Source organism: Rhodococcus sp. C-2 (genome assembly GCF_027854095.1).
In the GTDB taxonomy this organism is placed as follows: Bacteria; Actinomycetota; Actinomycetes; order Mycobacteriales; family Mycobacteriaceae; genus Rhodococcus_F; species Rhodococcus_F qingshengii.
The window spans coordinates 1-47802 of record NZ_JAQGFI010000025.1 but is presented as its reverse complement, the minus strand read 5'-3'; the positions used below and the strand labels follow the sequence as shown (position 1 = coordinate 47802).

Genomic DNA, 47802 nt, shown 5'->3' with positions numbered 1-47802 from the left:
GCACAGCAACTCAAGCGCGCGCACCTCGAACTGGGCGGCAAAGCGCCCCCGCGGCGCTCCTCCCGGCGCTGCGCGCCGGGAGACGGAGCGGGTCGCTGCGCTCCCCGCCAGGGAGCCGCTACGCGGCTCGCGGTGGGTCACCCCAGGCAGCCGTCGAGCGGGTCGCTGCGCTCCCCTCGAAACCGAAATAACCGACACACCAACATAATTCAGCGCCACCACCGCAGCACCCCCGAACCCGAACGAGAGACGGGGACGCGCTGCGCGCGCCGCAGTCCGGCCCGCCCCGTCGCTCTCAACCCGTCCCGATGTCATGCACCAATGATATACCACCGCCCCGACAACGCCAAAACGCGACACGACACCACCAGAGCCGAAATCACAACGCCCACAACCAAACACGAGAAAACAGCCCAAAACAGCCACGCAAAGACGCCGAACCCACCAACACCACAACAGCATTCAAAACATCCGTTGCGGCACAACACAATTCAAAATCCGCACCGAGCACCCGCCGACCCCACCCAACCGCCACCGAACACCCCCACCACCGGCGCCGGCCCCACACCCACCACCCCGCCGGCCTCGAGGCGAGGACATGCCATCACCCCAGGTCACAACACAGAAACACCCCCACCACCCGACACCACACCGCAACCACCACCCCAACACCAGACCCGCGGACCACACCCGGACCCACCACACACACCCCAACACCTCACCGAACCCACCCCCAGGCCCACACCCCCCGAAAACACCCCCAAATGACCGCACACACCCAACCCCGAGCCCCAACAGCGCCCAACACACCCACACACAGCACAACGGCCCCGACACCACACCACAACCACAGACCTGACGCCTTTCCGCGGCATCTGGTCGCCAGGTACGGGCGTCGCGATTGACTCAACGGGCCAGCGGATGGGCCAATGTAGATAGCCCGGTCATCGACGTTGCTTCGTTCCAGCACCAGAGGAGGCGACCGTGTTCTCTACGATCTGCGCGAAAACACCCGATCGGTCACGGATGTACCGATATGACCGTGTACCTCATAAATGGACCCGAGTCGGTGGGGACGTCGGGGAGCCCGACGAGGTCTACTACGGCGGCGAGTATGGCCTGTTCCGGATAACTCCGAACCCCGATAAGCCGGGCTCCACCTACATCGTTCGATGGCGGAGACGGAAACATAACTACGCAACTCACGCATGGCATCCGATTGGCGGTCCCGGTGCGGAGTTTGTCGTCACTGCCGACACTGTGTTTGGGCTGACACCGGACCGAGGCGCGGTCTACCGGTACGACGACGTTGGAAGCTCCTGGACCGCTGTCGGCGGACCTGCTGCCCACCTGTACGGCGGTGGATATGGGTTGATCGCCACAAGCCCGGACAACGCCAGCGTGTGGAGATTTCTCTGGGAACCCAACACTTGGACGCAGATCGGCGGACCCGGTGCAGAGTTCGCCGTCACTGCCGACACTGTGTTTGGGCTAACGCCGGATCGAGGTGCGGTCTACCGCTATGACGGCCGCGAGCGATCATGGACGGCAGTAGGGGGACCTGCTTCCACTATCTGCGCGTTCTTTGAAGAGGACTGATTGACGGCATAGCCGCCCATGCATCGTTTTCGGATCGTCCGGAAGCTGGCCCTTGGCGCACGCCAGAGCGGCCCCGACACCATCTCGGTGTCGGGGCCGCTGTGCACCAGCTCGACGTCCTACGGGACCGGCCCGGTTGCTGCGGGCCGGTCCCCCGGCCGACTACACGACCAGCCCGACCCCGAGCACGCGGTAAGCGGCCTCGCTGGTGGCACGCTGGGCCGCATCCGGGTTCTCAGCGTTCCACTCGCTGGCGGAAGCGACCACCTCGCGGATGGCGCGGCGAGCAGCCTGCCCGAAGCCCTCCGCATCGTCGATATGGACGACGAAGGGCGCGCCGTCGAGCGTCTGCACGGTCGCGGCCTGGACGTCGACCGCGTAGGTGCCCGCGTCCTTGGCGTGGATCGCGAGGACGCGGTAGGCGGCCGAGTCGGTCACGCGCGGGGTGTCCTCGGAGTTCTCGGCGTTCCACTCGCTGGCGCGAGCGACCGCGCGGCGGATCGCGCGGCGAGCGGCCTGGTCGAAGCCCTCGGGGGCGGTGACGGTGACGGTGAAGCTCGCACCGGTGAAGTCGAGTTCGGCGATGGCCTGGGCTTCGACGCGGTAGGTGTTCATGTGTCCTCCTGGACGTGGGTGGGATGGTTCGGAATGCGGTTCTCCGCGTTAGGCGATTTCCCGAGTGGGACTCGGTGTTTCACCCCCCGAACACCTCTTAACAATACAATACGGCTTTGTGTAGTGGCAAATCCTGCACCCCCCGGCGACGGTCCGACGCGGGGCCGGCTCCTACGCCCGGCACCCAGGGACGTGCTATCACCGCAGGTCAGAGCGTATGGATGGCGCCGGGCGTTCCGGGCACCTGACGGCTGCGGCCGTGGGGGCGATGCTCACGAGTGAAGGTGCGGAAGCCCTCGAAGTCGAGGTCGACGCAGGTGTTGAGGGCGGGGTTTCGGGTGTCGAGGACGACACGACTGCGGGCGGTGAAGCTCGCGCCGCAGTGGCACTCGAATGCGGTGGTCAGGATCTCGCCGAGTCGGTTGGCGAGGAGTCCGGTCACTGCTGCCAAGGGTTCTCCTCCGTGGGATGTGGTGGGCAGGGCCGCACGGCCCGGCAGCGATGCCGGGCCGAGCGGTGGCGCTACAGGCGCTCCCAGAACGCGATCGCGGCCTCGTTCCGGTCGCTGTAGGCGGGAAGGCCGGTGCCCGCGTGGACGGGTCGCAGCGCGTCGGCGATCGGCTCCAGGAGATCCGGGCTCCACCGCTCGTGGCCACCGAGCGCGGCGAGGATCTTCGCGCAGGCGGTCTGCGCCTTCTGCGGGTCGAGCTGGGCGGCGATGTCGGCGATTCGACTCATGGGTCCTCCGTGATGGTTTGGGCCGCTGTGGGGCCCGTGGGGGGCGTTTTCGGGGACGAGAGAGGGGATCGGCCCGGTTGCTGCGGGCCGATCCCCTCTCTTGTCTGTGGCGCGCTACGCGATCCGGTCGGGGGTGAAGGTCTCGGCGGTGGCGTCGAAGACCTTCAGCGGCCGCACCGCGATGCCCTCACGCTCGACGCTGACGAACCCACCGTCGGTCAGGGTTGCCAGGTCGTTCGCGAGGTCGACCTGTTCCGCGTCGAAGTCGCGGGGCACGTTCACCGCGACGCGGTGGCGCGAGACCTCGGTCCACTCGATCTCGATGGTTCGCATCAGACGGCCACCGACTCGGCGGTAGCCGGGACGCGGGAGGCGTCGACGTTGATCAGGCCGCCGACGTCCGCCGACGCGACGAGCGCGGCGACCTGGTCCTCGTCGAGGCTTGTCGTCTCGCCCTCGTCGTCGCTGGAGGTGAACACCACCGTGCCGAAATACGGCTGCGAGCGGAATCCGTAGTGCCGCGCCATCATGGTCGCGGTCCGGTTGACCTTCGCGTCGGCCACGCACATGCCCTCGTCGTCGAGCCACATGCCGAGCCCCGGCGCGAGGCGCACCAGGTCGAAGAGACGGCAGCCGATCGCCTCCCGCAGCGCCTCACCGACGCCCTGCCCCTCGACGGTCGGCAGGTTCACCACCTCGGCAAGCCCGTTCACTCCCAGCCGGACCGCCGTCACCGTGTTCGTCATCTGAACCCCTCTCCCCGCCGCTTCGGCGGGATCTCGTCGGTGCTTGTCACCGCCGTTTCCAACAAGACCCACTTTACAAAACCCTTTTGTAAAGTGCAAGCGGAGAGGGACGCCCGCGAGCCCCGACGCGGTCGCCACCCGCCCGCGTACTGGGGCCGGCGATTCGCCGGCCTCGTCGCGGGACGTGTCGTCACCGCAGGTCAGGACCTATTTCCGCGCAGTGAATGCACGAAGGGTGGGACGCCGAGGTGAAGATCCCCCTCGAGGTCCCGCCCTACCGCGCGTGAGTTGCCGCGTGAGTTACCCGGTGCCGCAGTCGCTTCCGCCGCCACCGTCGCCGCAGTCGCCGCCGAACGTGGAACCGCCGTGGAAGCCGCCTCCGGCCGATCCGTCGGGCTGGTAGCGGCGATCCGGCGCGATCCCCCACTGCGCCGTCTTGACGCGCGACCACACCAGCGCGCCGAACATGGCCACGGCGATCAGGCCGATACAGAGATACAGAGATACAGAGATACAGAGATACAGAATCACAGGTCATCCCCCCTTTTCGTGTCGTGCTCGCGCGCCGGATGCCGCGCGGCCCGTGCGCCACCCGACCACGAGCCGGGCGGGCCGCGCAACGGACACCCGAGGTTCGCGGCCGCGCGGCCGGGCCGGTCAGTCGCGCAGCGCGACCCACAGCTCCGGCTCGAAGTCCCAGAGCGGTTCAGCCTGGACGAGTTCGCCCCAGGTGATCATCTGGCGGCAGTGGTTGAGGGTGTCGTACGCGTTGGCACCCTTGATGTTTCCAGCCAGTCCGGTGACGGAGAAGGCGTGGTAGCCCTGGCCGGTGTCGGGGTTGGTGCACTCGTCGCGCAGGCGCTTGAGTTCGTTGACGATGGTCTGGTGCCACCAGAACCGCTCGCCCTCGCGGTAGGCCGCAGGGTCGCGGTAGGGGTCGTCGGGGCCGAACTCGATCGGGTCGAGGGTCCTCATCGAGGTGTCTCCTTGCAGGTCAGGGGGAATGCAGAACGAAGGCCCCGCCGATTTCCGGCGGGGCCTTCTCGTCGCCTCAGATGTAGGCGATCTCGTCCGCGGTGAGCGCGCGGCCGGTGGTGCGCTCGATCAGCGCAGCCTTGGCGGCGACGAACTCCTCGTCGGTGCCGTTCGCCTTCGCGGCCTCGTAGGTGGCGCGAACCTCGTCGATCGTGGTGGCCATGACCATCTCCCTTCATTGGTGTTCTCCGTCGGTGTTGGCACAACCTTACAATGTTCTTTTGTAAAGTGTCAACCCGAACACGCAGAGAGGCAACGTCATACACGAATCGAGGCAGACATCGAGCGCGCGGGACGTGTCATCTGCGCAGGTCGGGCATTAGGCCCGTAGTCGACACGGGGGCGGGGCCAGGCGGCTCGTGAGGGAGAATGCCGGGGTGGACCGGCCCGGTTGCTGCGGGCCGGTCCACCCTCCGGTTCATGCCCGGGCGGTCACCGGGACGTGTCGTTTCCGCTGGTCACGGTCTCGGGGTCGATCCAGGCGTTGACGGCCACGGCCCGCTCCTCGGAAAGCGCGAAGTAGACGTTCGCGCCGGGGCCGCCGTCGAACGGACAGGTGGCGATCTGGTCGGTGATCACGCGGGCCTCCCTCGCGTTCGGGTGCGCGGCCGCGTTCACCTCGTCGACGGTCTGCGTCATGTCAGCTCCTCTCATTCGCCGGCGATTCGGCGGGACGTGTCATCAGTGCAGGTCCGGGACCATTTTCGGCAGCCTCGGCGTCGAGCCACGGTTCGCGTTCGCGGCCGACGATGTACTCACCGCCCGGCGGGTCGTCGTAGGCGTCGAGCAGCTCGGCGCGCGCGGCCGGGCTGGCGGCGGCCAGGTTCGCGTCGCGGGTTTCCTTCCAGCCGTGCCAGTCCGCGCCGTGCCCGGCGTCGATGACGTACTCAGTGGCCGGGTACGGCTGTCCGCCGAGGAACGCGGTCACCTCGGTGCCGCCGTCGGGGTCGCGAACGACGACGAGTTCGAGTTCGGGGATCACGGCGGTGCCTTTCGTCGGTTCGGGTGGTTGGTCAGCGGCGGTCGGCGCGTTCCTCGGCGTAGTGGCCTGCGGCGTGGCGGTTGACGGCGTCCCAGTCGACGCCGAGCGCGGCGGCCAGGTGTCGCAGGTTCGCGACGAGATCGGAGATCGGCGTCTCGAAGTCGGCGTCGTCGTCCGCTGCCTCGGCGTACGGGGCGACGGCGGAAACGACGCTCAGAGCGCGCACGGCGGCCGATTCGGCGTGGCCGGTCACGTCGACCTCGGGGCGCGGCAGATCCTCGCCGAGCGCGTCGTAGGCGAGCAGGGCGGACACGGTGGTGATCGCGGCGAGCTTGGCGGTGTAGCTGGTCATCAGGGGCAAGTCCTTTCGTCGGAGCGAGACTGGAGGCCGGGGGCGGCCCGTTCGGGCCGCCCCCGGTGGTCGGGTCAGTTCTTGGTCAGCGTGTAGCCGAGATGGTCGGCGAGCATGTGCATCAGCTCCTCGGCATCGGGCGTCGACGCCATCCCCATGCGCAGCGCGGCGGCCTCGCACTCCTCGGGCTTGCCGCACTGGCAGTTGCCGGTCTCCGGCTTCTCGTACGAGGTGTAGAGCGATTCCCCGAAGACGGACGGGTCGAGGACCCACTTGTCGGCGCCGTCGAGGTCGCGCATCACGTAGACGCTCAGGGAATCCTCGATGTAGTGGGTTCCGCGCTGTTCGGCCTGGTCGGCGGGGTGGACGAAGACGGTCTCAATGGTGGTCATGCGTGGCCCTTTCGGTCGTTCCTACGGACACAACTTTACAATATGGCTTTGTAATGTTCAAGGGGTGGGGTTGTCCTTGTCGAGCGACGACTCGCACCTCCGCGTCGAAGCTCGCATCAGGGGCGCGCCGGCGCTTTCGCCAACCCCCGGCGGGACATGTCATCTATGCAGGTCAGAAGCGCGAAAGGCCCTGCACCCGTTGGGGTGCAGGGCCTGGGCGCTGTCGGATTCAGGGTTCGGGCGGACTTGCCCCGGAGGGACGGATTTCGTCCACGGCGGTCAGTGCGGCCGGTATGCGCGGGTTCGTTCGACGCCGTCGTCGTAGTCGTCGACGTACTCCCCATCACCGCGCGTGTAGTTACCTCCGACGCGGTCCGGGTTGTACGCCATGAACACCACGTCGGGGCGGCCGTCGTTGTAGGTGCGGAAGGTGTCGTAGTCCCAGCCGTCGGGGGCGTAGTCGTCGTTCCACTTCAGCCGCGCGACGGGGACGAATCCGGCGTCGGCGTAGAGCTTGGGCAGGACGGTGTCGAAGCAGTCGAGTCGGCGGCCGCCGATCGCGGTGGCCTGGCGGAGCATCGACTGCACAGCCTTCGGGTGTGCGCAGTCCTTGTGCGCGAAGGCGGACACGATTTCGTCGCCCTTGAGGGCAACGCCGCCCTTGCCGTCGTCGGTGACGAGTAGCCGCATCTGCCGGTACTCGTCCTCGTCGTAGACGTAGACCGACGCCGCGTATGGGTTCTTGCGAGTCAGTTCGAGCATCTGTTCCCGGTAGACGCCAGCATCTTCCGGGGCCAGCTCGTGCAGGGTGGGCGCGGACAGCCCGCGGGCCTCGAACTCCGCGCGATCGGCGTCGGGGAGGGTGTGCTCGGCGACCGGGTCGACGGGGTGGCCGTTGATCAGAATCCGAGCGCTTCGGCTTCCTCGATCTCGGGGTCGCTCCAGCGGGCCTCGATCTCCCGGCGCTCCGTCTCCGGCAGGTCCGGGCTCCACCCGTACTGCTTCCAGAACTTCTCTCGCCGTTCCTGGGTCATCGGTTCGTCGTTCGTCATGGCGATTTCCTTCCTCGTGGTCATTGTCGGCGCGTGCCCCGTGCAGGGCTGCGGTTTGCTCGGCTCGCAGCCGCTGTGCGGCCGCCAGGCGCTCGGTGAGCGCGCTGCGGCCGTCTGGGTCGGTGGTGGCTTCGATCGCGGTGCGTAGGTCGTCCTGGCCGCCCGGAGTGGAGTCGTAGAGCGCCCAGGTCTCGGCGAGGTCTGCTTCGGCGGCGGCGAGGCGGCGTTGGAGTCGGGCGTGGGCCGGGTGCTCGGCGAGCTTGGTGCGGGCCTGCTCGACTCGGGCGCTCACCTTGTCGAGTCGTTCGCGCATGTGCGGGGTGCAGCGCGGGCCGGGCTTGGGTTTACACATTGGCGTGGTGCTCGCTCACCGCGCCGATGAGCGTGGCCAGCGCGCGGCCGAGCTGGTCGACCCGCGCAGGGTCCGGGGTGCGGGGATCCGTCAGGTACACGTCGCGGCGCAGCTCGATCATGACCGAGGAGACGCGGCGGTCGTGGCCGTAATGCCGCAGCGGCAGGTAGCAACCGGCGTAGGGCGTGTTCTCCTCGATCTCGCCGAGGGACGCGAATGCGCCACGGGTGGCGGCGATCAGCCAGTCCGGCGTGTGGACCGGGTCGGTGCCGATGCACAGCGGCGGCCGTGCGGCGGCAGGGTCCTCGAACCTCGACGGCGTCTGCGGGTACGAGTGCAGGTCGATGATCACCGCGTGGCCGCACGCACGCAGCCGGTCGTCGACCGCGTCCGCAACGGCATCGGCGTAGGGACGGAATATGGCATCGAGCAGGTCCCCGGTGCGCGGATACGGCTCGGCCCGCATCGGTGCGCCGCCGCAGGTGCGGGTGTAGACCGCACCCCGACCAACGGCGTTGGCCGGTTCGGTGTCGTCGGGGAACCGCTCGGGGTCGACGACCAGCCGCGAGAGCGTGTTGCGGACGACTGCGGGCCTGAGCCCGTGGTTCCCGATGTGATGGGACGCGGCGGCGGCGATCTCGTCGGTGGCGGTGTCGGTGGCCTCGTCGAGTTCCGCCTCGAGTTCGGCGTCGGTCAGCAGCAGGTCCGCGCGGATCTCGGGCGGAATGACGCGCGAGGCGTGCGGGACGTGAATGAGCACCGGCGACCTGGTGGCATCCGGTGTGACTGCGGCAGTGCTGGGCACTACTCCCCCTCTTGTCTGTCGTGATCACGGCCGATCTTTCGGGCGCGATGCGCGACGGATAGTGGCATCGGTGGGCAGTTCTTCGCACCTGGGTGTACCCCCGCCGTAGGGGACGCGAATTGTCCTCGCGGGCGCAGGAATCAGGCGCTACCCGGGATCCGGACGCCGGTCACGCACTGCGGCGCCCGAATGCCTGGACAGCGGCGTCGCGCAGGACCCAGGTGTCGCCGACGCGGGTGGCGGGCAGCTTGGCCGTCTTGATGGCGTTGAGGACGCCCTGGCGGCTCACGCCGAGCGTGTTGGCGGCCTCGGTGACGGATACGAGGGGCGGCAACTCGATGGCGTCGGTGAGGCGGTCGAAGTCGGCGGCGGTCAGTACGCGCATCGACAGCAGCGTCCACGGGTACGTGTCGAGCAGCGCCAGCGCGGTGGTGTTGGCCTGGCGGACGGAGTCGGCGGGCAGGGTGAAGACAACCTCGGTGCGGCCGAGTTCGGAGCGGCCGACGGCTCCACTGTGGTCGGCGATCGGGTCCAGGAGCTGGTCGATGTTCTCCTCGTCGAACGGTGCGTCGAGTTCGGCGACGACGTTGTACGGCTGTGCGGTCACTGGTTTCGGTCCTTTCTGTTTTCATCTCGGGTGCGAGGTTTGGTTCGATGGGAGTGGGCCGGGGGTGTTACCTGCACCCCCGGCCCCTCTCTCATCTCAGTGGCGGGGTGGCCACTGGAACCCGGTCTGGCGCTTGATCTGCGCCAGGGCGTTCTTGAAGGCTCGACGGTCGCTGGCCGTCTTGGAGAAGGTTGTGATCACTTGTCCGTCCTTGCGGACGATCGGGTGGCCAGCCTTGGTTGCGCCGATCTCGAATCCGGCTTTCTCCAGTGCCTTCAGGACCACCTGCGTGTCCCGGTCGATTCCCCTGAACCTCTGCGGCAATCCTCGCACCTCTCTGTTTAATTGACAATCCAAGCGTAACCAATCACTTGTCAATTAGCAAGCTATGGCGGCGACGGTGGTCGCGAGCTGGGAGTTCCCGACAACGAGCCGGGGCCGGCGACTCGGCTACACCAGCACGAAAAGGGGCCCCACCGGCCGGTGAAGCCCCCCTCGCGCCCGTAGCGGAACTACATCGCGGCCACGACCGCGCGGGCGTACTCGCGTGCAACCGGGAGGTCGACGCCGGTCGGGCCCGCGTCGTAGGCCGCCGCGACGGTCTCGACGTCGGTCGGCTTCCCGGCAGCGGCGAGCTGGTCGACCAGTCGGCAGTCCAGGCGCACGAGGGCCGCAACGGCGTCGCCGATCTCGAACGGCGACGCCGTGCCGTTGCCGTTGTCGTCGTGGACGTATTCGGCGACCTGATGAGGCAGGAGCTGGGCGGGCCCGAGCTGCCCACCCGGACCGACGGCGCGGGCGTCGAAGCCGGACTCGAACTCCAGTTGCGCAGCAACGAAGCCGGGTGATCTGCGGCGCCGCACACGCCAGCGGCGCGGCGTGGATCCAGGGAGCGAAGTCGGCGGGCACACGGTCGAGCACGCTGGGGGCGTTCGGGGCGGCGACGGCGCTCGGAGCGGCAAGCAGCGCGGCGACCCCGGCCGCCGCCGCGCCCCAGACGAGTGCGGCGCGGCGGGCGGTGGGTGCGAACATGCGAAGTCCTTTCCTGTGGTGGATGGTTCAGCGTCACTGATGCCGGGCCTTCGGCACCAGGGGGTGGTCACAGCGCGACGTCGAGCACCCGGGCGCGGTCAGGCACGCCGTCGGGGCCACTGAAGCCCCACGCCTGGACCGCTCTCCGGGCCTCGGCGGGGATCTCGGCGTCGCGAACGCTGGCGCCGTAGCGGCGGTCGGGGTCGAGGACGTAGCCGCCGAGGACGGCGCTCTCGACAGCCGGGTGCAGATGCCAGGTGGTCCCGGTCGGGACGCCGAGCATGCCGTAGGCGTACCGGGTTGTCGGCGCACCGGTCTCGGGGTCGACGGTCTTGACCTCAGTGGCCCATTCGACGGACACCAGCGCGTAGAGCGGGGCACCGATGACGCCGGTGGCCATCACCGAGGTGTCCGCGCCCACGAAGGGCTGCACCAGGCTGCCCGGGGCCGGGGTGCGCGGGAAGCCGTGGGCGAAGCCGACGACGAGCGCGGCGGCCCCGTTGATCTCGGTGGCGTAGCCGGTGGGCAGTACGGGGGCGGGGACAGTCATGGTGACCTCCTGTGCGGGGTGGGCGTTTTCGGGCGACGGAGCGCTGGTCAGGCGGCAGCGAGGGCGGCGCCCGGGCGGGCGTGGACCTCGATGTCGACCGCGGCGTCGACCTCCTCGTGGACGGTGCCGTCGGTCAGGCGCACGTCGACGAACAGCACGCCATCCTCGGTCCTCCGGTTGAGGATTTCTTCGATCTCGCCCCAGATCGGCTCGCCGGTGATGGCGACGGTAACGAGTTCGGCAACAACGGTATTCGACATTTCGTTTCCCCTTCGACGGTGGTGTTCGACAGGCATTACTAGACAAAGTCTTTTTGTATTGTTGCAACCCCAAATCTGACAGCCCGCCGGAAACTCACGCACGGGACGTGTCATCTGCGCAGGTCACACACCGTTTCTCCGTCCCAGGTGCATACGAAAAATGCCGGGCAGCGAGTACGTGTCTCACTGCCCGGCATCACGAAGGACGCGGGGCCGGCTATGCGCCGGGACGTGTCATCTGCGCTGGTCAGCAGCAGTTTCGGTGCGCGTCACCATTCACCGCGACCGGCTCCCGACCGGAACGGTGGTCTCGAGCGCGATCGGGAGATCGGTGTAGCGGCCTCGGCGGCGGCCTTGTCTGCCTGACGGTGCTGGTGCGCGTCGAGTGCGGCCACTCCGGCGATGTCGGGTCGGCCAGTGGCGAGCAGGACCAGCACCTCACGCGCGGCGACGGTGTCGCCCAGCGCGCGGTGTCCGCCGGACAGCGGGACGTTGAGGTCGGTGCCGAGCGCGGCCGAGCGCTGCTGCATGACGCACTGCCAGCGGGTTTCGTCGGCCAACACGGGTGCGACGGTGCCGGTGCGGGCGCAGTCGTGGAGGATCCGGCCGTGGTCGAACGGTGCGTTGTAGGCGAGCACGATCCGTCCGGCCACCGCCTCGACGATGCGGGGCAGCACCTGCGGCCAGGTCGGTGCACCGACGAGGGCGGCGGCGGTGATCCCGTGCACGGCCTGCGCGCCCGGCTCGATCGCGACGTCTCCGGGGTCGACGAGGGTGTCGAGCAGGACGGCACCGGTGGCGGCGTCGATGACCGCGATCTCGATGATCGACCCGTCGAATCCGGTGGTCTCGCAGTCGAGCACCACCGCCGTGCCGGGCGCGAGCATGCCGAGTGCCCACTGTCGCGGGTCGGTCTGCGGTGTCGTCACGGGTACCTCCTTGGTGCTGGTCATGGTCGCGCACGGCACCGACATCACTAGGCAGACTGTCGCTGCTCGGCCTCGGCGAGAGCTGCGGCGTAGGTGTCGCGGTGTCCGCACGGGTTGATCCAGACATCGTGGGTGAGCCATTCCCCGTCGTCATAGCGGCTGTGGCTGCGCGGCTTCCCGCGCAGCCCGCCGCACTTCTGACAGGTGGCGTCGATGGCGATGGTGCGGATACGAACGTGGCCGACGGGCGAGGCGCTGCGGTCGGGCACGCGCACCGACAGTGCGGCGGTGGCGAGCAGGTAGCCGCGCCCGGATGCGGTGGCGTGCAGGCGGTCGACGTTGATCTCGACGACCCGGTTCGGGTGCAGGACCTGGCCGTTGGCGTGGTTGGTGACGGCGATAACCGTGCAGACCGCGACGGTGCCGAGAGAGCCGGCACTCTCGAATCGCTCGACGCGCAGAGTGCGGCGCGCGGTCCGGCGGGTGTCGTCGATCCAGTGCTGGCCGACGCGAATCTCGTCGCCGTGCCGGTTGGTCATGGTGGCGGGCATCGTTTCTCCTGTGGGTGTGGCCGGGGCTGCGGCGGCCCCTGGCCGCCCCGGGGTGGGGCGGCCAGGGGTGGGGGTGGTCAGGCGGCGGGGGTGTCGGTGACGCGCTCGCCGTCGACGATCCGAACCTGGCGGTGGTCCGTGGTGCGCAGGTCACGGATCTCGCTGTAGGCGATGCAGTCGGTCCAGCCCCCGCCGACGATCGAGCGGATGGACACCGACTTGGCGTTGACCCGCACGACCTCGTTCCACTGGCCGACGTAGTAGACGTGGTCGCCCTTGGTGACCACGTCGCGGCTGTAGGCGGTGGCCTTGCCGTCGGCGAGCTGCTGTTCGTGCACGCCCTGCCAGTAGGCGAGCTGGTCGGCGGTGTGCTCGATCTCCTCGAGCACCTGATCGCGGTGCGCGCCGGTGGCCGAGGCGTGGGACTCGACGAACTTCTCCCCGGTCTGGGAGTCCGTGTGCAGGGTGCGGGTGTAGCCGTCGCGGGTCCGCTCGTAGCGGCGCAGGTCCGCGGTCAGTTTCGCGATCCGTCGGGTCACGGTCTGCGGGGCGTAGCGCGCGTCGGTGGTCTTCGCGGCGTCGGCGCGGCCGCGTGCGGTGGCGGCGTCGCGTTCGGCGTGCACGGCCTTTCCGAGGGTGTTCCAGGACTTCTCGACCGCCTTACGGTGGCGGCTCTCGCTGTGGTGGCCGACCTTGATCGGCTCGCCGCCCTCGGGCAGTGCGTCGGTGGCGGCCTTGTCGGCGGCCCAGGCGGACTCGGCGGCGGCGGCCTTGCGGTCGGCCTTCGAGTCGAGGGCGTCGACCCGGTTCTCCTGGCGGGCGATCTTGTCGGCCTCGACGTCGGCGGTGGTCCGGTAGGTGTCGTCGATGTCGAGCTCGACGACGAAGTCGGCGGCGCGCAGCGCGGCGGCGGTGGAGTTGATCTGGGCACGCTTGGCGCGCTGGTCACGCGAGTGCGGGATGTACCACGAGCCCAGGCCCCGGGACCAGCGCCAACGGTGGAGCTTGAGGATTTCGGCGGATCCGTCGCCGCGTGCGGTGCCGTCGATGAGGGTGCCTTCGGCGTGGGTGTGGGTGATGGTCAGTGCAGACACAGGTGGTGGTCCTTTTCGTCAGGTGTGGAAGGTCGGGGCCGGTCAGGTCAGCGGATGAACCGCCATGCCGAGCGAGCGGCGCGGGCCCCTGGGACCTTGCGAACGGCGAGGTTGGTGGCGGCCTTCGCGGCGCGCTTGCCGTAGACGGCGCCGCGCGAGGGACCGGCCGGGCGGGCGGCGGGGCGCTTGGGCGCCGGGCGGTGGGAAGGTGCCGGGGTGGTGGCCATTTCGCGTTCCCACTCGGCGAAGTGGTCGACCGGGGCGGGGGCCTTGTCCGGGTCCTGATTGGCAGCCTTCGCGGTGCGCGAGCGGTCCTGGTGGCGGGCGTCGCGGGCCTCGTGGCCGCTGATGGGGTCGACATACCGCAGCGGGGTGTGGGCAACGATGGCCCCGGCCAGGCGCGAGCGCCAGACCTGCTGCTTGTAGGCGGCGAGAAAGTGGCCGACCAGCCATGCGAGGGAGCCGAGGGCGATCAGCGCGAGACGCGTCCCGGTCGGACCGTCGAGGACGATCGAGATCAGGGCGGTGATCACGAGCAGAGCGCCACCGAGGCGACCGAGCAGGGATCCGACGGTCCAGATGATCAGCGCGGTCAGAGCGACGAGTGCAGCGATGGCGATCAATGACATTTCGTTTCCCCTCGTATGGTGCAACTTCCGAGAACTACTTTACAATACGATATTGTAATGTTGCAAGCCCAACGTAGGAAAGGACCCGAAGGTCATGCTTCTGACAATGCAAACGCCCTGTGTAAAGTCCGAGGAATCGAGCGCCTGGCCACTCCTCCCGGCAGCGCCACAACCGAGGACAGGTGCGCACCACATGGCCAACCCGAACAGACTCACGACCCAGCAGGTCGTGGACCTGGTCAAAGAACTCACGGGCAAAGAGATCAAACCGATGACCTTCGCCGGCTACGTCACCCGCGGCCAGGCACCGAAGCCCGTGGAGAAGATCGGCGCCACTCCGCTCTGGAAGCGCAGCGAGATCGTCGAGTGGGCCGAGAACCGGCCAGGCCGCGGAGCACGCACCGACCTACGCAAGCCCCGCCGACCCGCGAAGCCCACCGGCGCCGAATAGCTCACCCATCCGGCGGGACGTGTCATCTTCCCAGCTCACAAGACATTTCACGCACAGCGCAGCGCCCCCACTCCATCGTCGGAGTGGGGGCGCTGCACGTTCACTGGCGGGTGAGCGCGATCCGGATGACAGCGTGGGCCGCAGCCATCGCGACGAGGACGACACTCGCACCGAAGACAACGGGGACGACGACGGCGTGGAGGTTGATCACAGCTGGGACGTGTCGTTTCCGCTGGTCATCGACAGTCGACGTGGATCGAGAGCTGGATGCGGCCGCTGTGGGTTCGTGGCCACTCGGTCGGTGCGTCGGCGGTCGCGGCGATGTCGAGCTGGTCGGCCTGGGACCAGTCGACGGCAGTGAGGGTGTCGAGGAACTGGTTGGTGGTGTCGACGTCCGCAGCGGACAGGCCCTGGTCGGCGTTCTCGATCGTCAGGGTCTGGGATCCGTGGGCGGCGTTGATCGTCCAGCCGTGCGGGGCGGTGATGTCGACGGCGAGGTCGTCGCCCCGCCCGGTGCACCGGGCGGTGACGTCCTCCGGCTTGGGGGTGGTGATCTCGCTGTCGGAGTGGGCATCTCCCCAACCGATGACGATGCTGCCGAGGTCGGTGCTGGTGGCGGTGACAATCGCTCCGCTGGTCGAGGTGGTGACCGATGCGGCGTCGCGGGCATCGTCGCTGCCGCAACCGGCCAAAGCCGCGGCCGCGGCGAAAGCTGCGGCCACGGCGGCGGTCCGGGCAAGGGCGGTGCGTGGGGTGGTCATCTCGATGTGTCCTCTCGGGTCCGGCTAGCTGACGACGTCGATGAACCAGCGGCCGTCGACCTTCTTCGTGGTGATGGTCTGGGGAATGCGCTGCGCACCCTCCGGGCGCAGCTCGGTCAGGTCGACGCTGTACGCGGCCTCCGACAGCGGGGTGATGGCCACGCAGTAGTTGGTGCCCGGCGGGACGGCGTCGATGAACGGCTGGAGCTGGTCCGCCGGAACGATGGTGGAGTTCGATGTGGCCAGCGCGCGGGCGGCGGCGGCGTTGCGCTGCGCGTAGTAGGCGTGGTTGAACGCGGCGATGACTCCCGCGCCACTGTCCTGGTCGCCGCGGTCGGCGCGGCAGGTGTCGTCGACCTCGGATGAGGCGGCGGTGGTCGTCGTGGGGGCGGGGTCGGGCAAGTCGAGGATCGGCAGGGTGTCCTCGTCCGGCACGGCGGTGGTGGCGGTCGCGGTGTCTGCGGGCTGCTCGCCGCCAGAGGTCGACCACACGGTGGTGCCGATGACCGCGACAGCGACGACGCCGATCCCACCGGCGATGGCGAGCTTGGTGGGTGTGCGCCGGCCACGCGTGGCCGGGACGCCGGGCGCAGCCGCGTTGGCTGCGCCCGACGAGCTGGTGGTGGGTGCCCCACCGAGAAGGTCGATCACGGCGGGGTGGCGCTTCGCCGGACGTCCGAGGTTCGGCTTCTTCATGGTGAGGTCCCCTTTCCAGGTCAGTTGCCGTGCTGGGCGATTCCGTCGCCGACCGCGGTGGAGATGAGGTTTCCGGCCAGGCCGGCGGTGGCGTTGGCGAAGAAGTCGTTCAGCGAGGTGTCGACCTGCTCGATGACCTCCTGGCCGCCAGGCTGGGCAGCGACGAAGTCGCGAACCTGCTGGTCGACGACCGGCGCGGACTCGACGACGTTCTGCACCGTGTCGGCGGCGGCCGCACCGACCGGGCCGGAGTTCTCCCACTCGGTCAGCGTCGCGGCCGTCTGATCGACGATCGCGTCGTGCTCGACGTCCTCGACCGCGACCTCCTCGGGCTCGGTGAGGTCACCGGCACCGAAGTTCGTCGCGGCGGCGACACCGGCAGCGCCACCGGCCAGGCCACCGACCGCAGCAGCCGGGACACCGGCGACGGCCGCACCGATCGCCGCGCCGCCCGCGGTGCCGGCGACACCGCTGGTCACGACCGGCAGACCGGGGATCGGGGTCGGAATGATGGTGCCGAGCGCGGCGCCCTGGACGCCGCCAACGGTGCCGCCGATCAGCCCGCCGACCACGGCGGCGGGGACACCGACCGCGGTCGCGCCGGCCACGGCGCCGGTGACACCGCCCGCGACCTGCGAGGCGGCCAGGCGCTCGGCGCGGGTGGTTTCGACACCGACCGAGCGCCAGAAGTCGGTGGCCTGGGCCTCGAGGATCGCGGACGTGTTGTTGGTGCGCTCGGCGTCGACGTCGGACATCCAGTTCGCCTGCTCGAACATTGCGTCACCGAACCGGACCTTGTTGCGCGGAGCGATGATCGGCGCGGTCGGGGTGACCGCGACGGGCAGGTGCAGCGTCTCGATCTGGACCGGGGCGACGTAGGTGTACTCCGGGGCCACGTACGTCTCGGTCTCGTAGTCGTAGTTCGGCATCGCCCGCCACTGCACGTTCTCCGGCGCGTACGCCTGCGGGGTCTCCACCCAGGTCGCGGCCTGCGCCGGGGCCTCGGGCACGGACGCGGGCGCCGGGGCGGGTGCGGTGGTGGTGCCGCCCTGAGCACCGGCGCCGACCGTGCCGCCCTGAGTACCTGCGCCGGTGGTGCCGCCCTGGGTCGGTGCGGCACCGGCCGACGGGGCGAGGGCGAGGCCGGCGGCGACGGCGGCGGCCGCGACGAGCGCGACGGTGGCCTGGTTCTGGACCTTGCGGTGCCGGCCGCTGGAGCTGCGGCGAGCGGCGCGGTTGTTGATGTCGTTGCTCATCGAGCATCGCCTTTCATCGTGGATCGGCCTCGGTGCGAGGCCCGGATCTCGGGGTTATGGGAGGGATCGGAGGTCGATCGGTGAGGCCGGGTGGCCGGCCAGCGCATCAGCTCACGGCGACCGCCATCCGGTCGACGACGGTGGCTGCGAGCACCGTCAGCGCGTCCCGGGTTTCGCGGCGCAGCCCGGTGAGTGCGATGCGCTCGCCGGAGGCGAACAGCGGCTCGAACGGCATCCGGCACACCGGAACACCGAGCGCGGCGAACGCGTCGACGGTGTCCGTCTCGACCATCGGCGCATCCCCAGGACCGTCGGTGATGACCACGATCGTGCGAGAGAGCACGTCCGGGCGCACGGCGGCGTAGGTGTTGAGGGTTCGCTCCGCGGCGGCGGCCGCGTCGAAGCGCAGCGGGACCGGCACGATGACCGCGTGCGCGGCGGTGATCGCCCACCGCCAGCTCTCGGAGAGGCTGGAGTTGCCGGTGTCGGCGACCAGAACGTCGCGGTGGCGGCCGAGGACGGCGCCGACCGTGGCCGCCTCGGTGTAGCTCAGCGGCGCGATCGCACCGGCGAGCCCGGCTGCGACGTCGGAGCCGGACGGCTGCCGGGCCAAGTACCGGGCGAGCTGGGAGGCGCGAATCTCGCCAGAGGCCGGGTCGATTCCGGCCAGCAGGCTGACGATGTCCTGCCCCGGCTGCGGCGGTACGGCGACCCGGTCTGCGAAGCTGCCGCCGACCTCACCGAGATCGAGGCACGTGACGGTAGCGGGGCCGCGGTACTCGGCCATCGTCTCGGCAAGGCTGATCGACATCGGGGTCTTGCCCACGCCGCCCTTGACGTTCGCGATCGTGATCACCGCGCCCTCGGGCAGCTGCCGCGCGATCGCCTGTTGCGAGCCGCGCAGCCGCACCTCGAGGGAGTCGGACTTCGGGGCGAGCTTCAGTCCCAGCATCGCGTTGATCCGCCCGCGAACCCCGAGCCGAGCCGGGTCGCTCGACACCGGGTTCGCGCGCGGTGCGGACAACTGCGAGAGCACCACCGGGCCCGTGATCGGCCCTGTGATCGCTTCTGCGGGCCGCTGCCCCACCGGGGAAGGCGTGGGAGCGGCGACCCGCTGCGGGGCGGCCTGTGCGGGCGTGGGAGGGACCGGCCGCGCAACAGGCTGTGCGGCCGGGGTGGTGTCGGCGTAGTCCATCGACTCCGCCGACACCATCACCGGCCCGGCCGGCGGCGCGGAGACAGGCTCCGCCGCCGCCGGTTCGGGCTCGGCCATCGTGACGACCGGGAAGGGCGTGCTCGGTGCGCACTCCCGGGCGCTGCCGTCGGGTCCGACGGTCAGGTACTTGGTGTCCTTTCCAGTCCGGTAGACGACCTCGACAGCGGACTCCTGTCCCTTGGCGATGCTGTGCACGAACTCGTGCACGACCGCGCCAATGGCCTTGTGTTCGGTCGCCTCCAGCTCCATCGGAGGCACGTTGGCGTCCTCCAAGGTCGCGCGGGCGGTGGTCTTGGAGGTGATCTCGACATCGACGGTCGGCGGGGTCATCGTCAGTTGACCCCGAAGGCGCTGGCGCCGGCCAGTGCCGTGTTCATCTCGTCGACGACGGCCTCGGCCTGTTCCAGCTCGGCCAACGCAGTCGCGCGGGCGGCGACTTCAGGCAGCGCCTCGATCACGGCGCGGCGCTTGGCGGCGGCGTCGCTGATCTCGGCGAGGCGGTCACTGGTCAGCTCCTGGTTCTCGCTGAGCTTGGCCACCCACTCCGGGGACGTGTCCTTGAGGTATTCCCGCAGCGCCTTGATGACGGGATCGTTGGCGCCCTTGGAGACGAACGGTCCGCGCAGCGCGGCGACGTCCTCGGTGGTGGGGGTGATCGACTGGGAGATGCGGCGGCTCATGGTGTTCCTTTCGGTGGTGGGTACTGCTCGGGGTTTCTGCGGTGGTTATCCGGAGAAGAACGTCGGCGGCTCCGTCACTGCCGGCGAAAGATCGCCGGTGCGGATCCGCGAGTTGAAGTTGGCGTTCAGCGAGTCGCGCTCGGCGGCAGGCATCGACGCCAACAGTTCGGAGATCTTGGCCTCGGTCTCCGCTGCGAAACTTGCAGCGGGACGGCGGTGGGTCATGGTCATGCGGGCGCTCCTACGAGGTCGGCTTCGGGGAGGACGACGACGCCGGTGGCGTCGAAGGTGATGCGGGTCTTCACGCGGCCGGTGCCGACGGTCAGGACGGTCGAGGTGATCTCGCCCTTGCTGTCGCGGGTGACGTCGACCGCGGCGACGGTGACCGGGACGAGTTCGCCTTCGTCGTCGTCGACGAGGACGGTCTGGCCGGCCTCTACCGCGGATGCGGGGATGACGTCGGCGAAGTCGTCCTCGGTCGTCTGCGCGGCGTCCGACGGCGCGGTGGCCGGGGAGGTCGAGGTGGTGGCGTCGTCGCCGGTGCCGATGACGATCGGCTCCGCGGCGCGGCCGTACTCGCGTGCCCGCTTGGCCAGTGCGCGCTCGGTCTCGATGAACTCGGCCAGCTCGGTCGAGTAGCAGGTGAATCCGGGCGTCTCCAGGGGCGCGAGGCCGTCGATGATCGCCTTCTCACTGGCGGAGAGCTGGTTCCACTTGTTGGGGTGGCGGTCGACGTTCGGGGTCCACCACATCTGCGCGTCGGCGGGGCTGCCGTCTTCGCCGATCGCGATGCCGCGGCCGGGCACCGAGGTGTCGACCTCGCGGCCGACGGTGGAGTCTCCCCACATCATCAGCGCGCCGTCCTGCGAGAGGTTGCCGAGCGAGATGCGGGTGCCGAAGTTGTCGCGGGCATTACCGCTCGCGCCACCGAACAGCGACGCGTCCGGGCGCTGGACGCCGAGCAGCAGGCGGATGCCGGCCGATCGGGCGAGGACGGCGAGGTCGGCCCACGCGCTGAGCGGGTCGAGTTCCTTGAGCATTGCGCGGGTCTCGTCGTCGCCGGTCTTCATCAGTCGCTGCCACTTGCCGGACAGGATGAAGAACTCGTCGAGGACCGCGATCATCAAGGGCAGTTGCGAGCCCTCGATCTTCATGTCGTGGATGTAGGTGTTGCGCGCCATCATCTCCGAGTGCAGAGCGCGCACGAACATCGCTGCGCGGATCGGGTCGTAGATGATCGCGCCGCACCCGGGGTAGCCCTCCAAGCCGTCGAGTTCGATCATCTTCGGATCGACACCGACGAACGGGATGCCGCGGCGCGCGGCCTCGGTGAGCAGGGTGCGGATGACCGAGGTCTTGCCGCCGCCGGTCGGGCCGACGATCAGGCAGTGCGGCTTGTTGGACTTGGTGGAGATGTCCCAGATGAAGGTCCGCTCGGCTTCGCCGGTCGCGTACGGCAGGTGCCGCAGGTTGTCGTCGACCAGCTCCAGCGGGTGGTCGATGCGCGAGGGCATCGGGGCGACCAGGCGCATGGTCAGGTAGCCCTTGTCGGGGTACCAGTCGGTGGTCCAGTTCCGGCCGGACTCGTGCTCGCCGGCATTGGCGATCAGTGCTTCTTCGACCTTGGCCTGGAAGCCGCGGGCTCCGGCGTTCATCGACCGCTCGAACGAGATCCGGTAGCCGGTCTCGACTCCGTCCGCGTCGTGTGCGGAAACCGTCACCTTCGGGTCGGAGAAGATCGACGCCGCATCCAGGGTCGATTGCAGCGCCTTGTGTCGATCGCTGCGCTCGTCCGGCTCGATCGTCTTCCGTCGGATGACGATCCGGTCCCGGTGCGCCTCGTGACGGACGGTGACCTCGTTGGTGGAACTGCTCCCGGCGATGGCTTCGATGGCGCGTGACAGCTCCTCGAACTGCTTGGGGCGAACGACCGTGCCCCGAGCCAGCTTGATGGTGGCGCGGCGCAGTACCCGCCACCCGGACGGGAACGGCACCGTCACCTTCTTCGGCAGGTTTCCGATGCTCTGCCGGACCACCGACTCGAGCATCGTCGACCACCGGTGCGAGCGGTGACGCAGCACGTCGACCGCGACGAGGAGGGCGGCGGCGGCGATCAGCGCCACGCGGTAGCCGTGCAGCGTGGTCAGGACCTCGGTGGCCTGTGCGTTGGCGGCAGCGATCGGCATCAGGCGCGGGGCGAACACCGCGGCGGCAGCGGCAGCGATCACGATCGGCGAGAGCGCAGTGAAGCGGCGGATGCTGGTCGGCCGACCGTTCTCGCCGAGCTGCTGTCCGCGAGCGTTGCCGGACTCGCCGAACATGTCACGCCACGTTGCGACGATCCAGTCCTTCAGGGGGTCCTGATTTCCGCTCACCGCCTGTGCCTTTCGCTCGTGCCGAAGCTTCTCGGACGCCATCTGACGAGGCGTCTTTTGCACAGTGGCAAGGAACCGCGATTTTCCGCAACGGGGTCCCCCCCTCCCCGACGGTCGTTTCCGCGTCACCCAACGCGCTTGCCGCGCATCGACTCCGAGGTCGAGTGACCGATGTCGCGGCGCGCGTCACCGCCGCGGTGTTGCCCGCTATTCGACGCGCCTGACGACCGCTCTGTGGACCGCTGTTCCGAGCGCACCGCCACCGCCTCGGCGAGCGCTAGGCCGAGCGCGTCACCACCGCACCGCCGACCGCTGTTGGGTGTGCTTCGCACTCGCCGCGCCGACCGCTCCGTCGAGCGGCTTGGAGACCGTCTCCGAACGTCCATGTGGCACAGTTCGGGTGGACCTCGCCACCGAGCGATGGGACGGTGAAACGAGCGCCGCCACACGCGGTCAGCGGGACGAGGTCGGAGCGTCTATCACTCCGCTTGGTCGAGCGCTCCGGATAGCGTCCGACATGGGCGCTTCCGAAAGAGGTTGCGGCGGCGTCAATTTGGAATTACACTCCCCCCCAAGGAACGCCGGGGGGGAGTGACCCCCGGAGGGGGTGGTGGGACAGGCGCTTTTTCGAGCGCTCGATCGCACCGCCGAAATCCACCGCCGAATCCGGCGCTCTTTCTCACCGCTCGTTCGAGCACTTCCCCACCGCACCGGTCACGTGCCCTCGATCCGCCGGCAGTGACCCGGTCGCGATCGCCGCGCCCGCCCCGGCTACGCACCCACCTCGTGCACCGCGTCCATGCACCGCCCATATCCGCCGCCCGGTGGGCGTATGGCACCCCATAGCCCCTATGCCCCCTAGCGCCCATATGCGAGCCCATACGCACTACATCCCATAGCGCCTGTGAACGCCGCGCTGCCGTCCCCGAAAGTCGCACCGACCGACGACCGTCGGCGGGCCTTCTTCCGCACCGCTCGGCTTGCTCGTGTGACCACCCCTCGCAGTCGTGCGGTCGACGCCCTGAAATCCGCTTGCGCGCAGCGCCGTTGCGCACCGCGCACCGCAGTGCCACGAGAAGGCCGAAACGGCGGTACTCGCCGACCCCACGAGAACGAATCTTTCGGGGTCTCGCAGCGCCCGGACCTGTGGCGATACCGCGCATGCCCCCCTGACACCCCGTTGAGGTGAAAACGGACATCGACTTACGTTCGCGTGCATCCACATTCAGGTGCACCAACCGATCTCGCGATGGAGAGTCCAATGTCCCTCACCTCCGCAGTTGTCGAACTGGCGACGACCGCTCCCCCTCACATCGACGTACTCGCCCAGACGACGGAGGTGTCGACCGGCGGGTTGCGTGCCTGGATCGGCGACAACATCGTCTTCACAATTTTGCTTCTGGCCGGGTGCGTCATCGGTATGGGTGGCATGCGCGGCAACCTGTCGAAGGTCGTCACCGTCGGCGGCCTGTCCCTCGTTGGACTGGCGTGGTTCTCGATCGCCCAGAGCCAGAGCGCCGCGACCGGTGTCGGCAACTTCCTCCTCGGCCTCATCGGCATCCAGGTCTGACGTGCTCACCCCCGACCTCCGACCGAACCGCGAAGGGAGCCGACCGTGATCGACAACGACGACCTGCTGCACCGAGTGGACCGGCAATTCCTCGGTCCGACCGGGTGGACGTTCCCGTTCCGGATCCGCTACGCGGCGATCGGACTCGGGGTCGCGATCTTCGGCACCATCTTCTTCGTCAGCCGCGCGATCGTGCACGTACCGCTGGGCTTCCGATCGCTCGCGGTGATGGTCGTTCTCACCGTCGTGCTGACCTCGAAGGTGACCAAGTACGTCAACGCCGATCGACCGGTCCGGTCGGTGCTGCGGGCCGCATGGAACGACCTGAACGCCCCGCGCCCGCCGAAGCCCGGACAGACCGTCGTGCTTCGCATTCCCGCCACTATCCGCGCGCAGCGCAGCGCGCCCACGTCCGCGCCGATCGAAGGTGAGTTGCCCCGATGACCATGCAGTCCGACAACGACATCGCCGCACTGTTCGACCCGAACTTCGACGAGCCGGAGCCGACCGTTCTTCCGCCCGGTGCGTTGCCGCCGTCGTGGGCGGCGGCGATGGCAGCCAATCGCGGCGCCGCAGCAACTCCACCTCTGGCGCCGCGGCCGCAGGAGTTGGCATGGTCGCAGGTCCCCGACAGCCGGGTCGCGCCGCCCGCGCCGGCCGTTGTCCCCGAGCCCGCACCGGAGCAGGCCGAGCCCGCCGGCAAGCGGCGCGGGCGGGGGCGGGGACGCAACGCCACCCCTGATGCCGAGATCACTCGCCAGGTGAAGGCCGCGAAGAAGCGCGACGACCGTGAGCGCAAGGCGGTGCGTCTCGAACTGGTCGGCGTGGAGGGCAACGTCACCCGCACCCGCCGGCAGTCGACGGCGTGGTTCGTGCAGCCGCCGGGCCCGTGGAACATGCGACCGGTCGGCAAGCAGCGCCGCTACATCCAGAACGAGGCCCTGGTGGTGGCGAACCTCGCCGAATCCGGTGTGACCGGGCTGCATCGACGGCTGGTGCGCACGCCGTGGCCGGTGCGCCAGTGGGCGCAGAACCATGACGCGTGGGCCGAGCCGATCCTGGACGTGCCCGGCGCCCTGTCGTGGGCGGACTACCTGCGCGGGCAGCAGCACGCCATGCTGTGGGGTAACCCGACCCAGAAGGGTCGCTACTGGGGTGTGGAGCTGCCGCCTCGGTCGGTGCTTGCGCAGGGCCTCGACACGGTCGGGCAGTGGCTGGTCCCGGTCATCGACGCCCCGCTGCTCGGCTCGTTCGCGCGGTTGGTTCGTAAGTGGGCGCGTGATGCGTTCCTCAACGAGCAGAAGGCGATCGCCGATCACCTCGCGACGATCGAGCGGCACCTGTCCGGGCAGGGCGTGGGCGCCAAGCCCGCCAATGCCGCACAGATGGACTACCTGCTGCTGCGCTCGGCATCGCTCGGGCTGCCGCTCGACGCCGATGGCGTGATCTCCGGTGGCGGCGACTGGGAGGAGTCCGACGTCGCCGCGCTCGAAGACCTCACCAACCTCGAACTCACCCCCGGTGACGGCTACACCACGGTGCGCGGGCAGGTCGGCGGCCGCGATTACACCGGCTACGCGATCGTCCTCACGGTCGGTCGGATGGCGCCGCTGCCGATCCCGGAGAAGATGCTGCCCTGGCAGGTGATCGGCGACCCGTCGGGCGAACCGCTGGAGTGGTCCGAGCGGATCACGCTCAAGACCAAGAGCCAGAGCCTGCGCAGCCTGCGCCGTCTGAGCGACCGGATCGAGTCCCAGTTCGACCACTACACGATCGAGCACGACCAGTCGCCGCCCCCGGAGCTGGCCGAGCAGCATGCGCTCGCGCAACGCGCCATCTCCGACATCGAAGAGGACCACTCCGGGCTGTCGGTGCGCACCGAGGGCTTCTACCGCGTGCTCGTGGTCGGATCGACGCCGGAGGAGGCGAAGCAGAAGGTCGCACTGCTCCAGGAGATGTACTCGCCGCGGATCCGCCTCGAGCACGAGCACGGCCAGTACCAGCTCCTGCGCGAGTTCATCCCGGGTGAGCCGCTGGCGAACATCGCGCACTGCCGGCGGATGAACGTCGAAGCTCTCTCGGCCGGCATGGCTGCGGTCGGTGACCGGATCGGTGACCGCACCGGCGTCGTCATCGGGCAGACCGCCTCGATCGCGCCGCGACCGGCGATCTGGAACCTGTTTGCCGCGCACGAGTCCAAGCACAAGTCCGGCCTGACCCCGATCGTCGCCGTTCCTGGATCCGGAAAGACGTTCCTCGCAGGGGTGCTCGTCTACCAGGCGGTGCGCGCTGGCGCCTACGGCGTGGTGCTCGACCCGTCCGGACCGCTCAAGAAGCTCGCGCAGCTCCCCGAGTTCCGTGGCATCGCCGAAGTCCAGGCGCTGACCGGGCGCACCTCGCGGCCCGGCTCGCTGAACCCGTACCGAGTGATTGTCGATCCGCGCCGCAGCGATCCGGAGTACGACCCGAGCGGTGCGGACTACGTCGAGGATTCCGATCCGGTCGCGGCGGCGCAGGCGCAGTACGAGGCCGATGTGCGTGCCGCGCAGGCGGAGCGGATCTCGGTGGCGGTCTCGGTGCTCAAGATGATGCTCACCCCCGCGCGCCTCGAGCACGAGTGGACCGAGACGGTGCTCCAGACGGCAGCGAACATGGTCGGCGGCGAGCGGCACCACAACCTGCGCGAAGTCCTCGACGCCATCGCACGCATCGGTGCCGACGACGAGAACATCGACCTGCGCTCGTGCGCACGGTCCGTGCACCAGGACCTGTCGATGATGTCCGATCTGGCCGAGGCCCGAGTCCTGTTCCCCGAGCGCGGCACCACCGGCGATGCGGACGACTTCGTCGCCGACGGCATCCGCCTGACGGTGCTGACCATGCCCGGTCTGCAACTGCCGCCCGAGGGCACCGACCCGTCGCAGTGGACTCCGCAGCAGCGGATGGCCGGCCCGCTGATGCACATGGCCGCGTGGATGGCGAACCGTCTCGTCTACGAGCTGCCGCGCTACGAGCGCAAGGTGCTGTTCCTCGACGAGAACAAGTACCTCGAGCAGACCGGCGCCGGCCGCACCCTGAACCTGCGGATCGCGCGCGACTCCCGCAAGTACAAGGTTCGTGCACTCGTCTGCTCGCAGCTCCCCGACGACTACCTCGGCGTCGACGGCACCGACGACAAGTCCGCGCTGACGTACGAGGTGATCATCGGCGACCTCGGCGGCAACGCCCACGCGATCGAAGGCGCCCTGAAGCTGCTGAACCTTCCCGTCGGCGAGGGCTACGAGTCGCTGCTGGCCGGTCTCGGTGGCGGAGGCGAGGACACCCTCGACGAGGACACCGACACCGAACACCTCGACCAGGCGCGCCGGTTCGTGGTGAAGATGGCCGACGACATCGAGCTGATCCGCTCGGACTGGACGCACTTCGTCCATCTGGCGCACGTGTTCGAGGCGTTGGACTCGCGCGCGACCCGAGGCGGTGCCGCGTGAGCCCCCAGCGGCGCCAGGGCGCCCCGCAGGACCGTTCCCCCTCCCCTCGCCGTTCCGGGCGGCGTATGGGGCTTGTGAGCCGCGTTCTGGTGGTGCTGATGCTCGCCGCCATTTCCCTGATCGGCCTCGGCGGCGGTGTGGCCGCTGCCGGCGGTTTCGACTGCAAGGACGTCCCGAAACCCGAGTTCCCCAACGAGGTCCTGGAAACCACCTTCGATTCGACCAGCGCAGATCGGGCGCACGGCGGGGGGACCGGCTACCAGACCTACGGGTGGGCCGGACTGAAGTGGAACACCTACGACCTCGGCTGCGGCGCCGACCTGGTTCGGGCTCCCGACGCGGTCGGTGACACCACGCTCGGCAATGCGTTCATGACGATCGGCAAGTCGATGGCGGCCGCGGCGTTCTGGCTCGACGACCAGACCAAGACGGGCCAGGCTGCCGCAGAGGCGGGAGTCGAGCCGGCGCTGGCGAAGTTCGACGAGATCGTCTTCTCGATCAGCAAGGGGCTGCGCGGCATCTACGGCCAGTGGGTCGGCATCGGATTGGTCGTCGTCGCGGCGATCGTGCTGTGGAAGTCGATGAAGGAGGACTCGGCCGGAGTCACCCGCACCACGGCGATGGCCGCCGCCGGTCTCGCGCTCGGCGCGCTGATGGTCGGTGCTCCGCAGAAGGCGCTCCAGGTCGCGGACGACACTTTCGGATCGCTCATCACCGACACGCAGGATGAGATCTTCGCGGTGACGTTCGGCCCGAACGGGGACTCGTTGGCCAGCGGTGCCACCGATCCGCGGAACGTGCTGATCGACAAGATCTACCTCGACGACTGGCGCAAGGGCTGGTTCGGCCAGAACTACGACCCGGCAGACCAGGCCCAACTCGGCCCCAAGCTGCGCGATTCGCTGGCGTTCACCTACGACCAGCAGCACGAGGTCAAGGACGACCCCAAGGCCCAGGCCACGCTCGCCGAGGAGAAGGCAGACAAGTTCCGCGACATCGTCACGTCGCTCGAAACCGACTACCAGCTCTCCTACCACCAGTTCCAGGGCAAGGACTCGGGCCGAACCTCGATCGGGTTCATGGGCATGCTCAAGCTGGCGATGCCGTCGCTGCTGTGGATCGGGGCGTCCCTGCTGAAGCTGACGGCCCTGATGGCGATCCGGTTCGCGGTGCTGTTCGCGCCGATCTGGATCCCCATCGCGATCGCCTACGGCGGCTGGCTGTCCCGGGTGATGCGCATGCTCGCCTCCGCCTACATGTGGGGCGTGGCCGGCGCGGTCATCGTGGCGGTCTACCTGATGGCGCTGGTGCAGCTCTACGTCAACTCCAACGGCGCCGTCGACGGGTCCTGGCGGCTGTGGTTCATGATCCTGCTGACGGTCGTGTGCTGGGCGATCATGCGGCCGTTCAAGCGGATGAGTCAGACGTTCACGCAGAACTCGGCGAGCATGGTCAACCGCAAGTCCCGCAATGCGAAGAAGTCGTTCAAGCGCAAGGCGTTCGACGCGGCGAGCCTCGCCGTCGGTGGTCCTGCGCAGGCGATCGCGGAGAAGGCCGCCGGACGTTTCGCCGGCCGACGCACCTTTGACGGTGTCGCCGAGGGCCAGGGCAACGCCGTGACCCGCCCCGAGGGTCGTGCGCTCAACAACCAGCGTCAGCAGGCCCTCACCAAGTCGCGTGCCGATGCCCGCAAGGCGCAGGGCCTCGGCCGTGCCGCGCGGATGGGGCAGGCTGCCAGCTCGGGCGCCGAGCGTGATGCGCGTATCGCGGGGATCGCAGCGGTGGCCAGCCGCGACATGGCCCGCGGCAAGGGCGGTATCGACGGCAAGGATGCAGATCAGGCCGTGAAGTCCGGTGCCGCAGCGTGGAAGCGGTTCGACCAGGACGAGGCCGAGAGCATCGTCCAGGAGCGCAAGGCCCGCAAGGAACTGCTCAGCGCGAGTGTCGGGCAGCGGTGGGACGGCGGTGACCGGTCGGCGATCGCACCGATGAAGGTCTTCACGCCCGCGCCGCGGCAGAAGTCGCACGCCACCGCGACCAGCTCCGGTGCGCCGGCGAAGTCCGGATCGGCCACGAAGGTGTGGACCTCCGCAGCCCCGTCGGGCTCGATCACGAAGGATCGGTACATCTGATGGCGTCGTCCGGGCCCAATCCTGTTCTCGCACCGATTCGCCGGTGGGTGCTCTACTCGCGCACCAACCTGGCGCTCACGATCGCCGGTGTGGTGGCCGTGTTGTTCGCTGCCGGGGCAGTGTTCGGGGAGACCCCGGCGCCCCGGGCAGCGGCCCAGGAAACCGACACGGTGGCCACCGAGCCGCCGCCGTCGGCGGAGTCGATCAGTTACGAGCTCGACGAGGTCAGTGAATCGCTGGTCGTCGCCAAGACCGCGGTGTGGGCGGCCTCGAGTGCCCCGGCCACGGCGATGGCGTACGCGCACGCGTTCGTCGACACCACCACCTCGGACAGCAAGTGGGCGAGCGCGATCGGCCGCTTCACCACCGACAAGCCGGGTGAGTCCGTCATCGCGGCGCGGCCGCGTACGCCGGTGGTCATCACCGGCCCGACGGTCAGCACCCTGACGGACGGCGCCGACGGCAAGACCGCGCGGGTGACCGTCCCGACGCAGGCCGGGGACCTGACGGTCACGCTCACCGTCGCCGACGCCGGCGGCGCGAGCGGCAAGCGGTGGGTCGTCGAGACGCCCCTGCCCACCCTCGATCTGACCGCGGTCGAGAAGGCCGCGCCGCCAGCCTCCCCGGCAGCGGAGCGCACCTCGGCACCCACCACCAGCGTGGCGCCCGAACCGTCTGCGGCGCCGCGCACCTCGAGTGCCGCTGCGTCGACGACAGAGGAGTCCACGTTCGATCTGGACGAGCCCACCTCGGCGCCGACCCGGGACCGCGCCAGCGATCCGGTTCCGGTGCCCGGGCCGATTCCGATCCCGGAACTCGACACCCCGATCCCGGGTGGACGGTGAACCGCGGCAGCGCCGGGCGGGCGCTGTTGCTGGCCGGCGCTGCGTCCGTCGTTCTCGGCACCTCCGCGTGCTCGGTCGGTGCGCCGGTCATCCCCCGCGATCCCTGCCGGACCGTCTCGACGGACGGCGATGACGGCAGCTCGTCGTCGATCTCGCAGGATCTGAAACTGACGATGTCCGGGCCAATCCGCCTGCCGGTCAACCCCGGGACCACCACCTACACCTCCGGATTCGGTGAGCGGTGGGGTGCACAGCACCAGGGTGACGATCTGGCCGGACCGGTCGGGACACCGATCCTCGCCGCACTCGACGGCACAGTTGTTGCAGCCGGGGCCACGGGCGAGGGCCCCGGGGTCGGATTCGAGAACTGGGTGATCATCGACTCGAACGTCAACGGCAAACCGGTCTCGACGGTCTACGGGCACATGTTCTCGAACGGTATCCGCGTCAAGCAGGGCCAGCAGGTCAAGGCCGGCGACCACATCGCCGACATCGGCAACGCCGGCGGATCGACCGGCCCGCACCTGCATTTCGAGTATTGGGAGGGGGGCCGGTTGCAGAGCGGAACTGCCATCGACCCGCTGACCGTGCTCCCCGAGATCGAGAAGCAGGGCGGTGGCGGCGGCCAGTTCATCGACGTGAGCAACAACGGCGTCCAGCTCGTGGCGGCTACCCGCTCGACGGCCGACTGCTCGGGATTCGGGATGGCCGGCGGCGGCGAGCTGGCGTTCGCCGCCGTGCCGGCGGAGTTCGAGCCGTGGCTGCGTCGCGCGGGCAGCGTGTGCGCGGAGATCGACTCCCCACTGCTCGCCGCGCAGCTCCAGCAGGAGAACAACTTCCGCCACGGGGCCAACGCCCCCGTCTCGCCGTCGGGCGCGATGGGGCCGGCGCAGTTCATGCCCGGCACCTGGGCGACCTGGGGCAAGGACTACGACGGAGATGGCAAGGCGGACGCGAACTCGATCGGGGACGCGGTGATGTCGCAGGCGCACTTCATGTGCGCGCTCTACCAGGAGGTGTCGTCGGTTCCCGGCGATCCGATCGAGCTGACGCTGGCCGCGTACAACGCCGGTGGCGGTGCCGTGCAGAAGTACGGCGGGATACCGCCCTACAGCGAGACGCAGAACTACGTCGCGAAGATCACCGCAGCTCGGGCGACGTTCGCGAACCCGAACTCTCGGGGCCGGTTCATCCCGGACGCCGCAGGGGACAGTGGCCAGGTTGTCTCGGCTGCACGCGAGTACCTCGGTACTCCGTACGTGTGGGGCGGCGGCGGAACGGGCGGCCCGTCCAACGGCGGCTTCGACTGTTCCGGCCTGACCTCGTTCGCGGTGCACGCAGCAAGCGCCGGCAAGGTCGCACTCCCCCGCACCTCCGAGGAGCAGTGGAGCGTCGGGGTCGAGATCCCGATCGACCGCGCCCAGCCAGGTGACCTGGTGTTCGGCGGCTGGGGGCCGAACGGACCTGGCCACGTGGGGATCTACGCAGGCGGCGGGCAGATGGTCCACGCCCCCACCACCGGCGATGTCGTCAAGGAAGCGCCCCTTCAGGCCGGGATGAAGGCCCGGCGGGTGATGTAGGGGACGTGTCATCTATGCAGTTCATACGCGGTTTTCGGACGAGGCGCGGGGAGTTCTCCTCGCGCCCCGCCGTTTTCGGTCATCTCCACACCGCTCGACGAGGGGCACCTCCCGACCTCGAGGTCACCGCCGCCCGGCGGCCGGATGCTGCCGACCACCCATTCCCTTCCTGGGGGACGTGTCGTTTATGCTGGTCAATGGCCCAATCACTGGGCACAAGAGGGGGTTTCAATGAGGGCTCGAACACTCGTCATCGTGGTGCTGGCGGTCGCTGTCATCGGAGTTCTGGCCTACTCGTTCCTCGCACGGACCGACGGCGAGGAGTCGACCGAGGCAGTCCCGCCGGCCACCAGTGCGTCCACCACCACGCCGGTCGCGCCGCCAGCCGAGGCCGAGATCGAGGTCGAGCAGCCCGCCGCCCAGGGTGCCGACGAGGCCGCCAGGCAGGGCCTGACCGTGGTGTTCACCTGGTACCCGGCCACCGATGCCACGCCGAACGACGCTTACGGGCGGGCCCGAAACTGGCTGACCGACAACCTCGCCGGCCGCATGAACGTCGACGCACGCACCGAGCGAGGCCCGGGCATCCAGTGGGCCCAGTGGGGGCAGGACCAGGCCAAGGTCATCGCCGACGTCACCGTCGGGTGCTCCGGTTGCCCAGAGGACACCGACACGGTCGTCCAGCGCGTGGCCACCATCAAGCAGACCGCGGTCACCGAGACCGGCACCGATACGGTCAAACCTGACACCACGGTGTGGGTCACCGTCGTTCGCGAGGGCGACCGCTGGCTCATCGACGACATCCGCTACTGACCACGGGAGAACCCATGACCCGCACGAGCATCGCCGCAGCACTGATCACGGCTGCGCTCGCCGTTGGCCTGACCGCGTGCAGCAGCGACGACGAAGCCACCAGTGCACCCACCAGCACGCCGACGACGTCCACGTCCACGGCCCCGACCGAGTCCGCGTTCGGCACCGACGAGTTCATCGCCGATCGACTACGCACGTCGACGAGTGCGATCGTCGAGACCGTCGAGCAGCGCGGAGGCACACCGCAACAGGCGATCGCCGCGCTCGTGTCCAGCGAAGCCGAAACCGGGTGGCAGTCCGGGCTTCGGATGTCGCCTCCGGCCACGGATATTCGTGACATCTACGGATGGCGGCTGTTCTACAACCTTCCGGCCGACTCCGCGGACGTAGTCCGGGCCGCGACGAACACCTTCATGGACAACGCCGCCACCGTCACGATCAGCGCGGATGATCCTGTCGCGTACGCCCTGGCCGTCCAGTACGCGGATCCGCGCGGCTACAACGAGAAGGAGCACTTCTACAAGAAGGGCGAGACCGCGGCCGGCGAGTACCCGGCATCGCTTCCCAAGGCGCAGGCCGCATATGAGGAGCTGCGCGACTCCCAGTAGGGTCCGGGGACGTGTCGTCTTACCTGATCAGTGGCCGTTTATTGCGGCGGCCGTCGCGGGTGGAGAACGAAGAAGGCCGGCCCGGTGTCTCCGCCGTTCGTTGCGAACGGGTGAGCGCCAGGCCGGCCTTCTTCTTTGGAATCTGCGGGACGTGTCGTTTTACCTGCTAGACAGCCCTTTTCGATTCATCAGTGCCCCATGCCGATTCCTCCGTCGACGTTGATGACGGTGCCGGTGATGTAGCCGGCGTTGGGGCTGAACAGGAACGCTGCGGTGGCGGCGATCTCCTCAGGCTTGCCGAAACGGCCCATCGGGATGTGCTGCTTGGCCAGCTCGATGTTCTTCTCGCCGATGGCAACTGCCATGTCGGTCTCGGTGAATCCCGGGGCGACGACGTTGCAGGTGATCGAGCGTGAGCCGAGTTCGCGCGCGATGGATCGGGCCATGCCGATCACGCCGGCCTTGGCGGCGGCGTAGTTGACCTGGCCGGCCGAGCCGGACATTCCGCTGGCCGAGCCGATGATCACGATGCGGCCGGCGCGGGCCCTGAGCATGTTGCGAGTGGCGCGCTGGACGACACGGAAGACGCCGGTGAGGTTGGTGTCGATGACGCGCGAGAAGTTCTCGGTGTTCATGCGCATGAGCAGGGTGTCGCTGGTGATGCCGGCGTTGGCGACCACGCCCTCGATGGGGCCGTCTTCGGTCTCGATGTGCTTGAAGGCTGCGTCGACGGACGCCTCGTCGGTGACGTCGCACTCGACTCCGTGGACGCCGTCAGGGACGGAGGAGCCGCGGTGGGTTCCCCACACGGTGTGTCCCTCCTTGACGAGCTGGGTGGCGATGGCGGCTCCGATTCCGCGGTTGGCTCCGGTTACGAGAATGCGCACTGGTAGGTCCTCCAAATAGATTCTGGTGAGCGGTGTTTGGTCGGGTGATCTCAGGCGTCTTTTTCTTCGACCAGCAGAATGATCGCCACCGGATCGCCGTGCTTCTCACGGGACGAGTGCAGCGGGAACGACGCCGCGATGAACGGAACGCCGTCGATCACGATCTTCTGCTCCCCGTCCTCCGGCGTCTCGGTGTTCGCAAGCTCGGCGAGATCGACCTGGTCGAGGACCTGGCTGACTCGACCCTCCCCCAGGGGGGCCAGCTTGCCGACGGTGGTGAGTGGGATCTTGTTGCGTGCCTCGACGAGCAGCAGGGTCGCGTTGGAGTAGCGGACCAGCGAGGAGATGTTCGCCTCGAGCAGGTCACGCTTCTCGAGCTGCATCGTCAGGCCGTAGAGGGTGCGGCCGTCGTTCTCGTCGACGCGGAGTCGGCAGCTCGACCAGAAGTGCACCCACGTGCCCTGCGGGCGCAGGCTCCAGTAGCTGTCGATCAGGAGGCCGTCGTCGCCGGTCAGCGCGTCGTAGTAGCCCCCGACCATGTTCCAGGCGTCCTCGGGGTTGAGCCAGGTGAACAGGTACTGGACGTGGCGTTCCTCGTTGGCTTCGCGGCCGTCACCGATGAGGGCAGGATTGTCGCCGCTCGTTCGGGTGGTCATGACCGCCATGTCGAGAATCCACGCGTTGTAGACCGGGCGCGGCCCGGGCGGCTGCGCTCCGACCCAGACGATCAGGCCGACCGGTGTTCCGTCGGACGCGTCGACCTGGTGGGTCTCGACGTGCAGGCCCTCGATCTTCGGGATCTCGCGGCCTTCGAGTGCGGCGTTGATGACCGCGCGAACGACCTGCTCCCCCTTCTTGTCGAGGCCGATCTTCGCGCGGTTCAGCGGCCTCGCCACCCGTGCCCCACCCGCGGAATGAATGAAGACGTCTTCTCCGTAGTTGGTGCCGATTCTGTCGACCGCAATCCACGTCCCCTGAATAGTCATGCGAGCCAGCGTATTGGAGCTGTTCCGCATCTATGAAGCCACATCAGGACGGGATCTGCGCAGCACAGGCGGGGCAAATCGGCCAGCCGGGTTCCGTTATGTGTCCCACGCCACAGAGCCCGCCTTGACGCTTGCCTCTGCTTGATTAGCGCGGTTATGTTCTTTCTCACTCGGGGGGGGGAGTTTTCTCTTTCCGTGTACGCGCCGGTCGGTGAGCGTCTCCTGGCTGGAAGCAGAAGGCCCACGAAAATCGTGAGGTCTGCTTCCCGCTACCCGGAATCGGAGTCAGCCCATGCGCGCCGCTCACACCATGCGCCCGTCGACCATTAATGGTCGCGCGCTACGCGGATTGACCGGCCGGCCTGTTGCGCACTCGGTCGTAGCTCGCTCGCAGTTCAGCCTCGGAAATGCCCAGCGCTTCGGAGAGTTTCGTCGCCACCCTGTCCGACAGGGGAATCTCGCCACGCTCGACGCCACCGACGATCGCGGTGGTGATGCCGGCTGCGGCTCCGAGCATCGGCTGCGTCAGGCCCCGCAGAACACGCCAGTCTCCGGGGTACCGCTCCTCCTCGGGCACCACGACGACGTCGGCAATGGTTCCGCCGAGTACCGCGACAACTCTGGCCAGCATGTCCACCTGGGGCGACGAGTCCCCCAGTTCCCAGCGCCGGACCGTCTCGCCATTCAGCCGAGCCAGGCGGGCGAGTTCACGCTGCGAGATGCGCGCCTCGCCTCGCGCCTTTGCGAGCAGGTCGGGTTGGAACCCACGCATCACTCTTCGCGTCACGGACTGAGCCTTACCAGGAAAGTTATCGGTGTCATCGCTAGACACTGTGCAATCCCCTCGCTACGATGCGCACATACCAATATTCTTATCTATAGAGCTATAGATGCGGCAGCGCAAGGGGTGTGGATCGCATGAGTTGAACGAAACGGTCCCCCAGCTGTTAGCCGCAGCCAGGGGACCGTCTGAGCCAGCCGACTGTTAGCCGCAGCCGGTCAAGCCATGAGACCAACGGGTTGGCCGCCCATTGGATCTCGATTGCAGATATGGAGCCTGCAAATGAACACGTTAGTTGGCGCTACTGCTGTACGCCTAGCTATGGACAGTCCCGATATTGGCCACACGAAGGTTGATGGCCATGTTCGAGTGGCAAACGGGCCTCACCGCGAGGTCTTGGCCACCCATCTTCCGAATCACGACGGCACATCCTGCGCGACCTGCGCGTTCGTCTACACCAAGAAGCAGCCGTTGTGCCCGTCCGTCGCGGACGCTCTGAGGGAGCTTTCCTCCAGCAACTCCCGGTCTCGAGCGCAGAACCCGCACCTGGCCAGCTACACCACGTCGGATCTGCGCGCCTTGGCTCGCCAGCACGCAGGCGAGGGACGGTGCCAGCGGTGCGGCTTCGTCTACTCCGGCCGGGTCCAGTCCTGCCCGACGAGCCGCCGCGTCATGGCCGAACTCGAGGTCCGAGGCCGAGCGCATGTGACCCAGCCGCGCGCCGGCCAGGGCCTGTGCGCGGGAAAGGGCGAGGGATGGACCATCCAGGGCAGTGCGCCTACGCCGTGGAAGCGAGCGATCGCCGCGTGCTCGCTTTGCCCGCTGCTTGCTCAGTGCAGCGCAGATCTCGACGCCCGGCTCGTGGCGGGGGAAAAGATCTCGGCGCAGATCCAGGCCGGTCGACTCTTCACCACAGAAGGCGAGGAGATCGCCCACAAGAACATCGACGCCTTCGCCAACTACCGCGGCAAGGCGAAGAAGAAGCAGCAGCAGCGGCAGCGTCCGGCTCCGGTCCCCGCGATCGGCAGCCAGCTCGCTCTCTTTCCGGGCGTGGCCGCATGACACAGCGATCGGGCTACGACCTCCTCCACGCCATCGCGCGTGGTGTTGTCGAACCGCCTGCCAGCGACGCTTTTCCCGCAGTGGACAGGTGGCGTTGGTTCGCTGATCTCTACGCGGACCCGGCGTGTGGCCTGGTCTCGGTCATTCCCTCGTTCCCGCAGATCGCGGCTGGTCAGGTAGCTGCGGCGTGCCGTGCGACGGCCGCTCGAACAGCCACGCCAGAGCAGCGGGGAGCCGTCAAGGTTCTCGCCCACACCGGCCTGGAGACGGCGCAGACCCGCGCTCTCGCGCTCGTCTGGAGCGCCATCACGGCCTCGGTCGAGCAGATCGACCAGGTCGCCACCTTCGCGCAGTCGATCGTCCTGCCAAAAGGCCGAGTGCGCGCATGACCCACTTCGCCCAGGTCCAGCTCGCGTGCGTGCCTCCGAGATCGGTGGCCGTGACCGTGGTGAGATATGGGGTGCTGAAGTGGGCCAAATTGACGGGAGAGACGCGTGTGACTGAGTAACCGGACCGAGTTACCTCAGCAGCTAGACACCAATTCCATAGTGCAGTGATTTAGCCCAAAAAAGAGCAAGCCCCCAGGTGGGGGTGGGTTTTCATCAGAAGGCCCATCGGAAGGATCAAGAAGATCCTTCCCGGCTGAGGGAGATCGTCTGGCAGGACGATCGCGCTCTGGGTGAGTTCAGGAAGTTGGAGCTTCCGCGACTCGATTACTGCTTCCCCGAAGGGACTTACCGTGACAGGTACGTCTCAGGGTAGCGCACACCCTGAAAACAGCTCAACTGTCCAGATTTCCGCGACCTCCGGCGTGTCGTCCGAGGTCAGCGGCACCGACTCTGCCCTCCCCCAGCCGTTCACGGACGACGAGTGGGAGGCGCTCGTCGCGGCTGCCGTCGCGGCCGTCGCCGAGCGCGAGGCGGCACAAGCACATCTCGACCCGGCCGAGATCGAAGCCGAAGCCACGATCGCCGAACTGCTGGAAGCCCAGCCCGCCGGCGCGCGCGGGTTCTCGTTGCCGATCGCTCCCGGCGCCTCGACGCGTGTCCTGACGTGGCACAGCCGCAGCTACTGGCTGACGCTGGTCGAGTGGGTCGTCACCCGCACCGAGCGCGGCCAGGCGGCCCTCAAGCGCCACGGCATCGCCGCAGAGACGTTCGTCCGTGGCTGCGTCGCGCACGCCCAGTTCGCCGAGTCGGCCACCGGCCGGCGTGTATCCGCATGCCTGGACACCCTCGTCAGCCGGTCCGGACTGTCCGTGGACCAGATCAAGCGGTGCCGCCGGGTGCTCAAGATGCTCGAGCTGGGCGTCGAGCAGGCCCGAGGAAAGAAGCTCAACGGACTCGAGCGGGAGGCCGCGGCCCGTCACCACGAGCAGATCCACGGGCAGGCCCCTCTCCGGCCCCAGCGCGGCGCTGCGAGCGTCTGGGCTCTGTCTGCACCCCAGTGGGCCGTCGACGCTATGCCGATGCCGGAGAAGAAGGTCCGGCCGAATCGGCGCCCGCGACGTCGACCGGCACGCGCTATCCGGAACACCGCCCCCGCAACTCGTCGGGACTCGTCGCCTTCCCGCAGCTCCAAGGGTTCCGCACCCCAATCCCCTAGTGGTTTTCTTGGTTCTTCTTGTTCCGTTAGGAACAACTCCCTGACGCACGCGCGAGCGCGCACGGGCGAGGAAATCTCCACAACCACCACCCCGGTGCGATCCCTGGCACTTCAGCGAGCGGCTGCCGAGCTGGTCGAGCGCATCCCCGCACTACGTGGCACCGTCGGCATCGACGACCTGACCGGTCAGCGACGCGGACACATCGGCTCGATCTGCGACCTGCTGGTCGAGGCTGGGATCGACACCGATCGGTGGATGGGCCGCGACATCGCCCAGGCCCTCACCCTCGACGGCACCACCCGAGGCTGGACCTGGCCTACGAGTGAGTCGATGACCTCGCCGCTGCGACTGGTGGCCTTCCGGATCCGACAGCTCGACTGGTCCGGGCTGTCCCCCACCGAACGCCAGATCCGCGACCGCCAGCGAGCCTCCGAGTCTCCCTCTGAGACCGCCTACAGGCTTGTCAGGGCCCGCCGCTCCGTCGTCGAGGCGACCAACGAGGTCCAGGCTCCTCCCGCCTCCACAGCGCACCGCCAGGCCATCCGTGCGCAGTACGCAGCGGATCAGGCTGCCCGGAAAGAAGCCGCGGCCCTGAAGATCGCCGCGGCTCAGCGTGGATGATCACCTGACGGGGACGTGTCGTAATGCCTGGTCATACTGCATTCCTGAGATAGTGACACCAGCCGACGACGGCAAACCAGGGCTCCGAACGAGTGCGCCATGAACGCGGGCCGCTGGCCCGTGGGGGCAGGGACGAGCGAGAAGGACGGAGCGTTGCACGTGAGGACCCGCAAGTCACCGAACACACGCCCCCGCGTCCTCGTGAGCCTGGCGCAGGACGAGCCCAAGGTGTCCCGGAACGCCGACTCGATTCGGGACCGGCTGAAGAACGGCGCGAAGTTGGTGGTCGTCAACACCGGGGCGGAGACCATCGACCTCACCGACAAGGACCTCGTCGGTTCCGGCCAGGACTGGACATTGCGGATCACGGGCACATCGAGCGTCCGAATCCACCTGACCACTCCCCTGCCGGCTAACGCTCAGATCGTCGCCACCGACACCTCGTTCGTCGAGGCCACCGGCCACGTGACCGTGCACGCCTACACCCGGGCCACGGTGCACGCCTTCGACCAGTGCACCGTGCACGCCCGGAATCACGCCGTTGTCAGTGTCTGTGACTGGGCCTCCGCCCTGGCCGTGGACGACGCGGTGATCTCCGCCTACGACACCGCTCGCGTCAACGCGAGCGGCCGCGCCCAAGTCACCGCTGGTGACTCCACGTCCGTCCATCTCTCGGAGTCGGCGCGGGCCTCGGTGTGCCGCGGGGTCCGGGTCACCGGCCCGGCGCGAGCAAATCTGCACGCTTCGCGATCTGCGGGTCGTTCGCAGCAGGCCGCTCACGGTCGGTAGACGCAACGCGCCAGAGGGCCGTTGCGGTCGCGGTCGCCGCGTTGCGCAACCGGATCGGACGTTGCATCGGGCTGTTGCGCAATCAGTTCGAGCGTTGCGCAACCGGTGCGATTGTTGCGTCGGGCTGTTGCGCACTTCTCCCCTCGCCGCGTCTGCCGGTTCAGCCGGCGCCGCTCAGCGGCCCATATGGGTTATAGGCACCGATATGGGCCGTGCGGCGAGTGCAACGCCCCTACCAGCGCCTTTGCGCCGTTGCGCAACGCAGCGCTGGCGATGCAACGCCGTCCCTGTCGTCCTTGCGGCAGATATGGCCGCCCGGGAGCAGTGCTTGCATCCCGGGATCAAAGGGCAGGTGACATGACCTAGCGATCTATGGGGGTACGCCATGTGACGCTAGCTATCCCTCCGTAAGGGCATGTTCTGTTACATGAACTTCTCTCAACTATCCATATTTCAGCTAGCGCTATCACTGGTGACGTAGTGAGATATAAGCTAATATAAGTGCCCATATGGGAAACAGAGAGGAGAGGTCATGACGATTACCGCGATCGCAAACCTCAAGGGCGGCGTCGGAAAGACGACTATCGCCAACGGTTTGGCGCATGCTGCGGCTGCCAGCGGCAAGTCCTGCCTGCTGGTCGATGCCGACATGCAGGGCAACTCGACCAAGCATCTGACGGGGTACTCGGCGACGGAGCCTGCACCGCGTTCGCTCGCCGACGTCCTCGACCGCAGCATCGACCTGCCGGCCCGGGACGCGATCGTCCGCGCGCGCCGCGAGGAGATCGACGTTCTGCCCAGCGGTTTCGGAGAGTTGCAGGCCGTCAGCGACCAGCTCGGCACCAAGGCTGGGGGAGAGATGGCGTTCGCACGCGCCCTCAAGCAGGTCACCGGCGACTACGACCACATCCTGATCGACTGCCGCCCGGCCATCGACCTTGTCTCCCGCAGCGCCCTGTACGCAGCCGACAACGTCCTGATCGTCGTGCAGCCCGAGCAGGACGCACTCGACGGCCTCGACGCGATCCGCGACGCCATCGAGGACATCGCCCAGTACATGGACAAGGTGCTCCCGATCGCCGGTGTCGTCGTCAACCGTGTCGACGGCCGCCGCGGTGATCACGCCAAGACCCTCGACTACCTGAAGGAGTACGCGTCCGAGGACGGCATCGCACTTCTCGGTGATCCCATCCCGCAGCTCGCCGACATCTCCAAGCTCACGACCGTCGGCATGGGATTCGATCAGCACCCCAAGTCGCCGGCCTGGGCCCGCAACCTCCACGCGACATTCACCGAGATCCTGGAGAAGGTGGCTCACTGATGAGTGGCATTCCCGAGCCGGCCCGGCAGGCGCCGCGTCGTCCCCGCAACACGTTCGAGCAGGCCGCGCAATCCATGAAGGCCGACGATGCAAAGCCCGCAGCGCAGCCGCAACAGCCTGTCGCAACGCCCAAGCCTGTTGCGCAACAGCCCTCGACCGTTGCGCAACAGCCCGCAATGCCCCAGCGGAAGCGGAAGGCGGCGACGACGGACATCCTGCTGTCGCTGTCCGAGGACCTGAAGGACCGCATGGTGGCCACCCTCGAGCACACCCGGCCGCGGACCGGCATCACCAGTCAGCAGCAGTTCATCCGCACCGCGATCGACCAGCTGTGCGCCCGACTGGAAGCCGACTTCAACAACGGTGAGGCGTTCCCGCCGCCTGCTCAGACCATCAACCTATAGCCCATATGGGCCATAGGGGTTATAGGTGCAGATATGGGAACTAACAGCGCTTGCAACGCCTCTACCTGCTCCGTTGCGTGATTGCGCAACACCGCACCCTCCGACGTCAGGATGCAACGAGGCCCCACCGGCGGTACCCGGCAGGGCCTCTGCGACCGGGACAACCCTGGAAGGAACACCCCGATCAATGACCGACCTTAATCTCCGCGCGGCACGCATCCAGCTCTATGGGCTCATCGCCGCCGTCGTCCTCGCGATCCTCATCGCAATCGGCATCACCACCGGTGCCTTCGTTCTGTCGTTCGCAGTCCTGCGCGACCTGGCGCACCAGGGCGGGATGCCGGTGGACCTCGCCTGGATCTTCCCGGCGATCGTCGATGGCGCAATCCTCGGCGCAACGATCGCCGCAGTGGTCCTGAGCAAGATCAACGGCAGCGCAATGGGCAAGCGGTTCTTCATCTGGCTGCTGGTCTCGGTGGTGTGCATCAGCGTTGCGGGCAACGCGTACCACGCCTACAAGGCAGCCGAGGAGGCTGCACGCAACGTGGCAGCCGGCATCGACATCGGGACCACGCCCCTCACGCCGACCGGCGCCGCGCTCATCGCCATCATCCCGCCGCTGCTGGTCCTGGCGTTCACCCACGGAATCGGCATCCTCATCAAGGCGATCGGCACGGCCTACGCCGAGTACAACGAGCTCGTGAACTCCGCCATCGCAACCGAGGATGCAACGCCGGAACCCGTTGCGCTGGTCACCGCATCAGTTGCGCCGGCCCCCACGGGCCCGGCCCCTGAGTTGTTCTCCGTCGCCGCAATGACCGGACAGGCGGAGACGGACGAACTCGCCGAGGCTGCCGTTCACCCGTCCGTCGAGACGTTCGATCTGATGCCCGCCGCTGACGACGTTGCGCACGTTGCGCAGTCCTTTGCGCCGCGTGATGCAGCTATTGCGCTGGACGTTGCGGACGTCCCGGGTGTCGTTGCGCCGCTCGACACCGGTGCGGACGTCGTTGCGCCCCAGTCCGCAACCATCGAGTCGGAGGGACCGGAACAGACCACGGACGCACTCCTGGCCTTCATCGACAACTCCGACCTCGACCAGATCGTCAAGGCGACCGCGCGCATGAAGATCACCCAGCAGCACCTGTCGTGGGCGGCGATCGCAGCGGAGACCGGGAAGGTGGCTCCCAGCACCGCGATGCGCCGCTACCGGAGTGCAGAGAAGAGGGCGCTCGCTGCCGGATTCGACATGCCTCCGCTGCCCGACCTCGAGGAGAACCAGGACCTCGACGAGATTCGAGAGCTGGTGAACAACTGATGACCACTCCCGAACCGACCACCGGCGCTGACGGATCCGCGGGGGAGCAGCGACCGTGGGAGTCGCTGCCCGTGAGTGACGATGCCGATGGCCACGCGATCATCGTCACCGCAGCTGCGACGTACAGCCCGTCCGGCGCCCGGCTGACCGGACCGGTCGACTCGATCGAGAAGCTGGACAAGCTCATTCAGTGGGCGGCGCTGACCCCGCTCGGGCTCACCGCGCAGGTGTGGTTCGTCGGCGTCGACTCCTGCGGGCTTCTCGGCTGGACGATCGACCCGGGCAGCGAGGACGATGTCGACGACCTCGAACAGCTCCGCCAGCGCGCCGCCGACGAGCTGACCGCAGCGATCACCGCGACACTGGCGCCGCTGCTCGCCGCTGGGTGGGAGCTGCGCGGAGACCCCGGTTTCGTCGTGCACCTGTCCCGTCAGATCGGCAAGGCCACCCAGATGGTCGACCTGATCCTCGAGCCCTACGTGTGGACGTACTGGAACAAGGACTTCGGTTGGGGCAACAGGATCGGCGACATGGGCATCCTTGGCAACCCGACCGCCGGCACCTACCTGCCCGACGACGACCTGCCGGCCGCCCGCGAGCTGGGCCGCCGTTTGTCCTGGTCCGCCAAGCACCTCGACACCCTGCCCGGACCGACACCCGCGCGCACCGGCGCCGCGATCCTGGACAAGATCCGCCGCGAGCGCATCAAGACCGGAAAGGGCATCGTCGTCACCACCGCGGGGCCGCTCCCGCCGATCGACGACGCGCCGCGCGGTGACCTGGAACCGGCCGCTGGCTGGTCCCGGATGCCGGATTCCGATGACCTCTTCAACTTCTCGCATCTGGTCACGATCGACCAGCGCGCCGCCTACCTGGCCTCGGCCGGGATGCTCTCGCTCGGCTACGGCAAGTCTCGGAACCTGCTCGGTGACGATGCCGCGGCCGCCGCCCGCGAGGACAAGCCGGCGTTCGGGATCTGGCGCGTGACCCTGCCCGCTGCCGGCCAGTACGCGCTCCCGGAGAAGCTGCCGCTGCCGCACCCGGCGATGCTCGAGGACCAGCCGGTGACCACCTGGATCACCACCGTCAGCCTGGAAGGGCTGTGCGCGCCGATCGTCGACGGCGGCATGGGCCTGGACGTCGACGACCTCGCCGTGACCGAGGCGTGGGTCTACGAGGAGCAGGGGCGGGCCCTGGACAAGTGGGCCAAGGTCCTGCGCGACGCCCGCGCCGTGGCGGTCGAGTCCGGTGATGTGGCCATGAAGCGGTTCCTCGGGGCCTGCTACAAGGGCTACGTCGGGCGAATGGTCAACCCCGACATGTGGACTGCCACCCGGATGCAGCACCACCACCAGCCGCTGTGGCGCGCGGCGATCATGGCGCACTGCCGGTGGCGTGGCCGCCGGGTCGCGATGCGCATCGCCAGCGAGACCGGCCGCTGGCCGATCCGCACCATGACAGACTCGTGGGTCTACCTGCTCAGCGACGGTGAGAACATCGCCGACGACAGCGACGCCCTGGGCAAGATGACCCTGGAGAAGCACGTCGAACTGACCACCGAGGGGATCCTGTCGTTCCTGCTCGCCGAGACCCCCCACGAGATCCGGCTCGCGATCGCCGCGGCCTACGACACCGACACCGACACCGACGAGGAGGGGGAGTAGATGGCACTGCACCTGCCCAAGCCGCGGTCGAAGTCGATGCCGCAGAAGACGACCGGGCTCGACGGCATGAAGGTCAAGGTCGCTTCCGCCGCGGCCGCCGGCGTGGCGAAGTCCCAGGAGACCAGTAGCGGTCTGTCCGGTCTGACCTCGAAGGTGTCGGTCAAGCAGTTGCGTGGCGAGATCGGCAACGACGGATTGCGACAGGCCGCGATCGACGCCGGGAAGACGCCGCCGTCCGACCGGACGCTGCGCCGCTGGGCGCAGCAGGGCCGCATCCCCAGCCCCGAGATCACCGAGCTGGCGCAGCGCCGCGCCGCGATCGAACGACTCGGCGGCGTCAACGCGGTCGCGAAAAAGATCGGCCGCAGCCCGTCGTCGGTGCGGCGGTACCAGTCGGGCGAGACCAACGAGTTGCGCAACGACGCGAAGTCCAAGCTCAAGGCCGCGAAGGCGAAGGACACCATGCAGAAGGCCGGGGTGCTCAAGCCCGACGGGACATCGAAGATCGCCACCATCCAGGTCACCGGCCGCGTGCACGTCCGCAACGGCGACGAAACCGGGTACGACTTCCGCACCCGCACACTGGACTTCGCGAACTCCGACACCCCGTTCAGCGCCGAGGAGTCCCAGGCTCTGGCCGCCGCCCTGGCCGACGACGACCAAGCCCGCGTCGTGGCGATCCTCGAACGCCACGCCACGATGGACTACCCCGAGAACAAGGGGTTCGACCACTACGGCAACCAGTTCGGATTCCACTTCGACGCCATCGACAAGCTCGACGTCACCTGGCACTAATCACCCCACGAGGGCCGCTCGACCCCGCACGACCGGGGGCGGGCGGCCCTCGTCGTGTCCATCGCGACAACCCGATTCCGGAATCCTGTTTCCGCTGGTCAGTGCCTGTCGACCGGCCCGAAATCAGGGGGACACCCCGTTGAGGCACAACACCGAAATAGGTGACGGTTAGACGCCTGTGTCCCTTCCGGTAATCGAGGTGCCAATGCCAGTCAGACGATCGAGAACCTGCCGCCCGGTCGCGCTGCTCGCTGCCGCGGCCGTCACTGGTAGCGCGTCTCTGCTCACCGCACCCGCGATCGCCAACTCCGCCCCGACGAGCTGCGCCGCGACGTTCAACCTGTTCATCCCGGGCACCTGGGAGACCAGCGAGAACGCCGACTCCAGCGTGCCGGTCGGCATGCTCAAGCCCGTCGCGGACGCCCTGAAGGCCGAGCATGGCCGCCAGGCCGAGGTCTACACGCTGCCGTACATGGCTCGGGCGTTCGACAACGGACACACCTACGCAGACAGCAAGGCCGACGCCGTCACCAAGGCAGAGACGGTGCTCGAGAAGGTCGGGGACTCGTGCCCCAGAACGAAGTTCACCATCATCGGCTACTCGCAGGGCGCCGACGCCGCTGGTGACGTGGCCGCGAACATCGGCAACGACAAGGGCCCCGTCGATGCGAGTCGAGTGCTCGCCGTCGGTCTCCTCGCCGACCCGGGCACCGGCACGAAGGGCTCGGCGGTCGTCGGCCCCCGAACCTCCGGTCAGGGCATCGCGGACCCGCGGCCGCAGGGGATGGGGACACTGTCGGGCCGCGTGGCCACGATCTGCGACCCGGGCGACCTGTACTGCTCGATCGAGAAGGGCGCGAGCCCGCTGCTCGGCTCCCTCGGTTCGATCCTGAGCAAGAGCCCCAGCGGGGCAACCACGGACGCAACGACAGGCGGAAACAGTCAGCTCGCCGACGCGCTGACATCGAACTTTGCCGACGCCGATCTGCCCGCACTGGGGTCGAACGTCGCCGCCCTCGGTCAACAGCTCGCGCAGCCGTCCGTCGACATCAAGCAAATCGCCTCCACCGCGACGTCGATCGCGCAGACCCTCGCACCGCTCGCGGATCTGATCGACTCCGGTGCCGCGAACCCGGCCGCGAACGGCCAGCTCGCCGCCGCTCCCGCCGGAACCGCCGAGCATGCCGCCTCCGAAGTCCTCACCAACGCAGGGCAGTCCGACCTCACCAGCGCGCTGGACACCGCCACGAAGCTCGCGGGTACAGCGAACAAGCTGACCGGCGGTGACGCACTCGAGCTGCCGGCAACCTCGGCGGAGGTGCAGACGCTGTCGAAGGCCGCCGACCTCCTGGGCGGCCAGGTCGCCCCGATCGCATCGACCCCCGCCGATGCCCTCACCTCGGCCACCAGCGTGCTGTCGGTGCTCAAGCCGACCGTGGTGGTCAACCAGGTCCTCAACGTGGCCACGGGTGTGACCTCGCTCGACATGCCGGGGATCCTCAACAACCTGGCACTGTTGCCGCAGAAGGTCGCGGCGCTCGACGCGCGCGGTGCACACGAGATCGCCGGCCAGCTCAACAACCAGTTCGCCCCGTTGGTGAAGATGGCCGCGGCCGTGGACCTGAAGTGGGCTTCGCAGGTGCTCGCGGTCATCCCCGATCCCTCTGGCGGAACCCAGATTGCCGCTCTCGTGGCGTCGATCCTGGCGAACGTCGATGTCATCCGGCTCGCCAACATCGTCGGCCAGATCCAGGAAATCGCCTGGGCCGCCGTCGAGAAGCTGCTGCCTCCTCCCGGACAGCTTCCCGATCCGCTCGGCGCGGGCGCGGCCATGACCGGCCTCGTCCCGGTCGGTCTCGATCTCGCGTCCGTGGCGATGAACATGCTCTCCGGCAAAGCCACCAAGTCCTCGCCCGAGCTGCTCGGCAAGCAGACGAACGCCATCTCGACCAGCATCACGACCCAGGCCGAGAACCTGGACCTGCCGAAGCTGTCGAACTCGCTGACCAAGCTGTCCCAGTCCCAAGGCGCCGAAGACCTCGTCTCGCTGGTCGGTGAAGGGCTCTCCGCCGCCAACTTCTTCACCTCCGGCGCCCACACCAACTACAACGCCCTCGTCGTCGACAACGCCGGCCGCAGCGCCATTCAGTGGCTCTCGGACTGGCTGAACCTCCAGATCGGACGCGCTGCATGAGCCCGAAAGCCCACAACCCCGCCGCCCGTTGGACCTGGTGCGACAGGTGCAGACACCGCGGCTACCACTCCCGCAGCGACGCCAAGACCGTCCGCAAACGTCACCCCGGCGAGAAGGGCATGTCCGTCTACCCCTGCCCTCACGCCAAGGGCCTGTTCCACCTCGGCCACCGCCCGGACGCGCTGAGCAGCGGTGCGATCGACCGAAACCTGCTGCGCAACCAAGCCGTGCAGTCTTTGCCGGCCGTTGCAGCAGGGGAGGGGCTGCGATGATCACGCCCATTCGAGGCGTCCTCGCCGCCGCCGCCGCGGTCCTGGTGCCGCTCGGTGCCTTCGCGGTCACCGAAGCTGATTCCTTCCGCACCGCTGCCGCGTCTCCGGTGACCACACCGGCATCACTCGACCCGGCGGTGCCCGTCCTGGAGATCGACGAGCTGATCGCGGAGCTGACCGTCGTCGACAAGCTCCCGAAGGTGCCCGGCTACGAACGGGACTGCACCAAGGGCAAGGCCCCGTTGACTGAACTAAATGCCGAATGGTGCAGGTCTGAAGGGGTGGGGTCGATGTGGGTCGGTAGCTTGCGG

The 47802-nt window shown here is 68.4% G+C and carries 54 protein-coding genes and 1 pseudogene; 22 read left to right on the top strand and 33 right to left on the bottom strand.

Annotation, left to right across the window (positions count from 1 at the left end):
- Window positions 1-208, top strand: a 208-nt coding sequence (locus PCS43_RS32330; protein ID WP_270923210.1) for a hypothetical protein, incomplete at its 5' end; no start/stop codon positions are given.
- Window positions 209-1761: 1553 nt separating this feature from the next.
- On the opposite strand, the gene PCS43_RS32325 is transcribed toward PCS43_RS32330, so the two are convergent.
- The 23 genes from PCS43_RS32325 to PCS43_RS32215 all read right to left on the bottom strand — a co-directional run bounded on the left by PCS43_RS32325 (window position 1762) and on the right by PCS43_RS32215 (window position 14344).
- On the bottom strand, window positions 1762-2214 hold the full coding sequence (locus PCS43_RS32325) for a hypothetical protein (protein ID WP_161121726.1): 453 nt from the start codon (window positions 2212-2214) through the stop codon (window positions 1762-1764).
- 208 nt (window positions 2215-2422) lie between these two features.
- Entirely contained in the window at window positions 2423-2665 is a 243-nt protein-coding gene (locus PCS43_RS32320) for a hypothetical protein (RefSeq protein ID WP_161121727.1), read from the bottom strand.
- A 71-nt stretch (window positions 2666-2736) separates the two neighbouring features.
- Entirely contained in the window at window positions 2737-2952 is a 216-nt protein-coding gene (locus PCS43_RS32315; protein WP_161121728.1) for a hypothetical protein, read from the bottom strand.
- Between the two features lie 114 nt (window positions 2953-3066).
- Window positions 3067-3285, bottom strand: coding sequence for a hypothetical protein (locus PCS43_RS32310; protein ID WP_161121729.1), 219 nt, complete (start codon window positions 3283-3285; stop codon window positions 3067-3069).
- Window positions 3285-3698: a DUF3846 domain-containing protein gene (locus PCS43_RS32305; RefSeq protein ID WP_161121730.1), complete on the bottom strand. Its 414-nt coding sequence runs from the start codon at window positions 3696-3698 to the stop codon at window positions 3285-3287. The genes PCS43_RS32310 and PCS43_RS32305 overlap by 1 nt, the downstream gene beginning before the upstream one ends.
- Window positions 3699-3998: 300 nt before the next feature.
- On the bottom strand, window positions 3999-4229 hold the full coding sequence (locus tag PCS43_RS32300; RefSeq protein WP_161121731.1) for a hypothetical protein: 231 nt from the start codon (window positions 4227-4229) through the stop codon (window positions 3999-4001).
- Window positions 4230-4355: 126 nt separating this feature from the next.
- On the bottom strand, window positions 4356-4673 hold the full coding sequence (locus tag PCS43_RS32295; protein ID WP_161121732.1) for a hypothetical protein: 318 nt from the start codon (window positions 4671-4673) through the stop codon (window positions 4356-4358).
- Between the two features lie 76 nt (window positions 4674-4749).
- Entirely contained in the window at window positions 4750-4896 is a 147-nt protein-coding gene (locus tag PCS43_RS32290) for a hypothetical protein (RefSeq protein WP_161121733.1), read from the bottom strand.
- Window positions 4897-5165: 269 nt separating this feature from the next.
- Window positions 5166-5372, bottom strand: coding sequence for a hypothetical protein (locus tag PCS43_RS32285; RefSeq protein WP_161121734.1), 207 nt, complete (start codon window positions 5370-5372; stop codon window positions 5166-5168).
- 1 nt (window position 5373) lies between these two features.
- Window positions 5374-5715: a hypothetical protein gene (locus tag PCS43_RS32280; protein ID WP_202427396.1), complete on the bottom strand. Its 342-nt coding sequence runs from the start codon at window positions 5713-5715 to the stop codon at window positions 5374-5376.
- A 31-nt stretch (window positions 5716-5746) separates the two neighbouring features.
- Complete coding sequence (locus tag PCS43_RS32275; protein WP_161121735.1) at window positions 5747-6067, bottom strand: hypothetical protein; 321 nt, start codon at window positions 6065-6067, stop codon at window positions 5747-5749.
- Window positions 6068-6141: 74 nt separating this feature from the next.
- Entirely contained in the window at window positions 6142-6459 is a 318-nt protein-coding gene (locus PCS43_RS32270; RefSeq protein WP_161121736.1) for a hypothetical protein, read from the bottom strand.
- 279 nt (window positions 6460-6738) lie between these two features.
- A complete protein-coding gene (locus PCS43_RS32265; protein WP_245362073.1) occupies window positions 6739-7824 on the bottom strand; it encodes a hypothetical protein in 1086 nt (361 codons plus the stop codon).
- Window positions 7825-7855: 31 nt separating this feature from the next.
- The gene (locus tag PCS43_RS32260) at window positions 7856-8668 is read right to left on the bottom strand and encodes an N-formylglutamate amidohydrolase (RefSeq protein WP_161121737.1); all 813 of its coding nucleotides are present in this window, start codon (window positions 8666-8668) and stop codon (window positions 7856-7858) included.
- Between the two features lie 169 nt (window positions 8669-8837).
- On the bottom strand, window positions 8838-9275 hold the full coding sequence (locus PCS43_RS32255; RefSeq protein ID WP_161121738.1) for a helix-turn-helix domain-containing protein: 438 nt from the start codon (window positions 9273-9275) through the stop codon (window positions 8838-8840).
- Window positions 9276-9371: 96 nt separating this feature from the next.
- Window positions 9372-9599 (bottom strand): hypothetical protein, encoded by a 228-nt coding sequence (locus tag PCS43_RS32250; RefSeq protein WP_161121739.1) that lies wholly within the window; start codon window positions 9597-9599, stop codon window positions 9372-9374.
- 188 nt (window positions 9600-9787) lie between these two features.
- Complete coding sequence (locus tag PCS43_RS32245) at window positions 9788-10186, bottom strand: lytic transglycosylase domain-containing protein (RefSeq protein WP_161121740.1); 399 nt, start codon at window positions 10184-10186, stop codon at window positions 9788-9790.
- Between the two features lie 188 nt (window positions 10187-10374).
- Entirely contained in the window at window positions 10375-10857 is a 483-nt protein-coding gene (locus tag PCS43_RS32240) for a hypothetical protein (protein WP_209923024.1), read from the bottom strand.
- Between the two features lie 47 nt (window positions 10858-10904).
- Window positions 10905-11117, bottom strand: coding sequence for a hypothetical protein (locus PCS43_RS32235; protein WP_161121742.1), 213 nt, complete (start codon window positions 11115-11117; stop codon window positions 10905-10907).
- Between the two features lie 269 nt (window positions 11118-11386).
- A complete protein-coding gene (locus PCS43_RS32230; protein WP_161121743.1) occupies window positions 11387-12046 on the bottom strand; it encodes a 3'-5' exonuclease in 660 nt (219 codons plus the stop codon).
- 47 nt (window positions 12047-12093) lie between these two features.
- A complete protein-coding gene (locus PCS43_RS32225; protein WP_161121744.1) occupies window positions 12094-12597 on the bottom strand; it encodes a hypothetical protein in 504 nt (167 codons plus the stop codon).
- 77 nt (window positions 12598-12674) lie between these two features.
- Window positions 12675-13691 carry a DUF3560 domain-containing protein gene (locus PCS43_RS32220; protein ID WP_161121745.1) on the bottom strand — a complete coding sequence of 339 codons (1017 nt, stop codon included), beginning with the start codon at window positions 13689-13691 and terminating at the stop codon, window positions 12675-12677.
- A 47-nt stretch (window positions 13692-13738) separates the two neighbouring features.
- Window positions 13739-14344 (bottom strand): hypothetical protein, encoded by a 606-nt coding sequence (locus PCS43_RS32215; RefSeq protein ID WP_245219889.1) that lies wholly within the window; start codon window positions 14342-14344, stop codon window positions 13739-13741.
- Window positions 14345-14513: 169 nt separating this feature from the next.
- Between PCS43_RS32215 and PCS43_RS32210 the strand changes: the two genes are divergently transcribed.
- Complete coding sequence (locus PCS43_RS32210) at window positions 14514-14771, top strand: helix-turn-helix transcriptional regulator (protein ID WP_161121746.1); 258 nt, start codon at window positions 14514-14516, stop codon at window positions 14769-14771.
- 236 nt (window positions 14772-15007) lie between these two features.
- Here the strand turns inward: PCS43_RS32210 and PCS43_RS32205 are convergent, their stop codons facing one another.
- The 7 genes from PCS43_RS32205 to PCS43_RS32175 all read right to left on the bottom strand — a co-directional run bounded on the left by PCS43_RS32205 (window position 15008) and on the right by PCS43_RS32175 (window position 21755).
- The gene (locus tag PCS43_RS32205; protein WP_161121747.1) at window positions 15008-15532 is read right to left on the bottom strand and encodes a hypothetical protein; all 525 of its coding nucleotides are present in this window, start codon (window positions 15530-15532) and stop codon (window positions 15008-15010) included.
- 24 nt (window positions 15533-15556) lie between these two features.
- Window positions 15557-16228 carry a hypothetical protein gene (locus PCS43_RS32200; protein WP_161121748.1) on the bottom strand — a complete coding sequence of 224 codons (672 nt, stop codon included), beginning with the start codon at window positions 16226-16228 and terminating at the stop codon, window positions 15557-15559.
- A 20-nt stretch (window positions 16229-16248) separates the two neighbouring features.
- Window positions 16249-17484, bottom strand: a complete 1236-nt coding sequence (locus tag PCS43_RS32195) for an insoluble domain protein (protein WP_161121749.1) — start codon at window positions 17482-17484, stop codon at window positions 16249-16251.
- 106 nt (window positions 17485-17590) lie between these two features.
- Window positions 17591-19030, bottom strand: coding sequence for a ParA family protein (locus PCS43_RS32190; protein WP_161121750.1), 1440 nt, complete (start codon window positions 19028-19030; stop codon window positions 17591-17593).
- Between the two features lie 2 nt (window positions 19031-19032).
- Window positions 19033-19380, bottom strand: a complete 348-nt coding sequence (locus tag PCS43_RS32185; RefSeq protein ID WP_161121751.1) for a hypothetical protein — start codon at window positions 19378-19380, stop codon at window positions 19033-19035.
- 45 nt (window positions 19381-19425) lie between these two features.
- A complete protein-coding gene (locus PCS43_RS32180; protein WP_161121752.1) occupies window positions 19426-19611 on the bottom strand; it encodes a hypothetical protein in 186 nt (61 codons plus the stop codon).
- The gene (locus PCS43_RS32175; protein ID WP_161121753.1) at window positions 19608-21755 is read right to left on the bottom strand and encodes an FtsK/SpoIIIE domain-containing protein; all 2148 of its coding nucleotides are present in this window, start codon (window positions 21753-21755) and stop codon (window positions 19608-19610) included. Before PCS43_RS32175 ends, PCS43_RS32180 begins: the two co-directional genes overlap by 4 nt.
- A gap of 1261 nt (window positions 21756-23016) precedes the next feature.
- Here PCS43_RS32175 and PCS43_RS32170 point away from each other — a divergent pair.
- The 8 genes from PCS43_RS32170 (at window position 23017) to PCS43_RS32135 (ending at window position 32791) form a co-directional block, all read left to right on the top strand.
- Complete coding sequence (locus PCS43_RS32170; protein WP_161121754.1) at window positions 23017-23325, top strand: hypothetical protein; 309 nt, start codon at window positions 23017-23019, stop codon at window positions 23323-23325.
- 45 nt (window positions 23326-23370) lie between these two features.
- A complete protein-coding gene (locus PCS43_RS32165; protein WP_161121755.1) occupies window positions 23371-23769 on the top strand; it encodes a hypothetical protein in 399 nt (132 codons plus the stop codon).
- Window positions 23766-26813, top strand: coding sequence for an ATP-binding protein (locus tag PCS43_RS32160; protein WP_202427399.1), 3048 nt, complete (start codon window positions 23766-23768; stop codon window positions 26811-26813). Before PCS43_RS32165 ends, PCS43_RS32160 begins: the two co-directional genes overlap by 4 nt.
- A 65-nt stretch (window positions 26814-26878) precedes the next feature.
- A complete protein-coding gene (locus PCS43_RS32155) occupies window positions 26879-28945 on the top strand; it encodes a hypothetical protein (protein ID WP_202427400.1) in 2067 nt (688 codons plus the stop codon).
- A complete protein-coding gene (locus PCS43_RS32150) occupies window positions 28945-29790 on the top strand; it encodes a hypothetical protein (protein WP_161121756.1) in 846 nt (281 codons plus the stop codon). The genes PCS43_RS32155 and PCS43_RS32150 overlap by 1 nt, the downstream gene beginning before the upstream one ends.
- Window positions 29787-31370 carry a peptidoglycan DD-metalloendopeptidase family protein gene (locus PCS43_RS32145; protein ID WP_161121757.1) on the top strand — a complete coding sequence of 528 codons (1584 nt, stop codon included), beginning with the start codon at window positions 29787-29789 and terminating at the stop codon, window positions 31368-31370. The genes PCS43_RS32150 and PCS43_RS32145 overlap by 4 nt, the downstream gene beginning before the upstream one ends.
- 231 nt (window positions 31371-31601) lie before the next feature.
- Window positions 31602-32183, top strand: coding sequence for a hypothetical protein (locus tag PCS43_RS32140; protein WP_161121758.1), 582 nt, complete (start codon window positions 31602-31604; stop codon window positions 32181-32183).
- A gap of 14 nt (window positions 32184-32197) precedes the next feature.
- Entirely contained in the window at window positions 32198-32791 is a 594-nt protein-coding gene (locus PCS43_RS32135; protein WP_161121759.1) for a hypothetical protein, read from the top strand.
- A 188-nt stretch (window positions 32792-32979) separates the two neighbouring features.
- Here PCS43_RS32135 and fabG read toward each other — a convergent pair whose 3' ends face one another.
- The 3 genes from fabG to PCS43_RS32120 form a co-directional block, all read right to left on the bottom strand.
- Complete coding sequence (gene fabG / locus PCS43_RS32130; RefSeq protein ID WP_161121760.1) at window positions 32980-33678, bottom strand: 3-oxoacyl-ACP reductase FabG; 699 nt, start codon at window positions 33676-33678, stop codon at window positions 32980-32982.
- Window positions 33679-33728: 50 nt separating this feature from the next.
- Window positions 33729-34664: a hypothetical protein gene (locus PCS43_RS32125; protein WP_161121761.1), complete on the bottom strand. Its 936-nt coding sequence runs from the start codon at window positions 34662-34664 to the stop codon at window positions 33729-33731.
- A 340-nt stretch (window positions 34665-35004) separates the two neighbouring features.
- Window positions 35005-35436, bottom strand: a complete 432-nt coding sequence (locus PCS43_RS32120) for a helix-turn-helix transcriptional regulator (RefSeq protein ID WP_161121773.1) — start codon at window positions 35434-35436, stop codon at window positions 35005-35007.
- A 378-nt stretch (window positions 35437-35814) separates the two neighbouring features.
- On the opposite strand from PCS43_RS32120, the gene PCS43_RS32115 reads away from it, so the two are divergent.
- The 12 genes and pseudogenes from PCS43_RS32115 to PCS43_RS32060 all read left to right on the top strand — a co-directional run.
- Entirely contained in the window at window positions 35815-36507 is a 693-nt protein-coding gene (locus PCS43_RS32115; RefSeq protein ID WP_161121774.1) for a hypothetical protein, read from the top strand.
- On the top strand, window positions 36504-36896 hold the full coding sequence (locus PCS43_RS32110) for a hypothetical protein (RefSeq protein ID WP_202427402.1): 393 nt from the start codon (window positions 36504-36506) through the stop codon (window positions 36894-36896). The genes PCS43_RS32115 and PCS43_RS32110 overlap by 4 nt, the downstream gene beginning before the upstream one ends.
- A gap of 350 nt (window positions 36897-37246) precedes the next feature.
- Window positions 37247-38734: a hypothetical protein gene (locus PCS43_RS32105; RefSeq protein WP_161121762.1), complete on the top strand. Its 1488-nt coding sequence runs from the start codon at window positions 37247-37249 to the stop codon at window positions 38732-38734.
- Between the two features lie 99 nt (window positions 38735-38833).
- The gene (locus PCS43_RS32100) at window positions 38834-39523 is read left to right on the top strand and encodes a hypothetical protein (RefSeq protein ID WP_245219885.1); all 690 of its coding nucleotides are present in this window, start codon (window positions 38834-38836) and stop codon (window positions 39521-39523) included.
- A 532-nt stretch (window positions 39524-40055) separates the two neighbouring features.
- On the top strand, window positions 40056-40844 hold the full coding sequence (locus tag PCS43_RS32095) for a ParA family protein (protein ID WP_161121763.1): 789 nt from the start codon (window positions 40056-40058) through the stop codon (window positions 40842-40844).
- The gene (locus PCS43_RS32090) at window positions 40844-41248 is read left to right on the top strand and encodes a hypothetical protein (protein WP_245219883.1); all 405 of its coding nucleotides are present in this window, start codon (window positions 40844-40846) and stop codon (window positions 41246-41248) included. The genes PCS43_RS32095 and PCS43_RS32090 overlap by 1 nt, the downstream gene beginning before the upstream one ends.
- A 187-nt stretch (window positions 41249-41435) precedes the next feature.
- A complete protein-coding gene (locus PCS43_RS32085; protein WP_161121764.1) occupies window positions 41436-42566 on the top strand; it encodes a DUF2637 domain-containing protein in 1131 nt (376 codons plus the stop codon).
- Entirely contained in the window at window positions 42566-44230 is a 1665-nt protein-coding gene (locus PCS43_RS32080) for a hypothetical protein (protein ID WP_245219881.1), read from the top strand. The genes PCS43_RS32085 and PCS43_RS32080 overlap by 1 nt, the downstream gene beginning before the upstream one ends.
- The gene (locus PCS43_RS32075) at window positions 44231-45025 is read left to right on the top strand and encodes a hypothetical protein (RefSeq protein ID WP_161121765.1); all 795 of its coding nucleotides are present in this window, start codon (window positions 44231-44233) and stop codon (window positions 45023-45025) included.
- 205 nt (window positions 45026-45230) lie between these two features.
- Window positions 45231-47219 (top strand): cutinase family protein, encoded by a 1989-nt coding sequence (locus PCS43_RS32070; RefSeq protein ID WP_161121766.1) that lies wholly within the window; start codon window positions 45231-45233, stop codon window positions 47217-47219.
- Entirely contained in the window at window positions 47216-47491 is a 276-nt protein-coding gene (locus PCS43_RS32065) for a hypothetical protein (protein WP_161121767.1), read from the top strand. Before PCS43_RS32070 ends, PCS43_RS32065 begins: the two co-directional genes overlap by 4 nt.
- Window positions 47488-47802: pseudogene (locus PCS43_RS32060) on the top strand (hypothetical protein); the annotation flags it as partial. The gene PCS43_RS32065 and the pseudogene PCS43_RS32060, both read left to right, overlap by 4 nt.

Excerpts from the sequence above, each read along its gene's own strand:
- PCS43_RS32135 (WP_161121759.1), top strand. The coding sequence starts at position 32,198 with ATGACCCGCACGAGCATCGCCGCAGCACTGATCACGGCTGCGCTCGCC.
- PCS43_RS32265 (WP_245362073.1), bottom strand. The coding sequence starts at position 7,824 with ATGCGCGAACGACTCGACAAGGTGAGCGCCCGAGTCGAGCAGGCCCGC.
- PCS43_RS32325 (WP_161121726.1), bottom strand. The coding sequence starts at position 2,214 with ATGAACACCTACCGCGTCGAAGCCCAGGCCATCGCCGAACTCGACTTC.
- PCS43_RS32205 (WP_161121747.1), bottom strand. The coding sequence starts at position 15,532 with ATGACCACCCCACGCACCGCCCTTGCCCGGACCGCCGCCGTGGCCGCA.
- PCS43_RS32110 (WP_202427402.1), top strand. The coding sequence starts at position 36,504 with ATGACACAGCGATCGGGCTACGACCTCCTCCACGCCATCGCGCGTGGT.
- PCS43_RS32275 (WP_161121735.1), bottom strand. The coding sequence starts at position 6,067 with ATGACCAGCTACACCGCCAAGCTCGCCGCGATCACCACCGTGTCCGCC.
- PCS43_RS32190 (WP_161121750.1), bottom strand. The coding sequence starts at position 19,030 with ATGACCCCGCCGACCGTCGATGTCGAGATCACCTCCAAGACCACCGCC.
- PCS43_RS32305 (WP_161121730.1), bottom strand. The coding sequence starts at position 3,698 with ATGACGAACACGGTGACGGCGGTCCGGCTGGGAGTGAACGGGCTTGCC.
- PCS43_RS32080 (WP_245219881.1), top strand. The coding sequence starts at position 42,566 with ATGACCACTCCCGAACCGACCACCGGCGCTGACGGATCCGCGGGGGAG.
- PCS43_RS32100 (WP_245219885.1), top strand. The coding sequence starts at position 38,834 with ATGAACGCGGGCCGCTGGCCCGTGGGGGCAGGGACGAGCGAGAAGGAC.
- PCS43_RS32210 (WP_161121746.1), top strand. The coding sequence starts at position 14,514 with ATGGCCAACCCGAACAGACTCACGACCCAGCAGGTCGTGGACCTGGTC.
- PCS43_RS32140 (WP_161121758.1), top strand. The coding sequence starts at position 31,602 with ATGAGGGCTCGAACACTCGTCATCGTGGTGCTGGCGGTCGCTGTCATC.
- PCS43_RS32095 (WP_161121763.1), top strand. The coding sequence starts at position 40,056 with ATGACGATTACCGCGATCGCAAACCTCAAGGGCGGCGTCGGAAAGACG.
- PCS43_RS32155 (WP_202427400.1), top strand. The coding sequence starts at position 26,879 with ATGGGGCTTGTGAGCCGCGTTCTGGTGGTGCTGATGCTCGCCGCCATT.
- PCS43_RS32075 (WP_161121765.1), top strand. The coding sequence starts at position 44,231 with ATGGCACTGCACCTGCCCAAGCCGCGGTCGAAGTCGATGCCGCAGAAG.
- PCS43_RS32170 (WP_161121754.1), top strand. The coding sequence starts at position 23,017 with ATGTCCCTCACCTCCGCAGTTGTCGAACTGGCGACGACCGCTCCCCCT.
- PCS43_RS32285 (WP_161121734.1), bottom strand. The coding sequence starts at position 5,372 with ATGACGCAGACCGTCGACGAGGTGAACGCGGCCGCGCACCCGAACGCG.
- PCS43_RS32185 (WP_161121751.1), bottom strand. The coding sequence starts at position 19,380 with ATGAGCCGCCGCATCTCCCAGTCGATCACCCCCACCACCGAGGACGTC.
- PCS43_RS32240 (WP_209923024.1), bottom strand. The coding sequence starts at position 10,857 with ATGACTGTCCCCGCCCCCGTACTGCCCACCGGCTACGCCACCGAGATC.
- PCS43_RS32120 (WP_161121773.1), bottom strand. The coding sequence starts at position 35,436 with ATGCGTGGGTTCCAACCCGACCTGCTCGCAAAGGCGCGAGGCGAGGCG.
- PCS43_RS32085 (WP_161121764.1), top strand. The coding sequence starts at position 41,436 with ATGACCGACCTTAATCTCCGCGCGGCACGCATCCAGCTCTATGGGCTC.
- PCS43_RS32235 (WP_161121742.1), bottom strand. The coding sequence starts at position 11,117 with ATGTCGAATACCGTTGTTGCCGAACTCGTTACCGTCGCCATCACCGGC.
- PCS43_RS32180 (WP_161121752.1), bottom strand. The coding sequence starts at position 19,611 with ATGACCATGACCCACCGCCGTCCCGCTGCAAGTTTCGCAGCGGAGACC.
- PCS43_RS32160 (WP_202427399.1), top strand. The coding sequence starts at position 23,766 with ATGACCATGCAGTCCGACAACGACATCGCCGCACTGTTCGACCCGAAC.
- PCS43_RS32125 (WP_161121761.1), bottom strand. The coding sequence starts at position 34,664 with ATGACTATTCAGGGGACGTGGATTGCGGTCGACAGAATCGGCACCAAC.
- PCS43_RS32310 (WP_161121729.1), bottom strand. The coding sequence starts at position 3,285 with ATGCGAACCATCGAGATCGAGTGGACCGAGGTCTCGCGCCACCGCGTC.
- PCS43_RS32090 (WP_245219883.1), top strand. The coding sequence starts at position 40,844 with ATGAGTGGCATTCCCGAGCCGGCCCGGCAGGCGCCGCGTCGTCCCCGC.
- PCS43_RS32070 (WP_161121766.1), top strand. The coding sequence starts at position 45,231 with ATGCCAGTCAGACGATCGAGAACCTGCCGCCCGGTCGCGCTGCTCGCT.
- PCS43_RS32195 (WP_161121749.1), bottom strand. The coding sequence starts at position 17,484 with ATGAGCAACGACATCAACAACCGCGCCGCTCGCCGCAGCTCCAGCGGC.
- PCS43_RS32315 (WP_161121728.1), bottom strand. The coding sequence starts at position 2,952 with ATGAGTCGAATCGCCGACATCGCCGCCCAGCTCGACCCGCAGAAGGCG.
- PCS43_RS32150 (WP_161121756.1), top strand. The coding sequence starts at position 28,945 with ATGGCGTCGTCCGGGCCCAATCCTGTTCTCGCACCGATTCGCCGGTGG.
- PCS43_RS32270 (WP_161121736.1), bottom strand. The coding sequence starts at position 6,459 with ATGACCACCATTGAGACCGTCTTCGTCCACCCCGCCGACCAGGCCGAA.
- PCS43_RS32290 (WP_161121733.1), bottom strand. The coding sequence starts at position 4,896 with ATGGCCACCACGATCGACGAGGTTCGCGCCACCTACGAGGCCGCGAAG.
- PCS43_RS32295 (WP_161121732.1), bottom strand. The coding sequence starts at position 4,673 with ATGAGGACCCTCGACCCGATCGAGTTCGGCCCCGACGACCCCTACCGC.
- PCS43_RS32200 (WP_161121748.1), bottom strand. The coding sequence starts at position 16,228 with ATGAAGAAGCCGAACCTCGGACGTCCGGCGAAGCGCCACCCCGCCGTG.
- PCS43_RS32065 (WP_161121767.1), top strand. The coding sequence starts at position 47,216 with ATGAGCCCGAAAGCCCACAACCCCGCCGCCCGTTGGACCTGGTGCGAC.
- PCS43_RS32225 (WP_161121744.1), bottom strand. The coding sequence starts at position 12,597 with ATGCCCGCCACCATGACCAACCGGCACGGCGACGAGATTCGCGTCGGC.